A 57,671-nucleotide genomic window follows, 5' to 3' on the forward strand; every position below is an offset into this window, starting at 1 on the left:
CCAAGCGGGATCCCGTCGCCGGCACCGCGCAGCTGCACCTCGAGCTGGCCCGGGCGATTGCCGATTCGCGGGCCGATACCGCCGAGGCGCTCTCCCGACGCATCCTGGACCACAACCGCAAATAGCTCAATCCCCCGCTCGGAGTGACCCGTGCGGGGGATTGCCAAGGCGCTTAAAGCATGCAGGATACGCAGCCCTCAACCTCGGTGCCGGTAAGAGCCATCTGGCGCAGGCGGATGTAATACAAGGTCTTAATGCCCTTGCGCCATGCGTAAATCTGCGCGCGGTTGATATCGCGAGTGGTGGCCGTGTCCTTGAAGAACAAGGTCAGCGACAGGCCCTGGTCGACGTACTTGGTGGCCTCCGCGTAGGTGTCGATGATCTTCTCATAGCCAATTTCGTAGGAGTCCTTGAAGTAGTCAAGGTTCTCGTTGTCCATATGGGGCGCCGGGTAGTACACGCGGCCGATCTTGCCTTCCTTCCGGATCTCAATCTTGGAGGCGATTGGGTGGATGGAAGACGTGGAGTTGTTGATGTAGGAGATGGAACCGGTTGGCGGCACGGCCTGCAGGTTGCGGTTGTACATGCCGTAGGCGCGAACGTCCGCCTTCAGCTGCTCCCATTCCTCCGCGGTGGGAGTCTTGATAGTGGACGCCTCGAAAAGGGCCTTGACCTTTTCGGTGCGCGGCTTGAAGGTCTCTGGGTCGTAGCGATCGAAGAACTCGCCGGTGTAGTACTCAGAATCCTTAAACTCGGAGAAGGATTCGCCGCGCTCGCGGGCGATGGTGTTGGAAGCCTTGATGCAGGCGTACATCACCGCAGCGAAGTAGGCGTTGGTAAAGTCCAGGCCCTCCTCGGAGCCGTACTCGATGTGCTCGCGCCCCAGGTATCCATGCAGGTTCATCTGGCCCAGCCCGATGGCGTGCGAATTGTCATTGCCCTTGCGCACGGATGGAACCGAATCGATGGCGGTCTTGTCCGCCACCGCGGTCAGCCCGCGGATCGCGGTTTCGACGGTCTTTGCAAAGTCCGGGGAATCCATGGACATGGCGATGTTCAGGGAACCGAGGTTGCAGGAGATGTCATCCCCCATCTCCGAGTAGGAGAGATCATCGTTAAAGTAGGACGGGGTGTTGACCTGCAGGATCTCGGAGCAGAGGTTGGACATGTTGATGCGGCCGGTCTTGACCGGGTTGGCCTTGTTCACCGTGTCCTCGAACATGATGTACGGGTAACCGGACTCAAACTGCAGCTCGGCCAGGGTCTGGAAGAACTGGCGCGCGTTGATCTTCTTCTTGCGGATGCGGGGATCCTCAACCATTTCCTCGTAATGCTCGGTCACCGAGATATCCGCGAACGCCTTGCCGTAGATGCGCTCAACGTCATACGGGGAAAACAGGTACATGTCATCATTGCGCTTGGCCAACTCAAAGGTGATATCCGGGATGACCACGCCCAAAGACAGGGTCTTGATGCGGATCTTCTCATCGGCGTTCTCACGCTTGGTGTCCAGGAAGTTCATGATGTCTGGATGGTGGGCGTTGAGGTACACCGCGCCGGCACCCTGGCGGGCGCCAAGCTGGTTGGCGTAGGAGAAGGAATCCTCCAGCAGCTTCATTACCGGGATGACGCCGGAGGACTGGTTTTCAATGCGCTTGATGGGGGCACCGGACTCACGGATGTTGGACAGCAGCAGCGCCACTCCTCCGCCGCGCTTGGACAGCTGGAGGGCCGAGTTGATGGAGCGGCCGATGGATTCCATGTTGTCCTCGATGCGTAGCAGGAAGCAGGAAACCAGCTCGCCGCGCTGGGCCTTGCCCGCGTTGAGGAAGGTAGGGGTTGCGGGCTGGAAGCGGCCGGTCATGATCTCATCAACCATGGCCTCGGCCACCTGCTCGTTGCCATCCGCCAAAAACAGGGCGGTCATGGCGACGCGATCCTCGAAGCGCTCCAAGTAGCGGCGACCATCGAAGGTCTTTAGCGTGTAGGACGTGTAGTACTTAAACGCACCCAAGAAGGTCTTGAAGCGGAATTTGAATCCGTATGCGCGCTTGTAGAGGGATTTTACGAACTCCCAATCATACTGCTCGATGACCTCAGGTTCGTAGTACTTGTTTTCAATCAGGTACCGGATCTTTTCTTCCAGGTCATGGAAGTAGACGGTGTTCTGATTGACGTGCTGCAGGAAGTACTGATTTGCCGCCTCGCGGTCCTTATCAAACTGGATATTGCCGTTCTCATCGTAGAGATTCAGCATCGCATTCAACGCGTGGTAATCCAGCTGCTCTTCCTGCTTTACTGGCTCTGCCACGGTCTTTCCCAGCTGAGTAGACATGCGTTTCGATTTCCTTTTCGTAAGTCTTTTTATTGGTGCTCTAGGGGCTGCTCTGGGAGCACTGTGTGGAACCGATACTACTTGATCCGCGCACTCACGGCATAGTGGAAATCAATTCCCTTCTACCCCTAAAGCCCTCCCGCCGCAACGGCGGAAGGGCGATATAGTTGCAGGTTATTGGGCTTTTACTTGGTCCAGCCCCAGGGCCTGCGCGTTGGCTTCGAGCCCCTCGCGGCACAGACGCACATCCTCATCGTTTCCCATCAACTCGAAGCGGTATACGTAGGGCACCTTGCACTTGGCGGAAATAATTTCCCCCGCCTTGCCAAAGTCACTGCCGAAATTTGAATTGCCGCCGGCAATGACCGCGCGGATAAGGCCGCGGTTGTGCTCATTATTCAAAAAGCGGATGACCTGAACCGGCACCGGTTTTGAGTTCTCATGGGTAATGGACGCACCCCCGCCATAGGTTGGGCAAATAAGCACGTACGGCTCATCGACCACCAGGGGTTCATCCTTCTTGTGCAGCGGGATGCGCTTGGCGGGAAAACCTAGCTTGTTGACGAAACGGCGCGTGTTTTCCGTTGCGGATGAAAAGTACACGACCAACATGATGTTTTAAGGCCCCACTCACGGGTTTTGGGTGTTTATTGGAATGCTATTGGCGGCGGTGGGCTGCTACAAAGACAAAGAGCGAGCCTGAAAGCGCCGTGCGCCCCCTGCTCGCTCTCGTAAGGACGGTTGTAGAGCCTATCGATTGCCTTAAGCAGATGCCGCTGCGCTGACCAGTTCCTTGATGCGGTCTGGGCGGAAGCCGCTCCAGTGGTTGCCCTCAGCCTCTACGACCGGAAGCGCAACGTAGCCCAGGGACATGACGTAGTCACGCGCGTCATCATCCATGGACACATCCACGGTGGAGTACTCAACGCCGGAGCGGTCAAACGCACGCTTGGTTGCGACGCACTGTGGGCAAGCTGGCTTGGTGTAGAGAGTGATAGACATGGCGGCTACGTCCTTCTTCATCATGCGCTCGGCGGCGGGCTAGGAGTGTCACCTCGAGCCGAACCGGGGCGGTGGGAATCAAGTTCTTTATTTACTTCTCAGGGATATCTAGAACCGTTGTCCTCGATGTCCTGAGCAACACGAATGACACTATACTTTGTGGCGATTCCCCGCAACTGACACAACATATAGTAGTTACGTGGGTGAAATTCCCAGGAAGCTGGCCCCCGGCGGCCCACATGTTGCACTCGTGTAATTCCACCCCTTCCAAGCCCCCGGCTTACACCGCTGAAATTTCTTGGGGTTTTGCGAAATAATGTGACTAAGGTTACATTTTCGGCGCGGGCCCGCGTCCGATTTGGACCCCGCCGGAATGGACCTTAAATCGCGCCCGTCACGCCCCACCGTCACCACCCCGCTCGCCAACCGCCGCCGACCACCACACCCCACAAGACCACCGGGCCACAAAGCCACCGGGCCGCAAAGCCACCGGGCCGCGAAGCTAGCGCGGCACCCCACGGGCCGAAGCATCGCGGTTAATCCGTCGGGGGCTAAAACGACTAATGCCACCTACCCGGTTACAGGTAGGTGGCATCAATGCTTCGCACGAATTAGCCCTGACGAGCCTTGAAACGTGGATCCTTCTTGTTGATCACGAAGACCTTGCCGTGGCGGCGAATAACCTGGGCGCCCGGCTTCTTCTTCAGCGACCGAAGCGACTTGCGGACCTTCATCGGGCGCTCCTTTCGTTATGCGCATCTCAAGTGCGGAAATGAATACTGTAAAGCATGTACCGGAAGTCCGGTCATGACACGAGGGAAAATATTACCCCACTGGCGCGTCAATACCAAAACTCACACTTTTCACGCCTATACACCTCCACCCCGGCCCCGGGCGGGAGCGCCGCAAACTCGCACATCAGGGACCGCTCCGCGCCTGACCGCGCGCCACCTATAGGACTACAGAATTGCGTTCGCGAGATTACAATGGCCCGCATGACTTCTATTTCCCCGCTGCAGCAGCAGATTATCGAAGAAATGGGCTCCAAGCCCTCCATTGACCCGGCACAGGAGGTGGAATCTCGCATCCAGTTCCTCGTGGACTACCTGCAACGCACCGGCGCCAAGGGCTACGTCCTGGGAATTTCCGGCGGCCAGGACTCCACCCTGGCCGGCAAGCTGGCCCAGCTGGCCTGCGACCGCGTCGAGGGCGCCGAGTTCTACGCCGTGCGCCTGCCACACGGCGTCCAGGCCGATGAGGATGACGCGCAGGTGGCGCTGAAATTCATCCAGCCGGACCACAGCCTCAACATCAACATCGCCCCCGCCACCGCGGCGCTGGACGATGAGATAGCCGGCGCCTTCGGCGAGGCGGATCTGGGAGATTTTAACCGCGGCAATATCAAGGCCCGCCTGCGCATGACCGCGCAGTACGCCGTCGCGGGAGAGAAGGGGCTGTTAGTCATCGGCACGGATCACGCCGCGGAAAACGTCACCGGCTTCTACACCAAGTGGGGTGACGGCGCCGCCGATCTCCTCCCGTTGGCGGGGCTGACCAAGGGCCAGGGAAAGCAGCTGCTCGTTGAGCTGGGCGCCCCCGATTCCACCTGGCAAAAGGTCCCCACCGCGGACCTGGAGGATGACAAGCCGCAACTACCGGATGAGGTTGCACTAGGCGTTACCTATGAACACATTGACGCCTACCTCGAGGGCAGGGACGTGCCCGACGCTGCCCGCAAGACCATCGAGGATTGGTACCACCGCGGCAAGCACAAGCGCATGATGCCTCCCGGCCCGCGCGAGGTAGAGCGGGGACTGGTTTAAGCCCGCCTAGGCCCGGTACCGACACTAGGATTCGCCGAGCACCTTGAGGGTGGTCTCGGCGGCGCGGGCTAAGTCCGCGTGGTAGCCGGGGCCGTGCGTCATGGCGTGGACCGCCAGCGGGTGAAGCTGGTGCATGGGCACCCAATCGAAGAAGTCATCAGGCGCGCCGTAGCCGGCCACTATGTGGGAGAGGTACGGCGCACCGAACAACGCCAGCATGGCCAAGTCAGTAAACGGGTGGCCACCGTGCGCCGCCGGGTCGATCATGACCGGGCCATCGCTGCTAAAGAGCAGGTTGCCCGCCCACAAATCGCCGTGGATGCGGGCCGGCGCCACCCGGCCGTACTTCCCGCCGTCGTTAGCCACAATCGCGGCACACGCCCGCTCCACCAGGTCCAGCTGCTGCGGGTGCAGGTTAGCGTTGCGGGCAAAGGGCAGGACGCGCTGCTCAACGTAAAAGCGCGCCCAGTTGTCCGTGGGCTCACACCGCTGTTCAACCCGGCCGATGTAGTTCTTCCCCGCCCATCCAGCCGGCGGGCAACCAAAGGCCTCGGCCCCGGACTCATGCATAACAAGGATCTGGCGCCCGGCCTCCTGCGCGGCCCATTCGGTGGGCATGACCTCATGGATGCGCTCGGTGACCAGCTCAAGGCCGTCTACCCTAACCACCTCCACCACGGCGTGGGTGTTCTCCCCCAGCCACCGCAACCCGGCGGCCTCGGCGCCCGCCTGATCCGGCTCGCGCACGCGCTTGGTGAAAGTGTCCCGGGCATCGTGGTGCGGCTTTTTACCTTTATTCATACCCCCACCCTACGGGTCTTAGGGCGTGGAGACGACGCACCGCCCCGCCGCGTCCGCACTCACAGACGCGCCAGCGGCCCGCCCTGCGCCGGCTCAGCCCTGGTAGCGCTCTGGCTCCTCACCGAGGTTGAAGTAGCGGCCGGAAATTTCCCTGGCGTTGATGCGCACGTAGTTGTACTTCAGCGTGGGCAGCCACGGCTTTAAGGGAAGCTCATCGGCCTTTTCGATATCCTGGTAACTCTTCAGCACCTCGGCCTCGCCCTTGATGACCACGGACCACGCCTTGTCGCCTTCAACGTGATCCACCTCGAAGAGCACATCGTGGTTGAGGCTAACGCTAAAGAGCTTGGACCCCTCCGCGGTGCGGAAATAGACGGATTCGCCGTCCAGCGCGTAGTTGACCGGGAAGATATCCATGTCATCCTTGCGCCGGACCACAAGGCGGCCAAGCTCCTGGGTGGCCAAGCGCTCCAAGGATTCCTCCTTGGCCATCTTATTGATTGCTTCGTTGTGATTGTCATGCCCGTTCATAGGCCCCATTTTTCCACGCGCTGGGAATGCGTGCCGGAAGTGTGACTTCATTAACGCAGGAAACTATCGGCCGATAGCTTAGACGCAGGTGAGAGGCCCGCCCCTCACATCACCCCGGGAATATAGGCGGATATATAGGCCGGGAACTATCTATTTTGCCTAGCCGTCTGTAGGCTTAGCGGCGTTTAGTACCTTATTCGGCGCCGGCGGCGGTGCCGATTTATTTTTGAAGCGAGTCTTACATGGAAGAAGCATTATTCCGCCAAACCCTTTTGGTTGACATGGGCCTTATCGGCGCCCTTATCCTGCTGGGCGTAATACTGCGCGCCAAGGTCCCCGCCTTCCAGTGGCTCATGCTGCCGGCGCCGGTAATCGCGGGTTTCCTAGGCTTCCTGCTGGGCCCCAACGTGCTGGGCGCGTACGCGAAGTCCCAAGGTTGGGCATGGGCCGGCCTGCCGTTTTCTGAATACGTGGGCTCCTACACCACCATGCTCATCGCCGTGGTGTTTTCCTGCATGGCGCTGTCCCAGGATTTCAGCTTCAAGTCCCTTACCCCCTCCCTGCGAGGCTTTGCAGGTTACGGCATCTTAATGTCCGCCGGGCAGGTGCTAGTTGGCATGCTGCTGGCGTTTATCCTGCTACGGCCGCTGTTCGACGCGCCAATGTCCATGGGTCTTATTCTCTTCGGCGCGTGGTCCGGCGGCTTTGGCACCTCCGCCGCCATGGGTGACGTATTCGCCGCCAACGGACAGCCGGAAGTGACCTCCATCGCGTTTACCGCGGCCACCGTGGGCATGCTCTCCGGCATCATCGGCGGCGTCATCCTGGCCCGCATCGGCGCGTCCAAGGGTTACGCCGCCGCGTACGACGCATCCAAGCCGCTGCCCCAGTCCCTGCGCACCGGCATCCTGGGACGCGATGAGCGCCACAGCGCCGGTGAGCACACGCTGTCCGGCTCCTCCGTGGAAACCCTGACCTTCCACATCGGCATCGTCGGCGCGGTGATGGCCATCGGCTGGTGGGTGCAGACCACCTCGGCTGCGTACCTCAATGCGTTCGCGCTGCCGCTATTTACCACCGCGTTCCTGGTTGGCCTGGTAGTCCGCTGGGCGCTGCGCAGGACGGGCGGCGTCAAGGTCGTGGATCAGGGAACCACCAAGTCCATCTCCGGTACCGCCTCTGACATCCTGATTGTCTGCGGCATGGTCTCCATCGAGCCGGCATTCGTTTCTGACCACCTGCTGTCCCTGCTGTTTATCTTCCTGCTGGGCATCGCCTTCTGCGTGTTCCTCGGCCTGGTCATTGCGCCGCGCTACCTGGGCCACGGCTGGTTCGAGAAGCAGATCTTTACCTGGGGCTGGGCCACCGGTTCCGTGGCCACGGGCATCGCGCTGCTGCGCATCGTGGATCCCGAGTTTGAGTCCGGCACCGTGGAAGACTTCGGCTACGCCTACATGCCGCTTATCCCAATCGAGGGCGCGGCGGTGGCCGTGGCGCCGCTGCTGATTATCGCCGGCGCGTCATGGTCCGTGGCGCTCATCTGGGGCGTCCTTGCCCTCTTAGGCTTCTGGCTGCTGCGCGCCAGCCACGCAAAATTCAAGGCCCAGGCGGCCTAGAGGCCAATCGGCTCCGCGGCGCTGACCCCAGCTAGGCGGCCGCGCGACCCGTGTGCGCTAGCCGCCGCAATTGGTGCGCCCAGGCCGGTGATCATCGCCGTGGCGGCGCTCGGTTAAAAAAATTAGGCTCCCGGGAACGCATTGGGCATTACCGCGAGGCGCACGTAGGCGTACCGCGGCTCCTCTTGGATAAGCTGCAGCGCGGGTTCAACCATGGGGCCATACTCCCCCTCCGCGTTCCATTTCAGTGCCGTACTGCAGTGCGGCGCATCCGGTGTGGTGCGCCGCTTTTCGCGTCCGATGCCACCCCGCCCCGAGTCCGCCAGGCCTAGCGAGGTTGGCGCAGCCTGGGACTGTTCACTATGATCGGGCAATCTTATCCACCCGCGCCTTTGCGCGCGGCCCAACGAGGAGGAGCCCGTGACCAACCCCCGCCATGCCCGCCTGCACCTTATCTTTGGTGATGAGGGGATGGAAAAGCTGACAAGCGCCACGGTGATGGTGCTGGGGCTCGGCGGCGTGGGCAGTGCGTGCGCCGAGGCCCTAGCCCGCGGCGGCGTGGGCAACCTCATCGTCATGGACGGTGACGTGGTGGAGGAATCCAATATCAACCGCCAGGCCGTGGCCTATGGCAGCACCATCGGCATGAAGAAATCGGAGGTGATGGAGAAAATCATCGCCGAGATTAACCCCGACTGCACGGTGACCGCGCGCGATGTGTTTATCACCAAGGACAACATCCATGAGACCTTCGCGTCCGTGTCCCGCCCGGATTACGTGCTGGACTGCCTGGATACCGTAACCACCAAACTCGCCATTGCGCACTGGTGCGCGGAGCACAACATCCACCTGATTTCATCTATGGGCGCGGCCAACAAGATGGACCCAGCGTACCTGCGTTTTGCCCAGATTCGCCGCACCGGCAATTGCCCGCTGTCCAAGGTCATCCGTTTAGAAAGCCAGAAGCAGGGGATCCGCGGCATTGAGGTGCTCTACTCCCAGGAAGAACCCTTCCGCATTGACCACGGCGGCTCCCGCGTCAAGGGTGAGACCCTGGGCTCCATGAGCTATATGCCACCAATCATGGGCAAGATGATTGCCGGGAAGGCCATCCGCCGCCTGACCGGATTCGAGGAATACCCCAACCCGCCACGCCTGTCCGCCGCGGCGAAGGAGCGCCTAGCCGAAGAGCGCGCCAATGCTTGACACCCACTACCACCTGGATTTCCTGAGCGCGCCCGCACGGGCGGAGTTCGCCGGGCTTAACGCCTCGCGCGGCATTGGCGTGGTGGCCCAGACGCTGACCCCGTCATCCTATGTCCAGCAAGCTCCCGGTGACATGCTCTCCCTGGGGTTTCATCCCTGGTACATCACCTCGCACGCGCAGGCCGAGGAGGAGCTCGCCATCTTCGACCAGCAGGTGGAAGGCTGCAGGCTCATCGGCGAGATTGGCATGGACTTTTTGCCACAAAACCTTGAGCGTGCCCCGGAAGACCTCCAGCGCCGCGTCTTTAGCCACATCCTCGACTCGGTATGCGCCGCGGCGGGCAGCAAGACCTACGTCCTATCCATCCACGCCGTGCGCTGCGCCACGGCCGTGCTGGACATGCTTGACGAACACCGCGTATGGGAGGCCGGGGTTGCCCCCATCGTCCACTGGTTCTCCGGCACCAGCGATGAGTTAACCCGGCTGATGCGCGCCGGCGGCTACGTCTCTTTTAACCCCATGATGCTGGCAGGCAAGCGCGGGCGCGCCTACGCAAAACAGGTCCCGGCGGAGCGCATCCTGCTGGAGACGGACCTGCCCTCATCGAAGACGCTTGCTGACAAAACCGCCCGTGACCACGCCGATGATCTCCGCGCCGGGCTCACCCACGTTGCAGATACCATCTCCGAGCTGCGCGGCGTGGACATCCTGCCCACCATCCTGGAGACCCAGCAACGGCTCTACGGCTTACCCGCGACGCCAGCCCACTAGGGGTTCACGCTGAGCGGGCGCGCGTCTTTCCAATACCCCATAAAAGAGATCTGGCCCTTCTTCAACCCAAACTGCTGCACTAGCAATCGACGCAGCGAGCGAACCAGTGAGCTTTCTCCGGCAATCCAAAAGTATTCGGAATCCAGTACCTCACCGGGCTGATCCCAAATCAGCTCCTCATGATCCGCTTCTGCCAAGGGCTCACTGCCCGCTTCATGATGCGCAGCAGATAAAAGGGATTCGGTACGGGTGGCTCCTTGGAGTTTCCCGGTTAAAGCCCCGGTAAGAGCCGCTGCGAGGGCTTCGGTAGTCTTCGCGCCGCGGGCGGCTCCGTTGCGGTTTAACCAAATTACTTCGAAACCCTGGGGTATGCGGAAGTCGTTGCGAATAGCCTCAATGTCCCCTTCGGTGGGCAGCTCAATGACCGCAACACCGCCGCGCAGTTTCTCAGTTTCCGGAGATAGATTCGCGGCGTCATCGAGTATTCTCCCGATGGCCGGCACTGCCGTTTCATCCCCCACCATGAACGCGTGGGTGGCTTCGCCCGGCAAGAAGGCGATGCCGTTATTCGAGCCCCCGCAGTTTCCGTCGCGCGCGGGCCCCACCACGGTCACCTTATCCCCCACGGCGGCCTTGTCGGCCCAGCTGGAGGCCGGGCCGGGGTGGCCGCCGTCCCCAACCCCGTGCAATACGAAGTCAACGTCATACTCTGTTGAATCGGCGGTCATGCGCTGCTCGCGCACCGAATAGGTGCGCATCACACCGCGTTCCCGCGGGTCCATCCCCAACCAGCCCTGATACCAATCGGCGTTCGTCGGCAGTGCGGGCGGCTCCCCGGTTTCCGTGAATATCAATTTAATTCGTTGATCGAGTACGGCGTTCTCGGATCCCAGGCGGGCCATCTCCGGACCACCAAAAGTGATGCGAATGTAGGTTTCGCTCAACCGCTGGGTGCGCACTACAGTTGCGCGAACGGGGATGTAGGTAGTCATAGCAGGTCCTCCCGGGGGATTTCTTCGCGGCCAACGGGGAACACGTACGGGGCGCCGGAAACCGGGTCGACGCCTATCTGCGACTCGATCCCGAAGATCTCACGGATCCTCCCCACCGTCAGCACTTCCCGAGGGCCGCCTTCGGCAACAATGGCTCCGTCTTTCATCGCCACGATGTGATCCGAGTAGCGCGAGGCTAGGTTCATGTCGTGCAAGACCATCACCACGGTGGTGCCCACATCGCGGTTGCGGCGTGAGACGACCTCTAAGATGTCCAGCTGATTGGCGATATCCAAGAACGTGGTGGGCTCATCAAGCAGCAAGATGTCCGTATCCTGTGCCAGCGCCATCGCAATCCACACCCGCTGGCGCTGGCCGCCTGAAAGCTCGTCCACCGGGCGGTCGGCCAGGTGCAGCGTTGAGGTTACCTCCATGGCGCGCCGGACAATCGCCCGGTCCTCGTGGTCAGCACGGCCCAACAGGCGCCGGTAGGGTTGGCGGCCGCACTCGACCAAATCTGAGACCAGCATGCCCTCCGGGGCAATCGGGTTCTGTGGCAGTATCCCCACCGTTTGGGCGAACCGTTTCCGGGCGATCTTGTCCGCCCGCTCGCCGTTTAGGTACACGCCGCCTCGGGTAGGGCTCATCAGCCGCGAAAGTGCCCGCAGAAGCGTGGATTTTCCGCAACCGTTCGCGCCAATGATCGACGTGACTTTTCCAATCGGCACGTCGACCGTAAGGCCGGTCGATACACGGAAGCCGTCATATTCCAGAGTGAGGTCGCGTCCCCCGAACGCGGACGCCCCGGCACGGCGCTGACCCAAGCCACCAGCCTGGGTGCTCCCCTGCGGGGACGGAATTGGATAAGGTGATCCGGTCATAATCACATCCCTTGTCGTTGGGAACGGATAAGCAGGTAAATCAGGAAGGGCGCGCCCAGTACTCCGGTAACCACGCCTACGGGATAACGCGCCCCCAGCAGGTTCTGGCCAACGAAGTCAGCCCCCACAGTGAGCAACGCTCCCACGATCGCAGCCACTAACGGAGGAAACATGCCACCCCGCAGCAACCGCGCCGCGATGGGGCCAGACATAAAGGCCACGAACGCGATAGGCCCCGCGGCCGCCGTCGCGACGGAAATCAGGGTTACCGCGCCAATAATGAGCACTGCCCTCGAACGCGAAACATTGACCCCCAGCGCGGCGGCCGTTTCATCCCCTAGGCGCAGCAGCTTGAGGTTGCGTAACTGAACCACGACAATCGGCAGGACCACGATAGCCGCAACCCCCACCGGGATGATCCGCTCCCATGTTGCACCGTTGAGCGAACCGTTGAGCCATCGGGTTGCGGTGGGCAAATCCCACGCCGCGGCGCGGGAGAGAACGAAGGTCACCACCGATTGGAGGATCGCGGTAAAACCAATTCCAACAAGGATAAGGCGCGTGCCGGCGAAAGATCCGCGCCGGAAAGACAGCACGTAGATCCCCGCGGCCGCGAGCAGCGCGCCCACCAAGGCCCACAAGCTCACCAATGTCTGGGGCAGCCGAAACACTAGAATCGCTACGACCCCGGTCGCCGAGGCGCCGGCCGAGATGCCAATGATGTCCGGCGACGCCAGCTGATTGCGCAGCATAGTTTGGAACACGGAACCTGACAGGCCAAAGGCGAGGCCCACCAGCACGCCTAGGACCAGGCGGGGTAGGCGGATCTCACCAATCGAATATGAGGCACCGGGCACGACCTGCCCGGACAGCACCTGCATGAGTTCAGATATGGAATAAGTCGTCTCGCCAAACAGCAAACTAATCACGCACAGCGCGAGAAGCAAGAGGATTAGGACAGCGACCGTGAGGATATCCAATCGCCGCAACACGCGCGCGGAAGGGTTGGTATCCGCATCGGCGAACCGCGGATCATTAAACGATGCAGCAGGCGTCGAGGTCATGATATTTCACGCAACTTTCGCGAACGCACTATCCAGATAAATAGAGGTGCACCCAGCAGGGGCATCACCACTCCTACGTCCAAGTCTTCCGGGCGCACCAATAGGCGACCCACCGCGTCGGACAGGAGCAGGAGGCTGGCACCTGCTAGACCGGCGGCGGGGATCAACCAGCGGTGATCCGTTCCCACGACGTGGCGCATGATGTGCGGGACAATGAGCCCGACGAATCCAATCGGGCCCGCCAGTGCCGTGGCCACGCCGCAGAGTATGACCGCCCCGATCGAAACGCCCAGCCTCGCAGCGCCAACATTCACCCCTAAGTTGGCGGCTACATCGTCGCCCAGGGCTAGGGAATTCAAAAGCCCCGCACCTGCCGCGCAGATCAGCAAGCCGATGACAAAGACGGGGATGGCGCGAACCAACGTCGACCACTCGGCGCCGCCAATCGATCCGATCTGCCAGAAGCGATAGGAATCCATCACTTCAGTGCGCGGCAGAATAATGGCGGAGATCAACGACGATATCGCGGCCGACGTCGCCGCGCCGGCGAGCGCCAGTTTCAGGGGCGTGGCACCGCCGCGGCCCAGCGAACCGACGCAGTAGACGAATGCGGCGGCTATCGCGGCGCCGATAATCGCAAGGAGGATTGTTCCGGTCCCCTGCGCCATGTACCCAAAGAATGCTAGGCCAATAACAACTGCCAGCGATGCTCCGGATAGCACTCCCAGAATCCCGGGATCCGCAAGCGGATTACGGGTTACCCCCTGCATCGCCACGCCGGCAACGGCTAATGCGGAACCAACCGCGACGCCCAGCATTGCCCGTGGGAGCCGGGCCGATACCGCAGAAGCATCCACGCTGGACGTATCACCCGAGAGAGCCGCGAAGACGGCCGAGAGCGGCACGTCCCGGGCGCCGAGGACTACCGAGGCTATTACGGCCGCTACGAGCAGTAACAGCAGCAATAGCATGACCGCGACTTTTTTCACGAGAAATTACCCGAGCCCTACGCAGCTTTTACTTAAGTGCCGACGCGAGCTCAGCTAGATAATTGTCCAACGTGGCCGGGATGGACAGCGGCGACGGGTTCGCGGACGCCGCCAGCGGGTCCTCACCGAGGAAGGCGACGTTGCCCTCCTTCACCGCGGGGATTTTGCCGATGAGCGGATCTTCTTGCAGTTTTTTAAGAAGCTCCTGGTTTTGGGCATCGTCATTGGAACCATAAGAGACAATTATGTCCACATCGTTGAACATGTCAGGGTTCTCCGCGGACACCGTGGTCCAAAATTCGTCCGTCTCGGCGCTGGCCTCCTCGACCGCCTTTGGGGCTACCAGGCCGTGCTCCAGTGGGAAGCTCACTCTGGTGTCGTGAGTCGTGTAGAAACCAACCTGGGACATGTCATCCTGGCCGAATGCGGTAAAGAGGATCTTTTTTCCCTCTAACTCTGGGAATTTAGCGAAGGAATCATCGATCTGGTTTTCAATGTCCTCCAGATACTTGCGGCCTTCTTCTTCCATCCCAATAGCCTTGGAATTCATCTCAATCATCTGCTCGTAGGTGGTTGACCAGGCAACATCCGGATACGCAACCGTGGGCGCGATCTTAGACAATTGGTCATAGTCCTCCTGAGTGATTCCCGAGTAGGAAGCAAGAATGACGTCCGGGCGGGTGTTAGCAATCTGCTCAAAGGGGAGGCCATCGGTCTCGTCGAAGAGGACTGGGGCATCGCCGCCCAATTCCTTCAATTTCTCATCAACCCACGGCAGGATTCCGTCTCCGTTGTCATCGCCCCAGGTAGCCTTCGACATCCCAACCGGAACCACCCCGAGGGCCAGGGGCACTTCATGATTGCCCCACGCTACGGACGCTATGCGCTCCGGCTTACCGTCGATCACGGTCTCCCCGAACGCATGCTTGATGACGGTCTGCCCCTCGGAGGCCTCGGCCGAGCTGTTCTGGCCGGCCGCTCCCCCGTTTGCGGAGCCCTCCCCTCCCGCTGCGCCGCAAGCGCCCAATGCAAGGGCGGCAGAAGCGATGATGGCGGTGAGTGAATAACGAAGATGATTATTGGTGGACAAGTAGATCCCCTTCTTCAATCAGGCCGGCGGGCACCGAAGTGTGCCTGTGGCGCGCGATTATTGAAGTTCCAGGAAACCGGTAACGAACAGACCCTGGAATTAAACATAACCAACCTACCATAAGTAAGTAAGGATATGCTAACCTACTTTCAAAGCAGCGATATCCACAGCGCATTTACCAGCATGCCGACTGCCGCCTCGGACGATTCGCCTAGGCAAAACCATGCGCTTCCAAAAAGGCGCAAATCAATAGCCATCCCCAGTAAAGCGCCAATCCGGTACCGAGGTAGACAAGGGAAAGCAAAAATCCCGACCACGTGAACTGCTCCCCACGTACTGGCTACGAAAGTTATCCTTGATAATCCCGAATTGGCGGCGAAATTTGCAATAAACCGGAGGAACGCACCGGCTCTCACACTAACTACAGCGGACCATTCGAAGACTAAAAGTTGGGGAATCTTCTCCTATTCCGAGCCTTACCGAAAAGAGCAGGAGCGTCTTCTAAGGGAAGGAAACATCAACGAAATTTTCCAAATTGAGTACGATTTCTTTACTTCCCCTCAATTTGAAGGCAGATACGATCAGGCCATACAAGAGGCCATAGACTACGCCTTTGACCAAGGAATGATCACTAGGAAGCACATCCCGCGCGCGGCTGGACTTGAAACTGATGTGAAGGACGCTCAAAATGGATTTTACGTATAGCTTGCCAGCCCCTCTATCTTGGGATGCCGGGGCAGAACATTACTCTTCCCTTGAGGTCGTTTGCTTTAACGTTGGCGATACCACTTATTGGACAGCTCAAGGTGAACTCGAGATCGGTGGTAACCGACGGTCGCTGAGAGGATCTCTCGAAGAAGAGGTTTTTACCAGTCTCGAGGTTTCAACGATTTTCCCCAGTGACACGTTCCTGGGCGTCTCTATGGCGCTATGCCCCATCCGATTTCAAAACCAGTTGCACGACATGGGTATCGAGTCCCTCAACGACGGTTCTTCTCTCACGCTGCCTGAACACGACGTGAGTTTCTATATTTTCGAAAACGAGCTGGCATCAATCTGTTGGAGGTTGCCTCAATCCCCAGTCCGGGCCTAGCCAAAAAAGAAAGGTGAAACCAGTGAATTTCACTACCACGCTCAGCTTACCTTTTTACTTAGGAAAGACCGTCGAGGAAAACTGTGCCCTACTTGACGACTTCTTCTTTAACGAAAAAAATTTCGGTACCGACTTAGAGGGATTCCTCACCCTCACAGGCACCGACGGAAGAGAGAATACATGGAAAATCGTGTCTATCGTCGAGGACGGTAAGTGCGTGACCGCGCGCGTGGACTTCGACCAGGATAACGTCACTTTCCTCGGCGTGCCCATCGGACTCGACAACAGTCTATCCGTCACGGAGACGGCCGTAGCTCTGCAATCCTCGGGTCAAAGGGTTATCGCTCAGACACATGATTTAGTCCTGCCCGAGCACTTCATCACCATCGAGCCGCGCAACAGCATCTGCTACTGGGACAGAACCTACTGGACCCAGGAGGAGTTCCTCAAGGAGACCGTCCAGCCCCCACGGCATGCTGCCCTTTAGGATCAGCGTCAGCACCGGGTAGCGCTCCCTCCGAAGAGGGCCGGGATAATTGTGGAGCTAACGGGATTCGACCCAAAACTTACCTTACAAGCTGGTCAAAAGCACTTTCAGAGACTCCCCCGGTCAAGTCCTGGGTAGTGGTGTATCTGTATTTCGAATCTGGGGTTAGTTTCATGGCGGTGGTTTAGGGGCCGTCTCGGGGATGTGGGGTGAGGGTATTCATGCGGCGTTTTCCTGGTTGTTGTCGCGGTCCTCGTCGATGACCCCAGCGGCGATGATGTCTTTGGTCTGTGTCAGGCTGGCCAGTGACATATAACGCTTCTGTTGGATCCAGTCATCGTGCTGTTCGGCCAAAACCGCCCCAACAAGGCGCACAACAGCGTCTCGGTTTGGGAAGATTCCTACGACATCGCTACGCCGGCGGATCTCCCTATTGAGCCGTTCAGTGGGGTTATTCGACCAGATTTTGCTCCACACCGCTTTCGGCGCAGCGGTAAACGCCAACAGCTCGTCGAGACACTCCTCGAGGTAGCCTGCCACGTTCGGGAACTTGTGCTGGCAGAACTCCACCACATCCCTGGCCTGGATCCACACGCTGGTGGCATCGGGTTGCTGGAAGATCGTGTGAAACATTGCTGATAGGGTCGGCCACTGGGTCTTCGGTACCTTGGCTGATAGGTTCTTCGCGAAGTGGGTGCGGCACCGCTGCCAACTAGCCTGCGGCAGGCAATCACCCACGGCTGCTTGAATACCAAGATGGGCATCACTGGTGACCAGGAATACCCCGGTGAGGCCACGGGCGATGAGGTCGCGGAAGAAACCCGTCCACGACGCGGTAGATTCCGCGGTGGCAACCTGCATGCCAAGCAGTTCGCGGTAGCCGTCAGCGTTGACACCTGTGGCCAGTAGCACGCTGGCTTTGACGACTCGGCCGCCTTCCCGCACTTTCATCGTCAACGCGTCACAGGAGAGGTAGTAATACGGGCCCTGGTCCAATGGTCTGGTACGGAATTGTTCGACCATCGTGTCAAGCTCTTTGGCCATCTCGCTGACCTGTGATTTCGATAGGTTGTTGATACCGAGTGTGGCGACTAGGTCGTTCATCCTGCGGGTGGAGACCCCCTTGAGGTAGCAGGTGGCGATAACTGTGGTCAGGGCGCGTTCGGTGCGGCTGCGGCGCTCTAGCAGCCAGTCGGGGAAAAATGAGCCGGTGCGTAGCTTCGGGATTGCCACATCAATACTGCCGACGCGGGTATCTAGCTGTCGGTGACGGTAACCATTGCGGGTGTTTGTACGATCCGGCGAGACTGTTGCATAATCTGCCCCGCAGACGGTGTCTGCCTGGGCGGAGAGAATCTGGTTGATGAAGTCAGTGAGCATTTGGCGCATCAGGTCTGGGGAGGCTTGAGTCAGTAGCTCTTCGACATACGCGGTCGGATCGATATGATTGGGGTCAGCGGCCATCGCAGGGTACTTCCTTTCGAGGATAGGTAAGAGTTGATTCGAAAGGTACCCGCGATGGTCGCCTCATTGTGCACCGGCACAAGGCCTACCGCGGGCTACAGATACACCACGCTAGCGGACGCAACCACTCCCCCAAATGGAAATAGTCCATTTTTAGTCCATTTTTGCACCGTTTCGGTCGAGTCCTAGTTAGTGGTGTATCTGCCCTTTCGATCTGATCGATCTGACGCGGTTTAGCGAAAATACAGAAACGGAGGCAAGGAATGCAAAAGCGAAGACTAGCCCTGCAAGCAGTGGATACCCGATCATGGCCACTAAGATGCCAGACAGGATAGAGCTCACGCCCGCTGCAATGTTTATGGTCAGATCCAGTCTGCCCTGGAGCGCCATTCGTTGGTTTGTGTCATCAACCTTAGAGGCAAGGGTGGAGGAAATTATCATACCTACCGACCAAAATACTCCGACTCCAAAAAGACCCACAGTAAACAGGATAAAAGAGTTATGCAGAAAAACTAAGAGGAAAATCGAGATTAGAAAAACGGTTGCTCCCCACGTAATCGTCTTTTTGAGTCCGAACCGATTAAGGCTAGAGCTCACAAAAGGTCCGGTAGCATACATGCCGAGTAGGTGAGCTGTCATCACGATTCCAGATCTAGATGGACCGAAAACTCTATCTGTGTAAATGGGTGCCATTGTCATCAGGCTAATCATTGATGCGTGGGCAATGATGCCGGCGGCGAATATAAAAACATAGGATTGCTTCCATATGAGACGTCCTGATTCTGAAGAGGCAGTCGAGCGTGGGGTCCCCGATGTGTAGCTCTGGCGCCTTTCAAAAGATAGGACCAGTAGTCCAACCATGAAGGTTAGAGCAGACCCGACGAATGCCCACTCCATCGGTGATTCGATGTTTAGAGAGATGAGGCCATAAATATTTGGTCCTATTACAGAGCCTATCGCGGAGCCGAAAAGTACTATGCCAATTGCAGATGTAGCCTGTTGATTTTGCCCGACTTTCTCAGTGGCTGTAAAGCGAGAAATAAGTGCGCTTACCGTGCCTCCCCCAAGGAGAAATAATCCAACGAAGAGAAGCCATCCGCTGGAGCCTTTAGTAGAGATGGCAAAGTGTGCAACGAGGGATCCCAGTGCAGCCACACCAATAGTGCATCGTAGTGCAAACAGCCTATCCTTGAGGATGCTGATTCTCGTTGCCGCCATGGTAATAAATGTGGCGCCCAAGATGGTGCTTGTCTGGGCTAGTCCGCCCAATGATTCCTTGCCTGTAACCTCAACGGCTGCAAGTGCGGTGATAGTAAGATTTAGTCCCACCGCTGCGGATATGCAGATTTGGGTGGCAACTATCGGCCAGATTAACCCAAGGGTGCTTTTCGTCGAACTTTTCGGAGATTTGATCAAGGCAGTTTGATTTCTTCATAGAAGATTTGCTTGGGAAAATTGGGATAAACTTTATTCTATATAATTTCACATTCGGCCGTCAGCCTCCCCGGATCTGTGGGATTGTGCCAGTTTTCTTTGGGTTGGAGAGTTTTAGTGCCAGATCCCGTTGCTCACTAGGTGAAACGAAGCTCCCAGGTTGGCAGCAAATACGCCGTCCACATTTGGGTTGTCACCTATGACTATTGTTTGTTTCCCTGCGGGTATCCCGAGAACGTCTGCGAATAAGAGACTTGGTTTTCCAATAATTTTGGCGCCTTGTAGTAGTTCGTCCTCTTGAAGCAGGGCGCCCAATCCCGGGATATATCCCGTTGAGCGACTAATTTTTTTGCTCCCCATTTGTTACCCACAATTCAGCGGGTGGGTTGCTTGGGTTAAACGACAAAAGGGGATGCGGAAAATCCTCCAGGATTTCGTCCGCATCCCCTTTTGCCCCTTAACCCTATTTACCTGTACAAATACAAAGAATCCGCAGGCCGTGATTGACCTGCGGATTCTCATTCGGTGGAGCTAACGGGATTCGAACCCGTGACCCCCACACTGCCAGTGTGATGCGCTACCAGCTGCGCCATAGCCCCATGGATGAGTAAATCTCATCCAAGCGAGGAACAGTAAACCTTGCGGTGCGTTGTTCCTCGCTCAAATATACACGTCCGCTCTACTTCGACCAAATCCCGGTCATGAGCTGCTCGGATGGCGTTTATCAAGCGGGCGCTAGGAAGGAATCATTAGGCCTCGAGGACCGTGTCAATCCACTGATCGATGGAGCCTTCAACATCCTTGCCATCTACCAATACGCGTGGGGAGGAAACCTCACCGGTCTTGTTCTCCAGATCATCGAAGTTAGCCTGACCAGTGGAAGCGCCATCCTCAGCGGTAGCGGCCTTCATGGAGTCAACCGCGGCTCCCTCAGCGCCAAGCTCGCCGGCGGCGTTGGCAAAGTCCTCGATGGACCACTTGCGGGCGATCTTCTGCTGATCCTCGAGCAGAACCTTGCGCAGGTTCCAGTACGCGGAGGCGTCACCGGACTCGGCTAGCTTGGTGGTGGTTGCCACGGCCAAGGTTGAGTGGCCCTCGGTGTTTCCCTGATCCAGGAAGTTCAGGGGGCGGATGTTGACGATGAGGTTGCCGGCCTCAATCTCCTGCTTCATCTGAGCGTCGGTCGCAACGGCAAGCTCTGCGCAGTGAGGGCAAGAGAAATCCTCATAGAGCTCAACTTCCTTGGCATCGGCCGCAGGCTCGGCGGCGGCCAGGGTAACGACGTTGTCCTTGTAGGTGACGGTTGCGTTGAACTCCTCAGTCTCACGGTCAGACAGGTAGGAAGTCTTGGCTCCCTGGTTGGAGATAACGATGTAGCCAATCACGGCGGCGACGATGACGAGGAGGACAACCATGCCCCACAGGAAGCCGCTATTGCTCTTAGCGTTAGGGTTCGTGACCTTATTGCTCACGGTAAACCAGCCTTTTCTTGGTGAAGATAGTAAATCGGTATTAACGGTGTGGGATGAATCCGAGAGATTCCGCGCAGGGATTGCAAGTAATGCCTCGGATTCCTACCCATACCTAAATTATTGCCACTCGCACGCACCGGCCATGGGTTGCGTCACTTCCTTTACGGATGCAACGCAAACTTCTTAAACGGACGCTTGATGGTCCACGCAGCCAGGAAGATATAGAAGAGGTCACGCGCGATGGTCTTAAAGTAATTTTGAACCTGGGCGTCTGAGTTGGGGTCAACTTCAAAGCAGCCGCAGTCAATGCCCAAGCCGCGGGCCCAAGCCTGGGCGATGCCGGTGATAAAGAGCGTGAGCACCGCGATGGAAACCCACGACGCCGGCCGGAGAAAAAGACCGAGTAAGAGCAGTACGCCACCGGCAATTTCAAGTGGGCCAATAACGTACGCCAGGTAATTGGACCATTCAGGGGTGAAGATTTCATAGGCCTGGATGGTCTGGGCCACTGCTAAGTGCTGGTTGATTTTAGCCGAGCCCGCAGAGATCCAGATGTAAGCCATATAGAACCGTGCGAACGCACTAATAATGTTTAGTACCAGCGCTTTATCGATCTTTTTCACGGGGTAGACCCTACCCCATTTTGACTACCCACCCAAGACCTCAGACACCAGAGCCTGCGCTTCACGCTGAACTTGCTCCAAATGCACAGCGGACTTAAAGGATTCTGCGTAAATCTTGTATTTATCCTCGGTGCCTGATGGGCGCGCGGCAAACCATGCGGATTCAGTGGTGACCTTAAGGCCACCAATGGCAGCACCGTTGCCCGGCGCCTCGGTCAGCTTGGCAGTAATTGTCTCACCGGCCAGCTCCGTCGCGGTGACTTGATCCGGGGAGAGCTTTTTAAGCACGGCCTTTTGCTCGCGGTTCGCCTCGGCGTCGGTGCGCGCATAGGACGGCTCACCGAATTCCTCCACCAGCTCGGCGTAGCGCTGGGACGGGGTCTTGCCGGTCACGGCCAGGATTTCCGCGGCCAGCAGGTCCATGATGATGCCGTCCTTGTCAGTGGACCACACCGTTCCATCAAACCGCAGGAAGGAGGCTCCCGCTGATTCCTCGCCACCGAAGCCAATCTCGCCGGAGACCAGGCCGTCCACGAACCACTTAAACCCCACGGGTACCTCAACCAGCCGGCGGCCGAGCTTTTCAACCACGCGGTCAATCATCGAGGAAGACACCAGGGTCTTGCCCACGGCGCAATCCGCGCCCCAACCATCGCGGTGGCTAAAGAGGTAGTCGATGGCCACGGCCAGGTAATGGTTCGGGTTCATCAGCCCGGCATCGGGGGTGACGATGCCGTGGCGGTCAGAATCCGCGTCATTGCCGGTGGCGAGGTCATATTTGTCCCGGTTGTCGATGAGCGAGGCCATGGCGTCCGGCGAGGAACAATCCATGCGGATCTTGCCGTCCGTATCCAGGGTCATAAACCGGAAGGTGCCATCAACCTGGTCATTAACCACGGTCAGGTCAATGCCGTAGTGCTCAGCAATAGCGCCCCAGTAGTCCACGGAAGCGCCACCCATGGGGTCCGCGCCGATACGCACACCGGCCTTCTTAATGGCGTCCATGTCCACCACGTTTTTCAGATCGGCGACGTAGGAATCCAGGTAGTTGTACTTGACGCACCGCTCGTCCAGCACGCCTTCCACATCCACCCGCTTGACGCCGTCGAGGCCGGCCTTGAGGTAGTCATTCGCCCTCGCGGCGATCCAGTCAGTGGCGTTGGAATCCGCGGGTCCACCGGTTGGCGGGTTGTACTTAAAACCGCCATCACGCGGAGGGTTGTGGGACGGGGTAATGACGATGCCGTCCGTTCCGGGGTTGGTCAAAATAGCGTGGGAAACCGCCGGCGTTGGGGTGTAACGGCCACGGTCATCCACGCGTACCTCAACGCCGTTGGCCAGCAGCACCTGCAGGGCGGAGACCATGGCGGGCTCGGACAAAGCGTGCGTATCGCGGCCAACGAAAATGGCACCCGTGGTGCCCTGCTCGGCGCGGTAGTCAACGATGGCCTGCGTGATGGCCAGGATATGGTTCTCATTAAACGCGGTGTCTAGCGCGCTGCCCCGGTGGCCGGAGGTACCAAAGGCCACCTCTTGCCCCGGGATGGATACGTCCGGGCTCAGGGTGTAATAGGCGGTGACCAGCTCCGCAATGTCAATCAGATCTCCTGGCTGGGCAAGCTGTCCTGCACGTTGGTGTGCCATGGGGTTCTAGGGCTCCTTGGGCTCGATGGATTCATACCTATCCTCCATCTTTCCCCGTTTCGGCGGCCCGCGCAGCGGGGTTACACCCCCGGCCTAGTGTGGGCTTGCCCACGGGCCGGTTTGGAACGGGCGTCAAGCAGGCATCAATTATCCTCGTTGTCATGAAACAAGCCCTCATCGTAGGTGCTGGTGCCGGCTGCGGCGCCGCTGCCCGCCAGATGCTTACGCTTGCCCTTGCCGGCGGGTTGTGGCCGCTGCTCGTGATCAACGTCCTGGGCTCCGCGGCGATGGGCTGGGCCAAGCCGGGCCCATTCTGGGGCACCGGTTTCCTTGGCGGGTTTACCTCTTTCGCCGCCTTTGCGCTGCTGGCCTCGCAACAGCCCGCCGCGATGGCTGCAACCTATGTGGCCCTGACGGTTATAGGCTGCCCAGTGGCGTACCTTGCCGGTGGCTTCCTGAGGAGGGCTCGGCGATGACCATGGTCCCTGTCCTGCTCTGCACCTTCGCCGGCGCCTTTGCGGGCGGGATGCTCCGCTATGGTTTCAGCCGGCTTCTCCCCTCCCCCGTTTCAACGTTTGCCTCCAACGTCCTGGGCTCGCTGGCGGCCGGCGTGTGTGTGGGGCTGCTTGCGCTGTCCGAGTTCCCCCGCGAGGATCTCATCTCCGCCGCAGCGGCCGCGGGGTTCGCCGGTGGCCTGTCCACGTGGTCAACCATGGCCAAGGAGCTGGCGGAAATGCTTAAAGCCCAGAGATACCGGGATTTCACCGTATACCTGGGCTTTAGCGTGGCAATTGGCATCGTGGCGGCTTGGCGCGGCGGATTGTGGGCCGCCCGCATCGCGGGCGGGTTTTAGCCCGCTTAGCCACATCCCGCCAAAGTTCTTAGGATTTAATGGCCTCCAACGGCGGGGTCTTAGCAGCGCGTTGGGATGGCCAGAACGCGGCCACCACGCCCACCACGGCGGAGGCGGCGAGCATCAGCAACAACTGTCCCCACGGGAAGATGGTTTCATCGATGCCGGAGGAATCAAGCACCTCTAGGAAGGACCAGCCCAGTAGCAGGCCAATTCCCATGCCCATCACCGCGCCAAAGATCGCGATTTGCACGGCCTCTAGGGTGATCATGGTGCGCACCTGGCGCCTATGCGTGCCCACGGCACGCAGCATGCCAATCTCCTGCCTCCGCTCAATCACGCCGAGGGTCAGAGTGTTGACGATACCCAGGATGGCAATTATCACCGCGAGCGCTAGCAGGGCGTAGAGAATGGAAAGCATCTGATCGATGAGGACGGCCGTTTGATCCGCCATCTCCGGGCCGGATACCACCTGGACCACCACGAGTTCCTTGGTGGATTCCTCGAGGTTGGTACGCAGCTGCTCCAGGTCATAGCCCTGTTCACCATTGACGCCAACCATGGTCAGCGTCATAGCTTGGGCGGGGACGATTTCCTCCACCACATCGGCGGGAACCGCGATTCCCTCAACGATGTTGTTGCGTTCAAAGGTGCCAACGAGCTTTAGCTCCTTGGTCTTCGGGCTCAGGCCCGGGGCGGCCAGCTCATAGGATTCGCCAACCTTCCAGCCCATCTCTTGGGCCTTGTCTTCGGTGGCAATAAAGCCCGGGGTGCCGTAGAAATCCATAGTTCCCTCTACGACCTTAAAATTCACCATCTCCGATGGATTGGCATCGATAACCATGGTCTGCACATGAGGGCCAAACGCCATGGACCCAGTGCCATCTACGCTCACCGGGGCGGTATAGAGGTTTACCACCTGCTCAACGCCCTCCGTATCGCGAGCCAGCTGCGGGGTTTCCGCAGGGGTTGGGAAAGCGCCCGTGGTTGGCCCGGACAGGATGTAATCGGCGCTGACATTCTCGGTAAGCGTGTCCGCCACCGCGCTTTTCATTGTCGCGCCGAACATGCCGATAGCGGTCACTAATGCCACTCCCAGAGTAAGTGCAAACGCTGTGGCCGCGGTGCGCCGCGGATTGCGCTGGGAGTTGGTGGCGGCGAGGGAGCCGATGGCACCAAACGGAGCCCCGACGATCTTGCCGAGGGTCGGGACGATGGGCAGGGACAGTGCCGGGCCGGCGAGGAAGTAACCCACGATGAGGCCAAAGGCCCCAATGCCCACGATGATCGCGCGGGTCTTGGTAGGCGAATCGGTCATAAATACCGCGGCCACCGCCGCGGCGACGCCCACCACCATCATGACAAGGCCAATGATGGTGCGGGATTTGAGCGAGCTTCCCGCCGCCTGCTCAGTGGTGCGCATTGCCTCCACCGGCTGGACGGAGCCCGCGCGGCGGGCCGGCGCCCATGCGGAAACAACCGTGACAATGGTGCCAAGAATCAGCGGGATGATGACCGCGTTGGCGCTTAGGCCTAAGCCACCGTCCATGGGGAAACCTTGTTGGGTCATAAACCACTTGATGCCAGCCACAAGCCCCATGCCTGCTACCACGCCGATAGCGGAGCCAATCAGGCCCACGATAACGGATTCCATAACCACGGAACGGGTGATCTGGGCGCGTGATGCGCCCAGCGCGCGCAGCAAGGCGAACTCCTTGGTCCGCTGCGCCACGATCATGGAAAAGGTATTGGCGATGATGAACGTGCCAACCAGCAGCGCTATGAGGCCAAAAGCGATAAGGAAGTAATTGACGAACTCCAGGGCGGAGGAAATTACCTCACTGAGGCGCTCCGCGAGGACCTTGCCCTCCTCGGCCTCGATGTCATACGTATCATTGAGGTGGCGTACCAATGCTTGGGGATCGCCGTTAGCGCCGGCCACCTTGAGCTGGTCTACCAGCCCGTCGGGGTGGTAGCGCTCGAGGAAGGCCGCCTCATCCATCTCCAGGAGGATGGACCCGCCAACGCCAGCCTCCATCGCCGGTTCGTAGATACCAGTTACCTCGACGCTGGTGCGGTTCTCGGAATCCACCACGATCAGCTTGTCCCCCACGGCGATACCGTGGGCCTCCGCACCACCTTTAGAGACGATTACCTGCTCCGCACCGACCGGTGCGTTGCCCTCGATTAAGGAGTTGGGTTCGCCAACGTACTTTTCCTCCGGGTAGTACGGGAACAAGGCGCTGGTACCACCTCCGGTTTGGAACGCCTCGGATTGCTCGTTGGCAACCACCACAGTTTCCTGGGAGGCGATATTGACCGCCCGCACCTCGGGATCTTTGGCTAATTCCTCCCGCTGCTGGGCACTAATCCCTTCGGCCCCTTCGCCCTTCGGGCTTACCGCGGCGTCAACCCCCGTAAAAGAGTTCGATACCGCCGAATCAAAGGTAGAGGACAGAGAGTTGGTGAACATGAAGGAACCGGAGATAAAGGCGGTTCCCAGTACCACGGCTAAAACGGTAAGGGCAAGGCGCAATTTGTGCGCCATAATGTTGCGCAGGGAAACCCTGGTCATAGTCGATTGAGCCATGATGAATTAAGCCTCAATCTCAGCCATGATCTTGTGGATGGCTTCCATCGTTGGGTTTGCAAGCTCATTAACCAGCTTGCCGTCCGCTAGGAACACCACCCTATCGGCGTACGATGCCGCCTTGGCGTCGTGGGTAACAATCACCACGGTCTGATCATCCTGATCCACCGCGGTGCGCAGAATATCCAGGACCTCCGCGGAGGAATTGGAATCCAGGTTGCCGGTTGGCTCATCACCGAAAATAATCTCGGGCCGCGAGACCAACGCTCGCGCGCATGCCACGCGCTGCTGCTGGCCGCCCGAAAGTTCCGCGGGGCGGTGAGTGAGCCGCTTCGAAAGGCCGAGCCGGTTGGTTACCTCATCGAACCATTCCTTATCCACCTTCTTGCCGGCGATGTCAGTGGGCAGGGTAATGTTCTCGGCCGCGTTAAGGGTAGGCACCAGGTTAAAGGACTGGAAAATAAAGCCCAGGCGGTCGCGGCGCAGGTTAGTAATTTCCTTATCGGTGAGACCTGACATGTCCGTCTCACCGATGTAGGCGGAGCCGGAGGTTGCGGAATCCAGGCCCGCCATGGTGTGCATAAGCGTAGACTTGCCCGAACCGGACGGACCCATGATTGCCGTAAATTCGTTACGGGCAAATTCGATGTTGACGTGGTCCAAGGCTGTTACCGCAGTCTCCCCCTGACCGTACTGCTTGAAAAGGTCTACCGCTCGCGCCGCGGCGGGCTTCGTTGATGGGGATAGCTGAACTGCTTCGGCAGAATTCTGCTCAGTCATGGGCTCTCTTCCAAGGAAATGGTGGCGTTGAAAATTCAGCATTGTTTAGTCAATGCGCTACCCAGCTAACACTACGTTGTTGCAGGCTAGTAGGGAAAACAATGTGGCCAAGCTGAGAGAGATCACCCCGTTTTTAAACCGCGCCTAAGAGGCAGGAAGCGAACCCTGGCTGAAACCCGCCATGCCTTCTAAGCATTTTCATCTGGTAATGCAGAGCCCAGGCAGCCAGAACCGCGCTTTTGTTCTAAGATCGAAGAAAGCGCCGGTAACCGTAATGGCTACCGGCGCTTTTTCGTCGCTTATGTAGTTGTTTATGTTTGGTGTCGGCGGTAACTTACTCTCCCACAACCTCCCGGTTGCAGTACCATCAGCGCGGGCAGGCTTAGCTTCCGGGTTCGGAATGGGTCCGGGCGTTTCCCTGCCGCTATTGACCACCGACAAGTCACCGGGGCACATGTGTGTGCTGGCCTGGTGTTGTGTCAGATACTGCATAGTGGACGCGTGCACGGCGTGCGTGTTTCTAGTTTTTGGTGTTTGTGTTGTTTATAAGTGTTTGTTTTGGTCTATTAGTACCAGTAGACTTCACATCTTGCGATGCTTCCATGTCTGGCCTATCAACCCCATAGTCTTTAGGGGACCTCGAATGAAACCTCATCTTAAAACAGGCTTCCCGCTTAGATGCTTTCAGCGGTTATCCCTTCCGTACGTAGCCAACCAGCGGTGCTCCTGGCGGAACAACTGGCACACTAGAGGTACGTCCGTCCCGGTCCTCTCGTACTAGGGACAGCCTTTTTCAAGTTTCAACGCGCGCGGCGGATAGAGACCGAACTGTCTCACGACGTTCTGAACCCAGCTCGCGTGCCGCTTTAATGGGCGAACAGCCCAACCCTTGGGACCTACTCCAGCCCCAGGATGCGACGAGCCGACATCGAGGTGCCAAACCATCCCGTCGATATGGACTCTTGGGGAAGATCAGCCTGTTATCCCCGGGGTACCTTTTATCCGTTGAGCGACACCACATCCACAAGTTGGTGCCGGATCACTAGTCCCGACTTTCGTCCCTGCTCGAGATGTCTCTCTCACAGTCAAGCTCCCTTGTGCACTTACACTCACCACCTGATTGCCAACCAGGCTGAGGGAACCTTTGGGCGCCTCCGTTACTTTTTGGGAGGCAACCGCCCCAGTTAAACTACCCACCAGGCACTGTCCCCAACCCAGATCATGGGCCAAGGTTAAGGTATCCAATCCGATCAGAGTGGTATTTCAACAACGACTCCGCCATCACTGGCGTGACGGTTTCATAGTCTCCCACCTATCCTACACAAACCGAACCGAATACCAATACCAAGCTATAGTGAAGGTCCCGGGGTCTTTTCGTCCTGCCGCGCGTAACGAGCATCTTTACTCGTAGTGCAATTTCACCGGGCCTGTGGTTGAGACAGCAGGGAAGTCGTTACGCCATTCGTGCAGGTCGGAACTTACCCGACAAGGAATTTCGCTACCTTAGGATGGTTATAGTTACCACCGCCGTTTACTGGGGCTTAAATTCTCAGCTTCGAAACCAAAGGTTTCTAACCGGTCCTCTTAACCTTCCAGCACCGGGCAGGCGTCAGTCCATATACATCAACTTAACGTCTTCGCATGGACCTGTGTTTTTGATAAACAGTCGCTTCCCTCTATTCTCTGCGACCACACAACGCTTTCAACCGCATGGGTTGTCACCTCGTGTGGTCCCCCTTCTCCCGAAGTTACGGGGGCATTTTGCCGAGTTCCTTAACCACAGTTCACCCGAACGCCTTAGTATTTTCAACCTGACTACCTGTGTCGGTTTGGGGTACGGGCCATAAACACACATCGCTAGAGGCTTTTCTCGACAGCATGGGATCACCAACTTCACCCTGTTTAGGGCTATGCGTCACGTCTGACCTACCAGGTGCGGATTTGCCTACACCATCGGCTACACGCTTACACCAACAATCCAATAAGTGGCTTGGCTACCCTCCTGTGTCACCCCATCGCTTGGACCACAGTTTAGGCCCCACGCACGCAGTAACCCACCTACTCAAAGAGTAAGGCGGGAAACATTGTGGGTGGTTAGTATCACTGCTTTACCATGGGCGCGTGTTTACGGGTACCAGAATATCAACTGGTTGTCCATCGACTACGCCTGTCGGCCTCGCCTTAGGTCCCGACTCACCCTGGGAAGACGAACTTGACCCAGGAACCCTTAGTCATCCGGCGGAACAGATTCTCACTGTTCAATTCGTTACTCATGCCTGCATTCTCACTCGTATACACTCCACGCCGCCTTACGGTAACGCTTCAACGCAGTACACGACGCTCCCCTACCCAATATAAAAATATTGCCGCGGCTTCGGCGGTGTGCTTGAGCCCCACTACATTGTCGGCGCGGAACCACTCGACCAGTGAGCTATTACGCACTCTTTCAAGGATGGCTGCTTCTAAGCCAACCTCCTGGCTGTCTTCGCGATCCCACATCCTTTTCCACTTAGCACACCCTTAGGGGCCTTAACCGGCGATCTGGGCTGTTTCCCTTTCGACTATGAAGCTTATCCCCCACAGTCTCACTGCCGTACACCACATTGCTGGCATTCGGAGTTTGGCTGACATTGCTAAGATTGTAGTCCCGCTCAATCAACCAGTAGCTCTACCTCCAACAAGCTAATACGACGCTGCACCTAAATGCATTTCGGGGAGAACCAGCTATCACGGAGTTTGATTGGCCTTTCACCCCTACCCACAGCTCATCCCCGCAGTTTTCAACCTACGTGGGTTCGCGCCTCCACGACGTCTTACCATCGCTTCACACTGGCCATGGGTAGATCACCCCGCTTCGGGTCCAGGACATGCCACTACATACACCCTTATTAGGATTCGGTTTCCCTACGGCTACCCCACACGGGTTAACCTCGCGACATGCCGCTGACTCGCAGGCTCATTCTTCAAAAGGCACGCCATCAACCACACTCACGGTCTCTGACGGATTGTAAGCACATGGTTTCAGGAACTATTTCACTCCCCTCCCGGGGTACTTTTCACCATTCCCTCACGGTACTATCCACTATCGGTCACGCTAAGTATTTAGGCTTACCGGGTGGTCCCGGCAGATTCACAGCAGATTCCACGAGCCCGCTGCTACTCGGGCAACTAGACAACCACACGATAATCACCTTCACCTACAGGGCTCTCACCTTCTCCGGCGGGTCATTCCAAACCACTTCAACTAACAATCATCCAATATGGCACCACATCAACAGCTGTGATACGCCTAGGCCCACAACACCGCATGCGCAACCCCTGTCAAGTATCACACACACACGGTTTAGCCTCATCCACGTTCGTTCGCCACTACTAGCAGAATCATTATTATTTTCTCTTCCTACGGGTACTGAGATGTTTCACTTCCCCGCGTTACCCCCACACAAGCTATGAATTCACTTGCAGGTACCTGCCCATAACGACAAGTAGGTTTCCCCATTCGGACATCCTCGGATCAACGCTTAATTGACAACTCCCCGAGGCTTAACGCAGCCTTTCACGTCCTTCATCGGCTTAGCATGCCAAGGCATCCACCATGCGCCCTTCATAACGAACACACAACGCACACCACACAACCCCCCACCAAAAAGCAGGAAGCCATGTAATGCGCGGTGAACTACACAAAACACAAAAAGAATAAAGAAATATACACTCACCACACCAACACACAATCATGTGCCAGCGCGGTGGATGCTCGCGTCCACTATACAGTTCTCACACAACACCCCCACCACACAACAACCACACACAAACGTGTCATGCGCGCCGTTACTCTAGCGGGGTTAAACCAGGAACAATAATGCCCCAGACACCCAACAATGCACCAACATACATTTAACAATCTTTTCCACAACACTTCATGCCGCACAATGGTTGACATGTTCATCGTGTGGTGTGTCTCCACCCGATTAAAAAAATACGCGCACAGTAGAACACTCGCCTACTCAATACGCACCCACACATCACTGTGCGGGACCTGCAACTGCAGGCAAAAAATAAATGCTCCTTAGAAAGGAGGTGATCCAGCCGCACCTTCCGGTACGGCTACCTTGTTACGACTTCGTCCCAATCGCCGATCCCACCTTCGACAGCTCCCTAACGAGTTTGAGCCACTGGCTTCGGGTGTTACCAACTTTCATGACGTGACGGGCGGTGTGTACAAGGCCCGGGAACGTATTCACCGCAGCGTTGCTGATCTGCGATTACTAGCGACTCCGACTTCATGGGGTCGAGTTGCAGACCCCAATCCGAACTAAGGCCGGCTTTCAGCGATTAGCTCCACCTCACGATGTCGCAACGCGTTGTACCGACCATTGTAGCATGTGTGAAGCCCTGGACATAAGGGGCATGATGATTTGACGTCATCCCCACCTTCCTCCGAGTTAACCCCGGCAGTCTCTCATGAGTCCCCACCATAACGTGCTGGCAACATAAGACAAGGGTTGCGCTCGTTGCGGGACTTAACCCAACATCTCACGACACGAGCTGACGACAACCATGCACCACCTGTATACAGACCACAAGGGAAGATACATCTCTGCACCAGTCCTGTATATGTCAAGCCCAGGTAAGGTTCTTCGCGTTGCATCGAATTAATCCACATGCTCCGCCGCTTGTGCGGGCCCCCGTCAATTCCTTTGAGTTTTAGCCTTGCGGCCGTACTCCCCAGGCGGGGCGCTTAATGCGTTAGCTACGGCACAGAAGACGTGGAAGCCCCCTACACCTAGCGCCCACCGTTTACGGCATGGACTACCAGGGTATCTAATCCTGTTCGCTACCCATGCTTTCGCTCCTCAGCGTCAGTTACTGCCCAGAGACCTGCCTTCGCCATCGGTGTTCCTCCTGATATCTGCGCATTTCACCGCTACACCAGGAATTCCAGTCTCCCCTACAGCACTCAAGTTATGCCCGTATCGCCTGCACGCCCGGAGTTAAGCCCCGGAATTTCACAGACGACGCGACAAACCACCTACGAGCTCTTTACGCCCAGTAATTCCGGACAACGCTCGCACCCTACGTATTACCGCGGCTGCTGGCACGTAGTTAGCCGGTGCTTCTTATCCAGGTACCGTCACATAACGCTTCGTCCCTGGCGAAAGGAGTTTACAACCCGAAGGCCGTCATCCCCCACGCGGCGTCGCTGCATCAGGCTTCCGCCCATTGTGCAATATTCCCCACTGCTGCCTCCCGTAGGAGTCTGGGCCGTATCTCAGTCCCAATGTGGCCGTACACCCTCTCAGGCCGGCTACCCGTCGACGCCTTGGTAGGCCATTACCCCACCAACAAGCTGATAGGCCGCGGGCTCATCCCTAACCGAAAAAACTTTCCACCACACACACTAAAGCATGGTCCTATCCGGTATTAGACCCAGTTTCCCAAGCTTATCCCGAAGTTAGGGGCAGATCACCCACGTGTTACTCACCCGTTCGCCACTCGAGTACCTCTAGCAAGCTAGAAGCCTTTCCGTTCGACTTGCATGTGTTAAGCACGCCGCCAGCGTTCGTCCTGAGCCAGGATCAAACTCTCCACAAAAATCTCTATAAGAAAAAGATTCAAGGCCGTGAAAAGCCCAATACCTAACAAAAAATAAAGACAAACTTATTCAACAAGCTCACGCTCATTGAAAAGCTGACCAAAATTACTATTACTAAAGAAAAATCAACCAAACCCATTACCCGACGGGGTCAAAGCAGGCTTGGCCGTGCAATCGAAGATTGCAGCGATTCATCCAAGTGATAGCCGATAAACAATATTCATTATTTACAGTGACGCACATATCGAAACACGCCACCCGGCACACACCAACCAACCAGACCACACAAGCCCAGCCAGCACAAACAAACCAACCACAACACAAACCATTGCAGAAAAAATAAGTACATTGGCACACTATTGAGTTCTCAAACATCATTGCCACGCGCTCATCCACCCGCACCGCACAAGGCGCAAGCGAAACTCACACGAGCTAGAAAATTATTGTTGCCACCGCCCGTTTTCCTACCGCCACACTCCAGAGAACCTCTTCCCTGTGGGGCGCTGTCGGTCGCGCTGACTCAGATAAAGTTACACACCCACACAAACAAACACAAATCCCCACGTCAAACACGCTTTTTAAAGCACTCAACATGGGGATAAAAATGAAGTTTAAACCGCTACCCGCTCTGCGCTAGTAGCTAGTAGAGAGTTTCCTCCCGATGACGCTCCACGCGAGCACCCAGAGCATTCAGCTTCTCCACAAAAGCCGGATAACCACGGTCGATATGGAAAACGTCATGAACGGTGGTGGTCTCATCAGCGCACAAGGCCGCAAGCACCAGGCCGGCGCCGGCACGGATATCGGAGCTCCAGACGTGCGTGGAAGACAGGCTCTCCTGACCGCGAATGACCACGTGGTGGCCATCGACCTGCGCGTCGGCGCCCAGGCGCAGCAGTTCGTCGACGAAACGGAACCGCGATTCAAAGACGTTTTCGGTGATGATTGAGGTGCCTTCGGCTACCACGGACAGGCCGATGGCCATCGGCTGCAGGTCCGTTGGGAATCCCGGGAAAGGAAGGGTCTGGTAATCCACCGCCTTAGCGCGGCGGTCCATGCGCACGCGGAATCCATGCTCATAGGTCTCAACCTGCGCGCCCGCTGACTTGAGCTTCTCCAGCGGCAGGTGCAGGTGGCGCGGCGCGATTCCCGTGACGGTGATATCACCCTGGGTCATCACGGCGGCATACGCCCATGTGCCAGCCACGATGCGGTCACCGATAACCTCATGCTGGGTTGGCTTGAGCTTGTCCACGCCCTCGATGGTGATGGTGGACGTGCCCGCGCCCTCAATCTTCGCCCCCATCGAGACCAGCATGTCGCAAAGGTCAACAATCTCGGGTTCGCGCGCGGCGTTATCCAGCACCGTGGTTCCTTCGGCGAGGACGGCGGCGGTGAGGATGTTTTCCGTGGCGCCCACGGACGGGAAATCCAGCTTGATGCGGGCGCCGTGCAGACTTTCGGCCTCGGCGACCACCGCACCGTGCTCGATGTAGGTGCGTGCGCCCATCTTTTCCAGACCGGATTGATGCATGTCTAGGGGGCGGTTACCAATGGCGTCACCGCCGGGCAGCGCAACCTTGGCGCGGCCGCAACGGGCGGTCAACGGGCCCAGGACGCAGACGGACGCACGGAATTGGCGGACGGCGTCGAAGTCGGCGTCGGACCGCAACTGCGCAGGGGTGTCAATGGTGACCGTATCCCCCTGGTAGTCAACCTCGCACCCAAGCCCCTCAAGCACCTTCTTCATGAAAGGAACATCCAGGATGTCCGGGCAATTGGTCAGGGTGGTGGTGCCCTCCGCGAGAAGGGCCGCCCCCATGAGCTTTAGGACAGAATTCTTGGCGCCATCAACCTTGACAGTGCCCTGCAAGCGGGCGCCTCCAGCGACAGTAAAGTAGTCTTTCACCCCCACCACGTTACCCATCTAGGCGCGCACACTCACACCGGAGTTGAATCCGGCTTAAATCGCGTCACGGCAGTGCGCCGATGCGGCGAGCCGCATTGACCGCTTCGTAGCGGGTATGGGCGCCAAGTTTGCGCATCACGGAACGCAGATAAGACTTGACGGTCTCCGCACCGATACCCATCTCTTCCGCTGCCTCCACGTTGGTATGGCCCAGCGCCACGCACGATAGAACATCGAGCTCACGGGCGGACAGCTTCGTGGACTGCTTGACGCGAACCGGGGAGACCATCTGATCGCACAGGGATTCAAGCTCCTTGCGCAGATCCTCATCTTCCACGCGGTTTGCCAGCATCCGCAGCTTGGAGTGGGTGGAACGCACCTGCTCCCACTCCGCACCATTCATCGCGTGGCCGCCGCGAGCGCCGGCCTTGCCGCCATCCGCCCGACGCAGCGCCGAGTTAACCGCCAAGTCCTGTTCCAGGCTGCGGGCGGTCATGGTGACCTCCTCGATGACCTTGTCCCCGAGGCGGACCGGAGAATGCACGCCCACGTAGAGCACACCGCGGATCTCACGCTGGACAATGACCGGAACAGCCACGATGGAATGCAGGCCCTCATCCTGAATGACGCGGTCATTCTCGTGCGAAATGGTATTGGCGCGAGCGTAGTCAGAAACGCCCACCGCACGACGCGTAGCGATAACGCGGCCGCCAACGCCCACGCCCGCGTCAATAACTAAGTTCTGGAGCGCCGGGGTGCGCAAGCCAATCCACTGGGTAATCTGCAGACGGTTATCCGAAAGCAGAGTGGCATACATGGTGACCGGGATACCGGTGGCGGTTTTTAGGGAAGACAGTGCTGCGCGCACGGCTTCATCGTCATCCTTAATGCGGTGTGAGTCCATGACGTTCTCCTATTCGGGGGTACCCAAGCAGGTGTACCCTTCCCCACCCTCATCGACGGCGGGGATTCAACACTTTTCCCGCAACTATAGCGGCATACGGGGGTAATCCTAAACCCCCGCACGCGTAAAACTCCAAATCGTGCTACCGAACGGAACGAAATCCGGAACACCGCACGAGGCTCGCCGACTTCCAACCCAGATGATTGACAGTAAACATTTAACTTCGCCATGTAACGACCGCTGACCAGCGCTGAATAAAATTCTGTCTATTCTTTGCGAACTGAGCTGTCTATATTGCTAGTGTAGGGTTGTCTAAATGTGACGGCCAGTTCCCCATCTGCAAGGGGAATGGCCCTAAATAATCATCGTTAGAAGGAGCCCTAAAACATGGCTACGTACAACAACATTCTTGATACCATCGGCGGCACCCCATTGGTCCGCCTCAACTCCCTCACCGAGGGCCTGGATGCAAACATCCTGGTCAAGGTCGAGTCCTTCAACCCGGCTAACTCCGTTAAGGACCGTATTGGCAAGGCCATCATCGAGGCCGCGGTAGAGTCCGGTGAGCTCAAGCCGGGCGGCACCATCGTTGAGGCAACCTCCGGCAACACCGGTATTGCGTTGGCCTTCGCCGGCGCGGCCCTAGGCTACAACGTTATCTTGACCATGCCTGAGACCATGTCTAACGAGCGCAAGGTACTGCTCCGCGCCTACGGTGCAGAGATCGTCCTAACCCCAGGTTCCGCCGGCATGCAGGGCGCGGTTGATAAGGCCAATGAAATCCTGGCTAATACCGAGAACGCAATCATGGCTTCCCAGTTCGCCAACAAGGCTAACCCGGAGATTCACTACAAGACCACGGGTCCTGAGATCTGGGATGACGCTGAGGGCCAGGTTGACGCGTTCGTCGCCGGCATCGGCACCGGCGGCACCATTAGCGGCGTTGGCCGTTACCTGCGCGAGAAGAACCCGGACGTAAAGCTCATCGGCGTGGAGCCCGCGGATTCCCCACTGCTGACCGAGGGCAAGGCTGGCCCACACAAGATTCAGGGCATCGGCGCCAACTTCGTCCCCGAGGTACTGGACCGCGGGCTTTTGACCGAGGTTCTCACCGCTACCAGCGAGGAATCCATCGAGACCTCCCGCAAGTTGGCTACCGACGAAGGCCTGCTCGTCGGCATCTCCGCTGGCGCTAACGTATCCGCGGCGCTGAAGCTTGCGGCCCGGGAGGAGTACAAGGGCAAGACCATCGTCGTAGTCCTCCCAGACTTCGGCGAGCGCTACATCTCCACCGTCCTGTACGACGATATCCGCGAGGCCTAGACCCCTACCGTTTGACGCCTGCCAGTTACGCCCAGCGCGCGGCTGGTGGGCGTTATCCATATCTATGCCCGTTTATGAAACGGGCGCTAGGATAGACGCTTATGAGTTTCGTCAGCATCATAAAGACGATCCGCGAGGATCTGGCCAACGCCCGGGAACACGACCCTGCCGCCCGTGGCGACGTGGAAAATGCCGTGGTTTATTCCGGCCTGCACGCTATCTGGTCACATCGCGTGGCGCACAAGCTCTGGAAGAAGGGGCTGAAAGGTCCCGCTCGCATCCTTGCGCAAGCGACCCGCTTCTTCACCGGCATTGAGATTCACCCCGGCGCCACCATTGGCCGCCGGTTCTTCATCGACCACGGCATGGGCATTGTCATCGGTGAGACCGCCGAGATTGGCGACGGAGTGATGCTCTACCACGGCGTCACCCTGGGCGGTCAGGTGCTGACCCAAACAAAACGCCACCCCACCCTTAGGGACAACGTGACCGTGGGCGCCGGCGCCAAAGTACTTGGCCCCATCATCATCGGCGAGGGCTCCGCGATTGGGGCCAATGCGGTGGTCACCAAGGAAGTACCTGCCAACCACATTGCCACGGGCATTCCGGCAACCAACCGCCCCCGCAAGCCAGATGAATGCATCAAGCTGGTTGACCCCGATTACTACATCTAGGTAGCCCACACCGGCGGCGTGACAAACACCAGCGCGGCCCTAGGACAGCCTCAGTTGCTCCTAGGGCCGCGCTGCGTGCGTTTTGCTGGCGATACGGTTAGCGCTCGCCTATTTTACAAGCGTCGCGTATTCAGGATTCTTCTCGATGAACGCCGCCACGGCGGAACACGATGGCTTAATAGGCGTATTGAGCTGCCTGCTTGCATCGAGCGCCCCCTTGATCAGCGGCGCGCTGAGACCGCGGCCGCGAAACTCAGGGTAAATCACCGTGTGGTTGAATTCGCGGTAGCTATCCGTGTCTACGTATTCGGCTACTCCGGCCTCTTGGCCACCCACCGTGAGTACGTACCGGGATTTATCCGCCTGATGGGCGACGGAGATCTCTTCATTTGCACCTGCGTTATTTCCAGTCATACGGCGTAATCTACCCGCCACCGGCCGGGGGCGGCGCCAAAACCAAAAAAGCTCCTTCCGAAGAAGGAGCTTTAATGTGGCCAGAGCCAGGATCGAACTGGCGACCCCACACTTTTCAGGCGTGTGCTCTACCGACTGAGCTATCTGGCCTCAGACCACCTAACAAGAGGTAATCCTGGCGACCCTGACGGGACTTGAACCCGCGACCTCCGCCGTGACAGGGCGGCGCGCTAACCAACTGCGCCACAGGGCCTTATTAATTTGTCGTGCGCTTGGCACGGATAGTAACTCTACACACCACCATCGCAATGCCACAAATCAGCACTTCACACCCCCATTTTGGGCGTCTTTAAGACCCCCTGCCGCCGCTAGTGCGCAACGAGCGCAGGCCCTTGGTTCAGCCCCTCACAGGCAAAAGCCACTTCCCCTACCCCACCTCCAGTGATTCGCGTTACGCCGTGGACGCGGTGTGAAGCCAGCCCTAATTGTTTGGGGATGTGCGTGTAACATTAAGCGGAGTGAGCGGGGCATGCCCGTTTCCCAACACTCGGATCGTTCGGCACGTACCTGCCGATGTAAGGAAAACTCATGGCAACTGTGACATTCAATAAAGCAACACTGGTCTACCCGGGGGCATCGCGCCCGTCCGTCGATCAGTTCGATTTGGAAATCGCCGACGGCGAATTCCTGGTCCTCGTCGGGCCGTCGGGCTGCGGCAAGTCCACCACACTGCGCATGCTGGCCGGCCTGGAGGAAGTTACCGAGGGCTCAATCAGCATCGGCGACCGCGACGTGACAAAGGTGCCGCCACGCGATCGCGACATCGCGATGGTCTTCCAGAACTACGCCCTGTACCCGCACATGACGGTGCGGGAAAACATGGGATTCGCGCTCAAGATCGCGGGCGAATCCCCAGAGGACATCAACGCCCGTGTGGAGGAGGCCGCGAAAACCCTCGGCTTGGTGGAATACCTCGACCGAAAGCCAAAGGCGCTCTCCGGCGGACAGCGCCAGCGCGTTGCCATGGGACGCGCAATCGTGCGTAACCCCCAGGTGTTCCTGATGGATGAGCCGCTGTCCAACCTGGACGCCAAGCTGCGCGTGCAGACCCGCACGCAGATCGCAGCGCTCCAGAAGAAGCTCGGAGTGACCACGGTCTATGTCACGCACGATCAGACCGAGGCCCTCACCATGGGCGACCGAATCGCCGTGCTTAAAGACGGCGTCCTGCAGCAGGTCGGCACCCCTCGTGAGCTCTACGATCACCCACAGAACGTGTTCGTCGCGGGCTTCATCGGATCCCCGGCAATGAACCTGGGAACATTCAATGTCGACGCCAATGGGGTAGCGACGAACGGCGAAGCCCGCATTCAGCTCTCCCCAGAGACCGTCGCGGCGATGACGCCAGAAGATGGTGGCAAGATCGTCATCGGCTTCCGCCCGGAGGCCCTGGAAGTAGTCCAGGATGGCACCCAGACCGGCTCAAGCATCATCCCACTAAAGCTCAACTTCGTGGAGGAACTAGGTTCTGATTCTTACCTCTACGGCACGCTGGTCGGGGACGGGGTTTTGGGTTCGAATCCGGAGGACTCCGAGGCAGAATCGGAGGGCCAAATTGTGGTCCGCGCCCTGCCCAACGTCGCACCCGAGCCTGGCACCGTGGTCTACGCGCGCATTGCCGAGGGCGGCCAGCACAACTTCTCCGCCGCTACCGGAAAGCGGCTACCTTAAGGTTTTCGCCCCTCGGGCAGTGCCCTAAGTGACCTAAAAGCAGTATGCGCAAGGAAGTTCGGCCATGTCGGAATCGATGAACATCTCTTCGTCGACGTACGCCTCGGAGCTGATTCCGCTGCCATGGGACACCCCGCTGGAGCAGTGGCCCGATGATCTCATCGAGGCCCTCCCACGGGGTATTTCCCGTCACGTGGTCCGCTTCATCGGCCTGCAACGCGGAATCGTGGCGGTCAAGGAAATCGGCGTGCGCGTCGCCCACCATGAGTTCCGCATGCTGCGGGAATTGCAGCGGCTGGGCGCGCCCTCCGTCACCCCGGTGGCGGTTATCACTGGCCGTGTGCCCACCGAAGAAGAAGACGGCGAACTCACCGCCGCCCTAGTCACCGAGCACCTGGAGTTCTCCCTGCCCTATCGGGAAATTTTTTCCCAGGATATCCAGATGGATGTGGCCGGCAAGCTCATGCAGTCGCTGGCGGTGTTGATGGTTCGCCTGCACCTGCTGAACTTCTATTGGGGAGACGTATCCCTGTCCAATACGCTCTTTCGCCGCGACGCGGATACCTTTTCGGCGTATTTGGTCGACGCCGAAACTGGCGAGATTCAGCCCACCTTGTCACGCTCGCGCCGGCTGCACGACCTTGAGATCGCCCGGGTAAATATCATCGGCGAAATGATGGACCTGCAGGGCGGCGGCATCATGGACGCCGACGTAGACGTCATCGCCCTGGGTAACCAGTTAGAACGCAACTACCTTGAGCTCTGGGATGAGCTCACCGCGGAGCAATCCGTAGATGAATGCGAATATTGGCGCGTGAGCGAACGCATCAATCGCCTGGGAGAATTGGGCTTTGACGTGGGCGAACTATCCGTCGTCAAGGACTCAGCCCGGCGAAAGGTAAACATCCGTCCGGCGGTCGTCGACGCCGGTCACAACCACCGCCAGCTGCTTCGCCTGACCGGACTAGAGGTGGAAGAGGGCCAGGCCCGCCGCCTGCTCAATTCGATTAGGACCTACGCGGCGGTCTCGCCATCACCGCAGGGCTACGGCCGCGACGCCGAGGACCTATCCGCGGTGGCCTATCGCTGGATGATTGAAGAATACGAACCGACAATCGCGGCCATCCCCGACGAACTCAAGGGAAAGCTGGAGCCGGCCCAGATCTTCCACGAGATACTGGACCACAAGTGGTTCCTTTCAGAGGCAGCCCAAGACTACGTTGGCCTTCGCGAGGCCGCGGAATCATACTTCGGCACCGTGCTGCCCCACCACCGCGACGAAGCGCGGTTGTTTGGCCCCGGTACGCCGTGAGCAGCATCCGCCGATCCCCAACCATCAGGCCGGCGCGAATCCTCGATTGAATAAAAACACAATCCCAACGTTTACCTGTCACTCCAGTCCCAATTTCCACTGAAGCGTTCGTAGTTGATACCCACCTACCCCTGTTTGAGGGGCTGGAATCACGGGTTTGCCGGTTGATCGGAGACAATAGGGGTTATACCGGTTACCTATGGCAAACGTTGTGACGCAGGGCATAACCTCGGCGGCGATGAACAAGCCATAGTTAACAGGGGTACACCGCTGTCTTTTGGTTTTGCCCATGACAGATTTCTTAATGTCAGTTGCCTCGACCCGCTGGTTGTAGCGTCGTAACGCAGGTCAGCCACTAGGGTCGGCCAACCAGAAAGAAGAGGAAACGATGAAGCGTTTCAACCGATTCGTATCGCTGACCGCAGCGACCGTCCTTGCAGCCGGAAGCCTGGTTGCATGTTCTGACTCCAGCGGGGGAGGTGATGACGCCGGCTCCGTTTACTTCCTGAACTTCAAGCCTGAGCAGGAGGCCGCCTACCAGAAGATCGCCGAGGAGTACACCGCTGAGACCGGCACCGAAGTCAAGGTCGTTACCGCAGCATCCGGCAGCTATGAGCAGACGCTGAAGGCCGAAATCGGCAAGAGTGAAGCCCCAACCCTGTTCCAGGTCAACGGCCCAGCGGGCCTCATCACCTGGAAGGACTACATGGCTGACCTGACCGGCACCGAAATCGCCAACCAGCTCAACGAAGACGTCCCCGCCCTGACCGGCGATAACGGCGAAATCCTGGGCGTTCCGTTCGCGGTTGAGGGCTTTGGCCTCATCTACAACGAAGAGATCTTCGACAAGTACTTCGCCACGGACGGCGCAAAGGTAGCCTCCACCGAGGAAATCGACTCCTTCGACAAGCTCAAGGAAGTCGCCGAGGACATGCAGTCCAAGAAGGATGAGCTGGGCATCGAGGGCACCTTCGCCGCAACCTCCCTGGCCACCGGCGAGGACTGGCGCTGGCAGACCCACCTGGCTAACGCCCCAATCTGGAACGAGCTGGAAGACCAGGGCGTCGAGGACTCCACTAACGTTGAGTTCAAGTACAACGAGGAATACAAGAACCTCTTCGACCTGTACCTGAACAACTCCACCGTCGAGCCATCCCTGACCCCATCCAAGAACGTCACCGATTCCATGGCCGAGTTCGCACAGGGCAAGGTCGCCATGGTTCAAAACGGCAACTGGGCATGGTCCCAGATTTCCGAGGTTGACGGCAACGTTGTCAAGGAAGACAAGATCAAGTTCATGCCTATGTACATGGGCCTTCCTAACGAGGGTGACTACGGGCTCAACGTCGGCACCGAGAACTACCTCGCTATCAACGCCAACGCCTCCGAGGAAGACCAGCAGGCCACCAAGGACTTCGTCGACTGGCTGTTTACCTCCGACGCCGGCAAGACCCACGTGGTTGAAGACCTAGGCTTCATCGCCCCATTCTCTTCCTACACCGAGGAAGACACCCCTGCAGATCCACTGGCGCAGCAGGTGCAGGAGGCCATCTCCAACGACGAGGTAACCACCATCCCTTGGGCCTTCCAGTACTTCCCATCCCAGCAGTTCAAGGATGACTTTGGCCAGGCGCTGGCCCAGTACGCATCCGGCAACATGGAGTGGGATCAGGTTGTTTCCCAGTTCTCCGATTCCTGGACCGCGGAAAAGGAAACCAACTGGGGCTCCTAAGCCTTTAGGTCCCCAAGCTTAAACGGGTAATTACCTCCTTCGTCTCCCCCTTCCGGGCCCGCGGCACCATGGCGGCGGGCCCGGCGGAGGTGGGGCGTCCAGCTACCGCATAGTTCATTGTTGCCAGCCACGGGCGGGGCCAGGTGGCCTCGGCCGCGCGGGGCACGCGGTGACTGGCCACATGTTCAGCGACTCCGTGCGGTAGCTGGAGGAGCCACCTCACTCAAATCTTCAAACGCAGTAAGGCAAAGCCATGCAAGCAACCCTCAAGAAATACTTCCCAGTATTCGTGCTGCCGACCCTGCTGGCGTTCTTGATCGCATTCCTAGTTCCGTTCTTTGTCGGACTTTTCCTGTCCTTTACGAAGTTCACGACGATCACAAACGCCAAATGGGTTGGCATCGCCAACTACAAGCAGGCATTCTCGGCCCGCGAAGGATTCATTTCCTCCTTCGGTTTCACGGTGCTGGTAGTCATTGTTTCCGTCATCACCGTCAACATCTTCGCCTTCGCGCTGGCGTGGATTCTCACCCGAAAGCTGCGCGGCACGAACTTCTTCCGCACCGTATTTTTCATGCCGAACCTGATCGGCGGCATCGTGCTGGGTTACACCTGGCAGTCGATGATCAACGCGGTCCTGGCTAAATACGGCACCACCATCGTCGCCGACTGGAAGTACGGCTACATCGGCCTCATCATCCTGATCAACTGGCAGATGATTGGCTACATGATGATCATCTACATCGCCGGCCTGCAAAACGTCCCACCTGAACTGATCGAGGCCGCCGAGCTCGACGGGGTTAACAAGTGGGAAATGCTGCGCCACGTGACGATCCCGATGGTCATGCCCTCGATTACCATCTGCCTGTTTTTGACCCTGGCCAACTCGTTTAAACTCTTCGACCAAAACCTGGCACTGACCAATGGTGCCCCGGGCGGGGAAACCGAAATGGTTGCCCTCAACATCGTCAACACGCTCTTTAACCGCATGAACGTTGAGGGCGTGGGCCAGGCAAAGGCCGTAATCTTCGTGGTAGTTGTGGTCGCCATCGCGTACTTCCAGCTCCGCGCCACCCGAAACAAGGAAGTTGAGGCCTAAGCCGTGACTATTCCTGTAACCAACAACCCCAACGCGACCGCCGGCGCCCGCAAGGCCGTCACCGCAAAGAAGCCCACGAACCAAGCCCGCATGTCAGGCCCGGCGAAGACCCTGACCTACGCGGTATTGATCTTCTTTACGGTCGTGTTCTTGGGCCCCATCTTCTTCATCCTGATCAACTCATTCAAATCGAAGTTCGCCATCGCCTCCGAACCCTTCTCCCTGCCACTGGGTGATATCTTCGTTGGCCTTGAAAACTTCGCCGTTGGCCTGATGAAGCAGGGCTTCCTGTGGGCCATCGTGTGGTCATTCGTGATCACCATCCTTTCGGTCGCCGCCATCGTGTTCTTCTCCGCGATGACCGCCTACTACATCACCCGCGTCAAGACCTGGTGGACCAACGCTTTGTATTACCTGTTCGTAGTGTCCATGGTCATCCCGTTCCAGATGGTGATGTTCCCTACGGTCAAGATCGCCGACATGCTGCAGCTGGATAACCCGATCGGCATCGTGGTCCTCTACCTGGGCTTCGGTTCGGGCCTGTCGGTGTTTATGTTTGCCGGCTTCGTCAAGTCCATCCCAATCGAAATCGAAGAAGCCGCCATGATCGATGGCTGCGGGCCAATTCAGAACTACTTCAAGGTCGTTCTTCCGATGCTCAAGCCCACGGCCGTGACCGTGGCGATCCTCAATGCGATGTGGGTATGGAACGACTATCTCCTGCCCTACCTGGTCATTGGCCTGTCCACCCAGTACAAGACCATTCCTGTGGTCATCCAGTCCTTCGTCGGTTCCAACGGTAACCGCGACATGGGTGCAATGATGGCGATGCTGGTCCTGGCCATCATCCCGATCGTCATCTTCTACGTATCCACGCAGAAGCACATCATCGAAGGTGTCGCCGCCGGTGCGGTGAAGGGCTAAGCCCGCTAAACGCGGCGCATAGGGCCCATCCTTCACCAATCCGCGACCATGAACCGCTCCCCACGAGCTAGATTGAGAAATCCGGCACCTAGTGGGGAGCATTTCTATGCGCGCACGAAGCTTCCCATCGCGGTCTAAACAGGAGCGCGGCTAAAAGCGGTCCGGAAGATCGCCTATCAACGCCGCCCCAGTTGCTTGGGACTGCTCCAACCTGTTGACGGGGTTTGGTGCGTGCCACGCTAAGATAATTGCCGTGACGTAACGGTCATGGAGAGCTTTCTCGGGCGCGAAAAGCTCGCTGCCCACCACTGCCGAGACTCAAGGAGCACCCTACATGGCCAGATTTCTCAGCCCCGACTCCAAGTTCTATTCGGCATTATCGTTGGCCGCGGACTTGGTCATCATCAACGTCTTGTTTGTGGTTTCATGCTTCCCGGTCTTTACCGTCGGGCTATCGGCACGCACGGCCCACCAGGTCATTGGCCAGATGGTGCGTGAGGAAGGCTCCCGCCCCGCCCGCACCTTCATCCGCAACCTGCTCTCCCGGCCCGTCCCCGCGTTTGCTTGGGGCATCATCGCGCTAGCTTTGGTGGCGCTTGGCCTCTATGAGCTCGTGGTCTTCAACCGCGCGGGTCTATCCACCGGTCTCCGCATCGCCCTTACGGCGTCGCTGTTATCAGGCCTATTGTTGTTTACCGGTATCACCCAGTGGTTCTTCCACCTGGAAGGCCGCGCAGCCGAGGTCCACGCAGCCGAGGTCCACGCAGCGGCGCCCCAGGCCCCCGAGGCGACCTTCCCCCAGCGCTTTACCCAAAGCGTCCAATTCTGCTTTGGCCGCTTTGGCCAGACCGCAATGGCCGTCTTACCCTGGGTCGTGCTGGTCGGCCTACCCCTGGTTGTTCCGTCCGGGCTAGGGATGGTTGTGTTCTTCTACCTGGTCATCGGCCCCGCCCTGGCGATTTACCTGTCCGAACTGGCCCTGCATTGGCACGAAATTAACTAGCGGGCAACGGCTAGCGCAGTTGCCCGCTGCCTTCGCTCCGCGGAGGCCGCGCGGAGCTTTCCTGGTTTCTGCAAGCCTGTGCCGGGTCGTTTGTGTTTGTAAGTGAGCCAAATGCAACAATCTCGTTCGATCTTTGCAAGAAACCACCGATAAACCACCAGATCGAACGGAACTTGCACGTTTTGCTCGCCGTAAACACTATCCACGCCATCCGGCCGCGCGAAGCTCCCTTAGCTTCCGCCCGCCCGTCCCGGGGCCGATTGCGTTTGTAAGTGAGCCAAATGCAACAATCACGTTCGATCCTTGCAAGAAACCACCGATAAACCACCAGATCGAACGGAACTTGCACGTTTTGCTCGCTGTAAACACTATCCACGCCATCCGGCCGCGCGGGAATTGGCCCCTCGGCCCACGGTTACCTGGGTGCATTCGGCTCCTCAGTCGCGCGCTCACGGCGCCTGCGCCTGCGGTTTGCAACGATGGACGGGAAGGTCTGGTAACGCCTGCGATGGGCCCTAGAAATCAAGCTGCCGCGGAAAAGCGTGAAGCCCCGAGGCATCGTTTTCATTTCGATACCTCGGGGCTTAACCACTGCGACCCTGACGGGACTTGAACCCGCGACCTCCGCCGTGACAGGGCGGCGCGCTAACCAACTGCGCCACAGGGCCATTATTAACTTAGTGAAGTACAACCGGGGTTGAACTTCGTACCCCCAACGGGATTCGAACCCGTGTTACCGCCGTGAAAGGGCGGCGTCCTAGGCCACTAGACGATGGGGGCCCGCCAACTGCTACTCGATTGAGTATCAGCGACTTACAAAAATATACTTGACGTTTCCCCCGTTACAAAATCGCGCCTTAACCAGCGCATATACCTACCGATAGCGATGAGAAATTCACCCGTTTTAAACCATTTCAGGCACGCCCCGAGATTGGCAACACTCCCCTGCGCCCGCCACGCAGAAGCTGTGGCCGCGAAGAATCACCCCCAGCGCCCCTTAAGGCCCCGCCACCGCTCTTTAGGGGCAAACACCCCGGCCTCCCTTCAGCGGGGTCATGAGGGGCGCCAGGCCGCCGCTAGTACGCCCCGCGCGCTACTCTTACGACCCGCCCCTGCTCCCCACCCCGGCGCTCCTAGACCCTGAATGGACGTTGGCCAACCCTCGCAAGTAAAAAAGCAGCCCCCGCTCAATGCGAACGGGGGCTGCGCCGTTTGTGGGCCCTCCGGGGCTCGAACCCGGGACCTGCGGATTAAAAGTCCGTAGCTCTACCAACTGAGCTAAAGGCCCAACGCTGACCTATTCTAGCGCGAAGATCAGCTGATATGAAACTGACCCCCGCCCAGCCCGCGAATCTAGTTTCAAACCAGGCTTACGGGCCGCCGGGGGCCGTTAGACATGTCGGCTATTAACCGCGCATGTCACCCTTCTCGGCGAAGTTGATCTGGAAGTCGAACGCGGTCTTCAGATCGTGAGGGGTGTGAACAAACTTGTTCTGCATCGCACGATCGAAGTATTCCTGCAGCAGCGGGCGGTAATCCGGGTGTGCAACCGCAATAACCTTCTCGGCACGCTCACGTGGAGCCAAGCCACGCAGGTCAGCAACGCCGTACTCGGTGATGATGACCATGGTGTCATGCTCGGTGTGATCGGTGTGGGAAACGAACGGAACGATCGCGGAGATCGCACCACCCTTGGCCACGGATGGGGACACGAAGGTGGTGATGTAACCGTTGCGGGTGTAGTCACCGGAACCGCCGGTACCGTTCATGATGCGGGAGCCGCCAACGTTGGTGGAGTTGATGTTGCCGTAAATATCGGCCTCAATCATGCCGTTGGAGGAGATCAGGCCGACGCGGCGGATTACCTCAGGGTGGTTGGAAATCTGCTGTGGGCGCAGGATGATGTGCTTGTTGTAGAAGTCAGCCTTCTCATTCATGCGCTCCGCGTACTCAGGGGACAGAGCGAAGGAGGTGGCGGAAGCCATGGTCATCTTGCCGGCGTCAATCAGGTTGAGCATGCCGTCCTGGATAACCTCGGTGTAGGCCTGGATGTTTTCAAACTTGGAATCCAGAAGGCCCGCCATCACGGCGTTAGGGACGTTGCCCACGCCGGACTGCATGATGAACTTGTCATACTCCAGGCGGCCAGCGGCAACCTCGCCCTCGAGGAACTCGATGAAGTTCGCGGCGATCTTCTCGGAGATCTCATCCGGATCCTTGAATGGAGCGTTGCGGTCAGGGGCGTTGGTCTTTACTACCGCTACAACCTTCTCCTTTGGCACCTCGATGTAGGTGGTACCAATGCGGTCACCACAGGCGGTGATTGGGATTGGGATGCGGTTAGGAAGCTTAGGAACCTGCCAGATATCGTGCATGCCCTCGAGGTGCTCGGACTGCCACTCGTTGACCTCGATGATGATCTTGTCCGCAGCTTCGATGTACTCGCAGTTGTTGCCCACTGCGGAGGAAGGGATGATGTTGCCCTCCTCGGTGATGCGCACGGCCTCGATGATGGCCACCTGGAAATCGCCGTAGAAGCCCTGCTCTACCTGCAGGCCAGAGTGGGACAGGTGTACGTCGGAGTACAGTGCGGTTCCGTCGTTGAACTGGTTGCGCAGGATTGGGTCAGAGTTATAAGGGGAGCGGAAGCGGATGGCCTCTGCCTCTGCCAGGACGCCATCGCAGTCAGGGGCGGTGGAAGCGCCGGAGAAGAGGTCAATCTTGAATTCCTCACCCGCCGCGTGGGCTGCCTTAGCCTTTTCAGCGATGGCGGTTGGCAGCGCCTTAGGGTAGCCAGCACCGGTAAAGCCGGAGATACCTACGCGGTCACCATTGTTGACGTGCTTTGCTGCCTCCTCAGCGGAAACAACAAGATCCTTGTAATAGCCGATACGCTCGGTCAAGGGTTTTACCTCCTAAATTCGCACCAAGGCCACATCGCAAAATAAATGTGACTGATGCCGCAGTTTCATTACGTTCACAACAATAGCGAATCCGGCTGAGTTTGTCCGCATCCCAGTGAAAGTGCGGGCCGATAGGTGCACCCACTATTGAAGCGGCAGCCACCCGCGGCTTGCGCGGTCCGGAGCTGGGCCGGTTTGCCCTTAAAAGGCGCAGGTAGCACAATATTGCGGGTGAGCTTAACGATTGGAAATATCAGCCTCGAATCCCCCGTAGTGTTGGCGCCTATGGCGGGCGTGACCAACGTTGCCTTCCGCACGTTGTGCCGCGAGCAGGAGCGCCAGCGCACCGGCACCGTCTCCGGACTCTACGTCTGCGAGATGATCACTGCCCGCGCCCTGGTGGAGCGCAATGAGAAGACGCTGCATATGACCACGTTCGCCCCCGACGAGCAGCCGCGGTCCATGCAGCTTTACACCGTGGATCCGGAATACACCTACAAGGCCGCGAAGATGATCGTGGATGAGAATATGGCGGACCACATCGACATGAACTTTGGCTGCCCGGTCCCCAAGGTCACCCGGCGCGGCGGCGGTTCCGCGCTGCCGTATAAGCGCCGCCTGTTCGGCAATATCGTCGCCGCCGCCGTCAAGGCCACGGAGGGAACGGACATTCCGGTCACCGTGAAGTTCCGCGTGGGAATCGACGATGAGCACCACACCCACCTCGACGCCGGCCGCATCGCCGTGGAGGAGGGCGCCCAGGCCGTTGCCCTTCATGCCCGCACCGCGGCCCAGCGCTACTCCGGCGAGGCGGACTGGAATGAGATCACCCGGCTGAAGGAGCACCTGGCGCACACCGGCATTCCCGTGCTGGGCAATGGCGATATTTTCAAGGCCACCGACGCCCGCAAGATGATGGATGAGACGGGCTGTGACGGGGTCGTCGTCGGGCGCGGGTGCTTGGGCCGCCCCTGGTTGTTTGCGGAACTGTCCGCGGAGCTGCGCGGTGAGGAGATCCCGGCGGAGCCGACGCTGGGTGAAGTTACCGGCATCATCGTGCGCCACGCGGAGCTGTTGGCGGCCCATGATGGCGAGGATCATGCCTGCCGCGATATCCGCAAGCACATTGGCTGGTATCTTCGCGGTTTCCCGGTGGGCGGTGAGGTTCGCGCGAACCTGTCACGCGTCGATTCCCTGGACCGCCTGCGCGAGCTATTGAAACCGTGGGCCGAGTCCGACGCCCTCGCAAACGATGCCGACGGCGCCCGCGGCCGCCAAGGCTCCCCCGCCAAGGTTGCCCTGCCCGACGGTTGGCTCGACGATCCCGAAGACGACCGCGTACCAGAGGGCGCGGAAATCATGCACTCCGGCGGTTAGGCCGGCGGCGCCGTGGAGTAGTGATTACTACTTGCTCCCCTCGCCGAGCGAAATCCGGCGGGTGGGTTTAGACTAGCGCTATGCGTACGGCCTATAGAGATGAAATGAACGCTTTCGCCGCCGATTTGATTGTGATGTGCGATTCCGTGCATAGCATTATGTCCAAATCCTCGGCGGCGTTGCTGACCGCGAATATTGAAAGCGCGGAGGATGCGCTGACCCAGACCGATTCGCTCGAGGACCTGCGCGCACACTGCGAGGAAAAGGCTGTACAGCTTTTGGCGTTGGAAAATCCCCTCGCCAAGGACCTGCGCCAGGTGGTTTCCTCCATCTATATTGTCGAGGACCTTCACCGCATGGCGGCACTCGCGGGCCACGTGGCCAAGTCGGCTCGCCGCAATCACCCGGCCATGGCGATCTCCGAGAACATCCGCGGTTATTTCTCCGAGCTCGCGCGCCTTGTCGATGAGATGAACCGCCGCGTGCGCGAATTGCTCGTCAACCCGGATGCGGACGTGGCGCTGCGCCTGACCGAGGATGACGATGCCGTGGATGACATCTGCGCCCACCTGGTCAAGGTCGTCACGGGCGAGGGATGGGGAGGCACGCCCCGCGAGGCCGTGGACATTTCCCTGCTGTGCCGCTTCTACGAGCGCTACGCCGACCACTGTGTCAACGTCTCCGCCCGCATTATCTACCTAGCCACCGGCCTGGTCCCGGAGGAATACCTGGACCAGATCAAAAATTAGCCCGCGGGCTCTGCTTTCCCGTGGCCTTAGGGGCTCACCGGCCCCGCCCCGTCCCCTTCGGTTCGAACGCTGGCGGCAGCCGCTGACTCATCGACAACCCGAAAAAGCCCTTAACGCCACAATCCCCCATTCTTCTGAAGGGAATTGAGCCTTAAGGGCTTTAGGTGTGGTGCGGTCACTCCACGCACCTTGGGGACGTGTAGTGCCTAGCCGAAGCGGCCGGAGATGTAATCCTCCGTCTCCTTCTTGTCGGGGTTTTCGAAGATCTTCTTGGTGTCATTGAATTCCACCAGGTTGCCGGGCTTGCCGGTAGCTTCGAGGGAGAAGAAGCCGGTGCGGTCCGAGACGCGGGCCGCCTGCTGCATATTATGGGTGACGATCACGATGGTGAAGTTCTGCTTCAGTTCGTGAATCAGGTCCTCGATCGCCAGGGTGGAGATTGGGTCCAGCGCGGAGCACGGCTCATCCATCAGCAGCACCTCGGGTTCCACCGCGATGGCGCGTGCAATGCACAGGCGCTGCTGCTGACCGCCGGAGAGGCCGCCGCCCGGCTTGTCGAGGCGGTCCTTAACCTCATCCCATAGGTTTGCGCCGCGCAGGGAACGCTCCGCGACTTCCCTCAGGCGCTTCTTGTTCTTTTCGCCGGATAGCTTCAGGCCGGCAACCACGTTCTCCTCGATGGACATGGTAGGGAAGGGGTTTGCCTTCTGAAACACCATGCCGATGGTGTTGCGCACGGAAACCGGGTCAACCTTGGGGTCATAGATGTTTTGACCGTCAAGGAGAATCTCACCTTCCACGCGGGCCCCGGGGATAACCTCATGCATGCGGTTGATGGTGCGCAACACGGTGGACTTGCCACAACCGGACGGGCCGATGAACGCGGTCACGGCCTTTTCTGGTATGTGCATCTGGACATCGCGCACCGCGTGGAAATCGCCGTAGTAGATGTTGAGGTTATTGAGTTCAAGCTTGGACATTGAAGTGTGTGTTCCTCTGTGAGTGTAGAACTAGTTCTTAACGGAGAATTTTGCGGAAATTACGCGGGCCAAGATGTTCATAATCGCGATGACCAGGACCAGGGTAAACGCCGCGCCCCAGAGCTTGTCTAGGACTGCAGGCAGGCCACCGGCCTTGTACATATCCAGCATCATCAATGGCAGGGAGGACTGAGGTCCGGAAGTTGGGTCCCAGTTAATGAACTGGGTGGAGCCGACCAAGACCAGCACTGGTGCGGATTCACCCATCACGCGAGCCACGGCCAGCATGATGCCGGTGACAATGCCGGACAAAGCGGTAGGCAGCACAATCTTGGCGATTGTCTTCCACTTGGGAACGCCCAGGGCGTAGGACGCCTCACGCAGATCGGCCGGGACCACGCGCAGCATCTCCTCGGTGTTGCGGACCACGATTGGAATCATCAGCAGCACCAGGCTCAACGCCACGGCCAGGCCGGAGCGGTCGAAGCCCAGAACGGAGATCCACACGGCGAAGATGAACAGTGCGGCCACGATGGAGGGGACGCCGGAGAGGATGTCCACCATGAAGGTGGTCATGCGGCCAAGCCAGCCGCCGCGGGAATATTCCACCAAGTAGATAGCGGTGAAAATTCCGATTGGCACGGAAATAACCGCCGCGATGAGGGTCTGAACCAGGGTACCCACGAGGGCGTGGACCACACCGCCGCCGGGCTGGTTGAGCGGCACGCCCAGCTGAGAGGTGGTCCACCATTCAGCCGTTAACACGGCGCCGGCGCCGCGGGAAATAACCTCCCATAGCACCCACACCAGCGGCACGAGGGCCAGGAGCATCGTCGCCCACACCAGGACGGTAGCCACGGTGTTAGTTGCCTTGCGCGTGCTTGAAATGCCGGAGATGGTGTGCTTGGTCGAAAGCTCGTTGTGAGCGGTAGATACGGTAGTCATGAACTTCTCCCCTACTTATTCTTCACAACGGAACGGGCAATGGCGTTGACCACGAAGGTTAGGACGAAGAGCACCAGGCCGGCGGCGATGTACGCGCCCGCGCGGGTTTCATCGCTGAACTCGGCGGCGGCCAGGGCGATAGCGGTTGCAAAGGTGGTACCACCATCGAACAAGGTGAAGCGGAAGTCCGTGAGCGGTGAGACCACCATGTACAGGGCCATTGTCTCACCGAGTGCACGGCCCAAGCCCAGCATGGAACCGGAGATGTAGCCGCTCATGCCGAACGGGAGGACGGTCATGCGGACGACTTCCCAACGCGTCGCGCCCAGCGCGAGCGCGGATTCTATTTGTCCGCGCGGGGTCTGCACGAAGACCTCGCGGGTGGTCGCGGCGATGATCGGCAGAATCATGACCGCCAAGACCACGCCACCGGTGAAGATGTTGCGGCCGGTGCCAAAGGATGGGGAATTGTCATAGGTGGCGAACAGGAAGAAGCCGCCGAAGTGGGTGTTGAGCCATTCGTAGACAACCCCCAGCTTCGGCCCGAGTACCTGCCAGCCCCAGAGGCCGTAGACGATGGACGGCACTGCGGCCAGCATGTCCACCAGGTAGCCCAGCGGCTTGACCAGACGGGCTGGGGCGTAGTTAGACAGGAAGATTGCAATGCCTAATGCCACCGGCATGGCGATGATGAGCGCCACCACTGAGATGAGCACCGTGTTCGCCAGAAACGTTGGGATACCGAAGGCCATCGCGGTGGTAACCGCGGTGTCCCAGGGGCCCCCGTAGGTCAAAAAGCCCCAGAAACCTCCCTCATTAACGCGCAGCGCGGGGATCGCCTGCCAGATGAGGAAGATACCGATGAGAGCGATCATCACGGTAATGATGACGGCCGATGAATAGGAGAGGATTTCAAAGACTCGGTCACCCGGGCGCTTGACGCCGGAACGGGCGGCGGCGACTTCTTTTAGCCGCTTTTGTTCCTGTTTATCCGCGGCCGTGGGGGTAACGGTATTTGTGGGTCCAGACTGAACGTCGGCCCCCGTCATTACGTTATTAGGCATTGAAAGTTCGAGGTCCTCAGATTAAAAGGGTTACCGCCTGCACCACTTTTACAGCGGTGCAGACGGAGAACTGAAGGGGAGTTTAGAGCGCGTCTACTGCAGCCTGCAGGCGCTCGAGGTGCGCACCGGATACTGGTACGTAGCCGCGGGACTCCAGGTCAGCGTTCTGGTTGTCCAGGATGGTCTGCATGAAGGCCTTAACCAGCTTCTGGGTTTCCTCGTCGTAGCCGGCGGAGCAGACAATCTCATAGGTGGTGAGGATGAGTGGGTAAGCGCCCTCAGCGTCGGAAGCGAAGAGCTTTTCCGCGTCCACAACCATGTTGTTGCCCTCGGTGGTGAACTCGAGGTTGTCCAGGGTCTTTACAACGGAATCATTGTTGAGCGCGACCGGGCCGTTGCCGAAGTCAATGTTTGCCACTCCCAGGCCCATGTCAGTTGCGAAACCGGACTCGACGTAGGTGATAGCTCCGTCGTTGCCGGAGACCTCGGTTGCCACACCGGAAGAACCGTTAGCGCCGGTGCCCACAGCCTGTGGGAAAGCCTTGCCCTCGGAGTCCCAGTTGCCGGTGGAGGCCGCCAGGAACTTCTGGAAGTTCTCAGAGGTACCGGACTCATCGGAGCGGTAGATAACCTGAATGTCCTTGTCGGGCAGCTCAACGCCCTCATTCTCAGCGGCGATTGCATCATCGTTCCACTTGGTGATCTCACCCTTGAAGATCTGGGCAACGGTCTCGACGGAGAGGTTTAGTTCGTCCACGCCCTCGAGGTTGTATGCAATTGCAACTGGGCCGATAACCATTGGCAGGTTCCACGCCTCGTTGCCACCGCAGCGCTCATTGGCCTGGGCCTGCTGCTCCTCGTCCAGTGGGGAGTCCGAACCGGCGAAGGCGGCCTGGCCGCCGATGAACGCCTTCTGACCAGCGCCGGAGCCGGAAGCGGTGTAAGAAAGGTTGGCGTTTCCACCGGTAGCGGTGTTGAAAGCAACGCCGAAGACGTCCATGGCGTTCTGCTGAGAGGATGCGCCCTCACCAACAAGGTTGCCGGAAACGTCAGACTGGGTACCAGCTGCTTCACCGTTTGCGCCTCCAGCGGCCTGGCCACCCTCGTTACAAGCAACGAGTGCCATGGAGGTTGCCGCGAGGAGGCCCAGGGTGGAAGCGGTGCGCTTGAAGGAAATGGTCACGAGGAAAACCTTTCAGGTTAAGAAGATGCTTTTCACCGGCTCTAGGGGTTCAACCGGATACAGCGCCTTAACCTACGGTCCCTGTGTGAACGATGTCAGGGTTTTTCGATGAATTTAGACTTAACGTTCGTCGCCTTTTGAGTGGATATGTAACCTTTTGTTAAACAAGCGGTAGGGTTGCCCCTCACTAAGGCCGGGCCCAGACCACATGGTCTTCCTCGACGCTGAATCCCGCGTTTTTGTAGGACTTAACCGCAGGCTCATTGTCCGCCTCGACGTACAAAATCACCTTACGCGCCCCCTTGTTTTTTAGCCCCTGCAGGCCTACTGCCAGCAGCGGAGCGCCCAAGCCCCTGCCCCTGAACTCCGTGGCGAGGCCAATGACGTAGACCTCTCCAACGCCATCGCCGTGCCATTTAGTCCAATGGAATCCGGCCAGCGTGTCACCCTCATACAAGAACCACACATCCTGGGGGTCAAACCACTCCGCTTCCATCCCGCGATGAAGGCGTTCTAGATCCCATCCTCCCTGTTCAGGGTGCCAATCAAAGGCCTCATTGTTGGCCTCCAGCCACGCCCGCTCAACGGCGTCCCGGCCGTAGAGCTCGGCCGCTTCTTCAAGGTTTAATACTCGTAACCCGGTATTAACCTTTGCCGCCGAGAGTTCATCTTCGCCGATGCCCATCACTACGAGATGACGCACCGATTCAAGGCCTTTACTTGCCGCCAGTGCCCGTGCCCCCGGAAGGTTTCCGTGAGCCCATACCTGGCTTCCCTCGGGTAGCTGCCCGTACAAATCGCCGCCGATTCCGGCCCGCCGCGCCTCCGGCACCACGAACATCTCCACGGTGTTGCCATCAATCGCGGCCACCGCGACTATCTCCCCGTCTTGGGTGCCCACGATGTGCTCGTGTCCCAGCCGCGGGTCCGTCAAACCGTTAATAAACGCCTCGGAAAGGGGGGCAATTCCGTCGTGGGTTTGGGCGGCGGCGGCAAGTTCAGCCACGCCGTGGGGGCGGGTTACGCGTTCAAACTTTGTCGAAGTCATGCCTACCACCCTAGTGCTGATAGAAATAGAAGGGTGACTGCGTTGAAGATTCCTGGCCGATTCGCCCGCCCCGTCGTTGCCCTAGCCAGCGTCGTTGGCGTGCTGGGTACCGCATGGATAGCCGATTCAGCCATCGCCATGCGCGCGGAACATAACCTCTCCCAGGCGGTGAAGGAAGCCTCGCGCCTTGGCACGTCCCCTTCCACCTACATTGGCGGCATGCCGTACACGCTAGCCCTGGTCACTAAGGAAGTGCCCCTGGTCGAGGTCCAGGCCCTTGACGTAGAGGTCCCCGATATGGGGCTTGTCAGCGCGGCGACCACCCTGCGAGACGTTGAAGTTTCCCCTAGCCAGCTGCTTAGTGGCGATCTTCAGGGCGCGCATGTGTCAACGTTGTCCCGGTCTATCAGTCTGGACGCGGTGGCTCTTGGCCGCCTCCTAGGCATGACGGACCTAGCCATTGCCAACCCAAAGAACATATCCCCTACGGGCGGCGTGGCCTCAGAGGCCGAACTAACCGGCACGATCCCCGGCGCGCAGGAGCAGGCATCAGCCGTGGTCACCCTCCGCCTGGTGGGTCCTGAGTTCCGGATGATTCCCCAGGAGGTAAAGAACCTGCCTGCGGGCTTGAGCGAGGATGAGGTCATTGAGGCCTTCACCTTGAAATTCGACACCCGCGAGCTGCCGCTTCCCAACCAGGCGACGGCGGTCAAGCTGCTGGGCGGATCCATTTCCTTTGAGACCCAGCGGTTCAACACGGACGTGCGCATCGTGGACCTGTCCCCCATCGAGATCGACGGCCGTTTTGAGGAAGACGGCACGGAAAAGGGCGCGCCGGCCCCTTTAGAGACTGTGCGCGCCCGTAGCGCGAATTCACCTAGTTGATGCGGATCAAGTCGCGCAGGATCTGCTTGGCGCTGCGTTCGTGCGGCGGCTCCGGATCACGCGGCGCAAAGACCTCTATCGCATCTACCACTGAGCTCAGCCGGACATGGTCAAACTTGCCCTCAGATTCGCCATCGGCCTGGAAGCGCTGCGGCTCGCGCGTGGTCAGGGTAACCGTTTCAGCGTCATCAAACTCAACGGTGTTAGCGGTGGTCAGCTTGTTGAGCAGGCGCCGCTTGTCCGCACCGGCCAGGTGCAGCATGCCCACCAGGCCCGTGACGCCGCCCAGGTCAGTCAGGCCGAACAGGCCAAGCCCCTGGGAGAATGAATTCTCCGGGTTGGTCACCACCGGCAGCGGTCCCAGGAAGGTCCACGGG

At 58.7% G+C, this 57,671-nt stretch carries 50 protein-coding genes, 6 tRNA genes and 3 rRNA genes (2 of these 59 running past the window's edge); 20 read left to right on the forward strand and 39 right to left on the reverse strand.

The annotated features are described in order from the left end of the window. A protein-coding gene (locus tag CENDO_RS09080) for a FadR/GntR family transcriptional regulator (protein ID WP_210726528.1) crosses the window boundary here: on the forward strand, window positions 1–125 show its end. Its footprint begins 568 nt before the window's first position; 125 of the gene's 693 nt are visible here — the last part of the coding sequence; the start codon falls outside the window, past its left edge; it ends in the stop codon at window positions 123–125. A 47-nt stretch (window positions 126–172) separates the two neighbouring features. Here CENDO_RS09080 and nrdE read toward each other — a convergent pair whose 3' ends face one another. The 4 genes from nrdE to ykgO all read right to left on the reverse strand — a co-directional run bounded on the left by nrdE (window position 173) and on the right by ykgO (window position 4,071). Beyond that, a complete protein-coding gene (gene nrdE / locus CENDO_RS09085) occupies window positions 173–2,335 on the reverse strand; it encodes a class 1b ribonucleoside-diphosphate reductase subunit alpha (protein ID WP_136141742.1) in 2,163 nt (720 codons plus the stop codon). 174 nt (window positions 2,336–2,509) lie between these two features. After that, window positions 2,510–2,947: a class Ib ribonucleoside-diphosphate reductase assembly flavoprotein NrdI gene (gene nrdI / locus CENDO_RS09090; RefSeq protein ID WP_136141743.1), complete on the reverse strand. Its 438-nt coding sequence runs from the start codon at window positions 2,945–2,947 to the stop codon at window positions 2,510–2,512. A 150-nt stretch (window positions 2,948–3,097) separates the two neighbouring features. Then, on the reverse strand, window positions 3,098–3,337 hold the full coding sequence (gene nrdH / locus CENDO_RS09095) for a glutaredoxin-like protein NrdH (protein ID WP_136141744.1): 240 nt from the start codon (window positions 3,335–3,337) through the stop codon (window positions 3,098–3,100). A 611-nt stretch (window positions 3,338–3,948) separates the two neighbouring features. Next, a complete protein-coding gene (ykgO, locus tag CENDO_RS09100) occupies window positions 3,949–4,071 on the reverse strand; it encodes a type B 50S ribosomal protein L36 (RefSeq protein ID WP_003847162.1) in 123 nt (40 codons plus the stop codon). 261 nt (window positions 4,072–4,332) lie between these two features. Here ykgO and nadE point away from each other — a divergent pair, with 261 nt between their 5' ends. Then, window positions 4,333–5,160 carry an NAD(+) synthase gene (gene nadE / locus CENDO_RS09105; protein WP_136141745.1) on the forward strand — a complete coding sequence of 276 codons (828 nt, stop codon included), beginning with the start codon at window positions 4,333–4,335 and terminating at the stop codon, window positions 5,158–5,160. Window positions 5,161–5,184: 24 nt separating this feature from the next. On the opposite strand, the gene CENDO_RS09110 is transcribed toward nadE, so the two are convergent. Continuing rightward, complete coding sequence (locus tag CENDO_RS09110; RefSeq protein ID WP_136141746.1) at window positions 5,185–5,961, reverse strand: fructosamine kinase family protein; 777 nt, start codon at window positions 5,959–5,961, stop codon at window positions 5,185–5,187. A gap of 93 nt (window positions 5,962–6,054) precedes the next feature. Further along, window positions 6,055–6,492, reverse strand: a complete 438-nt coding sequence (locus CENDO_RS09115; RefSeq protein ID WP_136141747.1) for a pyridoxamine 5'-phosphate oxidase family protein — start codon at window positions 6,490–6,492, stop codon at window positions 6,055–6,057. Window positions 6,493–6,734: 242 nt separating this feature from the next. Here CENDO_RS09115 and CENDO_RS09120 point away from each other — a divergent pair, with 242 nt between their 5' ends. Then, window positions 6,735–8,108, forward strand: coding sequence for a sodium/glutamate symporter (locus CENDO_RS09120; RefSeq protein WP_136141748.1), 1,374 nt, complete (start codon window positions 6,735–6,737; stop codon window positions 8,106–8,108). Between the two features lie 122 nt (window positions 8,109–8,230). On the opposite strand, the gene CENDO_RS09125 is transcribed toward CENDO_RS09120, so the two are convergent. Next, the gene (locus CENDO_RS09125) at window positions 8,231–8,482 is read right to left on the reverse strand and encodes a hypothetical protein (protein ID WP_136141749.1); all 252 of its coding nucleotides are present in this window, start codon (window positions 8,480–8,482) and stop codon (window positions 8,231–8,233) included. A gap of 46 nt (window positions 8,483–8,528) precedes the next feature. On the opposite strand from CENDO_RS09125, the gene CENDO_RS09130 reads away from it, so the two are divergent. Continuing rightward, window positions 8,529–9,314 (forward strand): tRNA threonylcarbamoyladenosine dehydratase, encoded by a 786-nt coding sequence (locus CENDO_RS09130; protein WP_136141750.1) that lies wholly within the window; start codon window positions 8,529–8,531, stop codon window positions 9,312–9,314. Continuing rightward, entirely contained in the window at window positions 9,307–10,086 is a 780-nt protein-coding gene (locus CENDO_RS09135) for a TatD family hydrolase (protein ID WP_136141751.1), read from the forward strand. The genes CENDO_RS09130 and CENDO_RS09135 overlap by 8 nt, the downstream gene beginning before the upstream one ends. Here the strand turns inward: CENDO_RS09135 and CENDO_RS09140 are convergent. The 5 genes from CENDO_RS09140 to CENDO_RS09160 are packed head-to-tail and all read right to left on the reverse strand — an operon-like array spanning window position 10,083 to window position 15,102. Then, window positions 10,083–11,078: a siderophore-interacting protein gene (locus CENDO_RS09140; protein ID WP_136141752.1), complete on the reverse strand. Its 996-nt coding sequence runs from the start codon at window positions 11,076–11,078 to the stop codon at window positions 10,083–10,085. The genes CENDO_RS09135 and CENDO_RS09140 overlap by 4 nt on opposite strands. Beyond that, window positions 11,075–11,959, reverse strand: a complete 885-nt coding sequence (locus CENDO_RS09145; RefSeq protein ID WP_136141753.1) for an ABC transporter ATP-binding protein — start codon at window positions 11,957–11,959, stop codon at window positions 11,075–11,077. The genes CENDO_RS09140 and CENDO_RS09145 overlap by 4 nt, the downstream gene beginning before the upstream one ends. 2 nt (window positions 11,960–11,961) lie before the next feature. Next, window positions 11,962–13,023, reverse strand: a complete 1,062-nt coding sequence (locus tag CENDO_RS09150) for a FecCD family ABC transporter permease (RefSeq protein ID WP_136141754.1) — start codon at window positions 13,021–13,023, stop codon at window positions 11,962–11,964. Then, on the reverse strand, window positions 13,020–13,994 hold the full coding sequence (locus tag CENDO_RS09155; protein WP_136141755.1) for a FecCD family ABC transporter permease: 975 nt from the start codon (window positions 13,992–13,994) through the stop codon (window positions 13,020–13,022). The genes CENDO_RS09150 and CENDO_RS09155 overlap by 4 nt, the downstream gene beginning before the upstream one ends. A 46-nt stretch (window positions 13,995–14,040) precedes the next feature. Continuing rightward, entirely contained in the window at window positions 14,041–15,102 is a 1,062-nt protein-coding gene (locus CENDO_RS09160; protein WP_136141756.1) for an iron-siderophore ABC transporter substrate-binding protein, read from the reverse strand. A 688-nt stretch (window positions 15,103–15,790) separates the two neighbouring features. Between CENDO_RS09160 and CENDO_RS09165 the strand changes: the two genes are divergently transcribed. Both CENDO_RS09165 and CENDO_RS09170 read left to right on the forward strand, forming a co-directional pair. Further along, window positions 15,791–16,195, forward strand: coding sequence for a hypothetical protein (locus CENDO_RS09165; protein ID WP_136141757.1), 405 nt, complete (start codon window positions 15,791–15,793; stop codon window positions 16,193–16,195). 190 nt (window positions 16,196–16,385) lie between these two features. Next, a complete protein-coding gene (locus tag CENDO_RS09170; RefSeq protein WP_136141758.1) occupies window positions 16,386–16,682 on the forward strand; it encodes a hypothetical protein in 297 nt (98 codons plus the stop codon). A gap of 219 nt (window positions 16,683–16,901) precedes the next feature. On the opposite strand, the gene CENDO_RS09175 is transcribed toward CENDO_RS09170, so the two are convergent. The 7 genes from CENDO_RS09175 to pgm form a co-directional block, all read right to left on the reverse strand. Further along, complete coding sequence (locus tag CENDO_RS09175) at window positions 16,902–18,146, reverse strand: IS256 family transposase (RefSeq protein WP_136140269.1); 1,245 nt, start codon at window positions 18,144–18,146, stop codon at window positions 16,902–16,904. A 189-nt stretch (window positions 18,147–18,335) separates the two neighbouring features. Then, complete coding sequence (locus CENDO_RS09180) at window positions 18,336–19,475, reverse strand: MFS transporter (protein WP_168707195.1); 1,140 nt, start codon at window positions 19,473–19,475, stop codon at window positions 18,336–18,338. 219 nt (window positions 19,476–19,694) lie between these two features. Next, window positions 19,695–19,940, reverse strand: a complete 246-nt coding sequence (locus CENDO_RS11470) for an HAD hydrolase-like protein (RefSeq protein ID WP_136141760.1) — start codon at window positions 19,938–19,940, stop codon at window positions 19,695–19,697. A gap of 166 nt (window positions 19,941–20,106) precedes the next feature. Further along, window positions 20,107–20,179, reverse strand: a tRNA-Ala gene (locus CENDO_RS09190). Window positions 20,180–20,329: 150 nt separating this feature from the next. After that, entirely contained in the window at window positions 20,330–21,052 is a 723-nt protein-coding gene (locus tag CENDO_RS09195) for a DsbA family protein (RefSeq protein ID WP_246014260.1), read from the reverse strand. A gap of 161 nt (window positions 21,053–21,213) precedes the next feature. Next, complete coding sequence (locus CENDO_RS09200) at window positions 21,214–21,675, reverse strand: MauE/DoxX family redox-associated membrane protein (protein WP_425456176.1); 462 nt, start codon at window positions 21,673–21,675, stop codon at window positions 21,214–21,216. A gap of 24 nt (window positions 21,676–21,699) precedes the next feature. Beyond that, window positions 21,700–23,319 carry a phosphoglucomutase (alpha-D-glucose-1,6-bisphosphate-dependent) gene (pgm, locus tag CENDO_RS09205; protein WP_136141761.1) on the reverse strand — a complete coding sequence of 540 codons (1,620 nt, stop codon included), beginning with the start codon at window positions 23,317–23,319 and terminating at the stop codon, window positions 21,700–21,702. A gap of 161 nt (window positions 23,320–23,480) precedes the next feature. Between pgm and CENDO_RS09210 the strand changes: the two genes are divergently transcribed. Together CENDO_RS09210 and CENDO_RS09215 are read left to right on the forward strand one after the other, a co-directional pair. Further along, on the forward strand, window positions 23,481–23,795 hold the full coding sequence (locus CENDO_RS09210; protein WP_136141762.1) for a fluoride efflux transporter family protein: 315 nt from the start codon (window positions 23,481–23,483) through the stop codon (window positions 23,793–23,795). Next, a complete protein-coding gene (locus CENDO_RS09215; protein WP_136141763.1) occupies window positions 23,792–24,172 on the forward strand; it encodes a fluoride efflux transporter FluC in 381 nt (126 codons plus the stop codon). Before CENDO_RS09210 ends, CENDO_RS09215 begins: the two co-directional genes overlap by 4 nt. A 28-nt stretch (window positions 24,173–24,200) precedes the next feature. Here the strand turns inward: CENDO_RS09215 and CENDO_RS09220 are convergent, their stop codons facing one another. The 7 genes from CENDO_RS09220 to ramA all read right to left on the reverse strand — a co-directional run bounded on the left by CENDO_RS09220 (window position 24,201) and on the right by ramA (window position 35,948). Then, complete coding sequence (locus CENDO_RS09220) at window positions 24,201–26,762, reverse strand: ABC transporter permease (RefSeq protein WP_136141764.1); 2,562 nt, start codon at window positions 26,760–26,762, stop codon at window positions 24,201–24,203. Between the two features lie 6 nt (window positions 26,763–26,768). Then, window positions 26,769–27,542, reverse strand: coding sequence for an ABC transporter ATP-binding protein (locus CENDO_RS09225; protein WP_136141765.1), 774 nt, complete (start codon window positions 27,540–27,542; stop codon window positions 26,769–26,771). A gap of 321 nt (window positions 27,543–27,863) precedes the next feature. Further along, window positions 27,864–27,981, reverse strand: a 5S ribosomal RNA gene (gene rrf, locus CENDO_RS09230). A 108-nt stretch (window positions 27,982–28,089) separates the two neighbouring features. Next, a 23S ribosomal RNA gene (locus CENDO_RS09235) occupies window positions 28,090–31,159 on the reverse strand. A gap of 453 nt (window positions 31,160–31,612) precedes the next feature. Next, a 16S ribosomal RNA gene (locus CENDO_RS09240) occupies window positions 31,613–33,134 on the reverse strand. Together the 16S, 23S and 5S rRNA genes form the textbook arrangement of a ribosomal RNA operon. Window positions 33,135–33,775: 641 nt before the next feature. Next, entirely contained in the window at window positions 33,776–35,044 is a 1,269-nt protein-coding gene (gene murA, locus CENDO_RS09245) for a UDP-N-acetylglucosamine 1-carboxyvinyltransferase (RefSeq protein ID WP_136141766.1), read from the reverse strand. 64 nt (window positions 35,045–35,108) lie between these two features. Next, the gene (ramA, locus tag CENDO_RS09250) at window positions 35,109–35,948 is read right to left on the reverse strand and encodes an acetate metabolism transcriptional regulator RamA (RefSeq protein WP_136141767.1); all 840 of its coding nucleotides are present in this window, start codon (window positions 35,946–35,948) and stop codon (window positions 35,109–35,111) included. A 387-nt stretch (window positions 35,949–36,335) separates the two neighbouring features. Here ramA and cysK point away from each other — a divergent pair, with 387 nt between their 5' ends. Both cysK and epsC read left to right on the forward strand, forming a co-directional pair. Beyond that, window positions 36,336–37,271, forward strand: coding sequence for a cysteine synthase A (gene cysK, locus CENDO_RS09255; protein WP_136141768.1), 936 nt, complete (start codon window positions 36,336–36,338; stop codon window positions 37,269–37,271). A gap of 101 nt (window positions 37,272–37,372) precedes the next feature. Then, a complete protein-coding gene (gene epsC / locus CENDO_RS09260) occupies window positions 37,373–37,945 on the forward strand; it encodes a serine O-acetyltransferase EpsC (protein ID WP_136141769.1) in 573 nt (190 codons plus the stop codon). A 108-nt stretch (window positions 37,946–38,053) separates the two neighbouring features. Here epsC and CENDO_RS09265 read toward each other — a convergent pair whose 3' ends face one another. The 3 genes from CENDO_RS09265 to CENDO_RS09275 all read right to left on the reverse strand — a co-directional run bounded on the left by CENDO_RS09265 (window position 38,054) and on the right by CENDO_RS09275 (window position 38,612). Next, window positions 38,054–38,359, reverse strand: coding sequence for a GNAT family N-acetyltransferase (locus CENDO_RS09265; protein WP_136141770.1), 306 nt, complete (start codon window positions 38,357–38,359; stop codon window positions 38,054–38,056). 77 nt (window positions 38,360–38,436) lie between these two features. Further along, a tRNA-Phe gene (locus CENDO_RS09270) sits at window positions 38,437–38,509 on the reverse strand. Window positions 38,510–38,535: 26 nt separating this feature from the next. Next, window positions 38,536–38,612: transfer RNA gene (locus CENDO_RS09275), tRNA-Asp, on the reverse strand. Between the two features lie 335 nt (window positions 38,613–38,947). On the opposite strand from CENDO_RS09275, the gene CENDO_RS09280 reads away from it, so the two are divergent. From CENDO_RS09280 to CENDO_RS09305, 6 genes are all read left to right on the forward strand, one after another. Next, on the forward strand, window positions 38,948–40,090 hold the full coding sequence (locus CENDO_RS09280; RefSeq protein WP_136141771.1) for an ABC transporter ATP-binding protein: 1,143 nt from the start codon (window positions 38,948–38,950) through the stop codon (window positions 40,088–40,090). A 64-nt stretch (window positions 40,091–40,154) separates the two neighbouring features. After that, window positions 40,155–41,402 (forward strand): DUF4032 domain-containing protein, encoded by a 1,248-nt coding sequence (locus CENDO_RS09285; protein WP_136141772.1) that lies wholly within the window; start codon window positions 40,155–40,157, stop codon window positions 41,400–41,402. A gap of 388 nt (window positions 41,403–41,790) precedes the next feature. After that, window positions 41,791–43,134 (forward strand): ABC transporter substrate-binding protein, encoded by a 1,344-nt coding sequence (locus CENDO_RS09290; RefSeq protein ID WP_136141773.1) that lies wholly within the window; start codon window positions 41,791–41,793, stop codon window positions 43,132–43,134. Window positions 43,135–43,387: 253 nt separating this feature from the next. Beyond that, complete coding sequence (locus CENDO_RS09295) at window positions 43,388–44,233, forward strand: carbohydrate ABC transporter permease (protein ID WP_136141774.1); 846 nt, start codon at window positions 43,388–43,390, stop codon at window positions 44,231–44,233. A gap of 90 nt (window positions 44,234–44,323) precedes the next feature. Continuing rightward, a complete protein-coding gene (locus CENDO_RS09300) occupies window positions 44,324–45,157 on the forward strand; it encodes a carbohydrate ABC transporter permease (RefSeq protein ID WP_136142242.1) in 834 nt (277 codons plus the stop codon). A 334-nt stretch (window positions 45,158–45,491) separates the two neighbouring features. Next, window positions 45,492–46,160 carry a MusI family membrane protein gene (locus tag CENDO_RS09305; protein ID WP_136141775.1) on the forward strand — a complete coding sequence of 223 codons (669 nt, stop codon included), beginning with the start codon at window positions 45,492–45,494 and terminating at the stop codon, window positions 46,158–46,160. Window positions 46,161–46,754: 594 nt separating this feature from the next. Here the strand turns inward: CENDO_RS09305 and CENDO_RS09310 are convergent. The 4 genes from CENDO_RS09310 to scpC form a co-directional block, all read right to left on the reverse strand. Next, window positions 46,755–46,828: transfer RNA gene (locus CENDO_RS09310), tRNA-Asp, on the reverse strand. A gap of 39 nt (window positions 46,829–46,867) precedes the next feature. Beyond that, window positions 46,868–46,940, reverse strand: a tRNA-Glu gene (locus CENDO_RS09315). Between the two features lie 435 nt (window positions 46,941–47,375). Further along, a tRNA-Lys gene (locus CENDO_RS09320) sits at window positions 47,376–47,448 on the reverse strand. 118 nt (window positions 47,449–47,566) lie between these two features. Further along, complete coding sequence (scpC, locus tag CENDO_RS09325) at window positions 47,567–49,063, reverse strand: succinyl-CoA:acetate CoA-transferase ScpC (RefSeq protein ID WP_136141776.1); 1,497 nt, start codon at window positions 49,061–49,063, stop codon at window positions 47,567–47,569. Window positions 49,064–49,294: 231 nt separating this feature from the next. Between scpC and dusB the strand changes: the two genes are divergently transcribed. Further along, the gene (gene dusB / locus CENDO_RS09330) at window positions 49,295–50,440 is read left to right on the forward strand and encodes a tRNA dihydrouridine synthase DusB (RefSeq protein WP_136141777.1); all 1,146 of its coding nucleotides are present in this window, start codon (window positions 49,295–49,297) and stop codon (window positions 50,438–50,440) included. Between the two features lie 80 nt (window positions 50,441–50,520). Continuing rightward, a complete protein-coding gene (gene phoU, locus CENDO_RS09335) occupies window positions 50,521–51,189 on the forward strand; it encodes a phosphate signaling complex protein PhoU (protein WP_136141778.1) in 669 nt (222 codons plus the stop codon). A 206-nt stretch (window positions 51,190–51,395) separates the two neighbouring features. Here phoU and pstB read toward each other — a convergent pair whose 3' ends face one another. From pstB to mshD, 5 genes are all read right to left on the reverse strand, one after another. Then, on the reverse strand, window positions 51,396–52,169 hold the full coding sequence (gene pstB / locus CENDO_RS11230) for a phosphate ABC transporter ATP-binding protein PstB (RefSeq protein ID WP_210726529.1): 774 nt from the start codon (window positions 52,167–52,169) through the stop codon (window positions 51,396–51,398). Window positions 52,170–52,199: 30 nt separating this feature from the next. Further along, complete coding sequence (gene pstA, locus CENDO_RS11235; protein ID WP_210726530.1) at window positions 52,200–53,114, reverse strand: phosphate ABC transporter permease PstA; 915 nt, start codon at window positions 53,112–53,114, stop codon at window positions 52,200–52,202. Window positions 53,115–53,125: 11 nt separating this feature from the next. Continuing rightward, window positions 53,126–54,178 carry a phosphate ABC transporter permease subunit PstC gene (gene pstC, locus CENDO_RS09345; protein ID WP_136141779.1) on the reverse strand — a complete coding sequence of 351 codons (1,053 nt, stop codon included), beginning with the start codon at window positions 54,176–54,178 and terminating at the stop codon, window positions 53,126–53,128. Between the two features lie 82 nt (window positions 54,179–54,260). After that, the gene (gene pstS, locus CENDO_RS09350; protein ID WP_136141780.1) at window positions 54,261–55,361 is read right to left on the reverse strand and encodes a phosphate ABC transporter substrate-binding protein PstS; all 1,101 of its coding nucleotides are present in this window, start codon (window positions 55,359–55,361) and stop codon (window positions 54,261–54,263) included. A gap of 187 nt (window positions 55,362–55,548) precedes the next feature. Next, a complete protein-coding gene (mshD, locus tag CENDO_RS09355) occupies window positions 55,549–56,409 on the reverse strand; it encodes a mycothiol synthase (RefSeq protein WP_136141781.1) in 861 nt (286 codons plus the stop codon). A gap of 33 nt (window positions 56,410–56,442) precedes the next feature. Here mshD and CENDO_RS09360 point away from each other — a divergent pair, with 33 nt between their 5' ends. Further along, window positions 56,443–57,294, forward strand: coding sequence for an LmeA family phospholipid-binding protein (locus CENDO_RS09360; protein ID WP_246014264.1), 852 nt, complete (start codon window positions 56,443–56,445; stop codon window positions 57,292–57,294). Here CENDO_RS09360 and CENDO_RS09365 read toward each other — a convergent pair. Then, a protein-coding gene (locus CENDO_RS09365; RefSeq protein WP_136141782.1) for a diacylglycerol/lipid kinase family protein crosses the window boundary here: on the reverse strand, window positions 57,287–57,671 show its end. 680 nt of this gene lie beyond the right edge of the window; only the last 385 of its 1,065 coding nucleotides appear in the window; its start codon lies off the right edge, out of view — the gene reads right to left on this strand; the stop codon is at window positions 57,287–57,289. The genes CENDO_RS09360 and CENDO_RS09365 overlap by 8 nt on opposite strands.

This window comes from Corynebacterium endometrii (genome assembly GCF_004795735.1).
Taxonomy (GTDB): domain Bacteria; phylum Actinomycetota; class Actinomycetes; order Mycobacteriales; family Mycobacteriaceae; genus Corynebacterium; species Corynebacterium endometrii.

Coding starts and splice junctions, on each gene's coding strand:
- pstB (WP_210726529.1), bottom strand. CDS start 52,169: ATGTCCAAGCTTGAACTCAATAACCTCAACATCTACTACGGCGATTTC.
- epsC (WP_136141769.1), top strand. CDS start 37,373: ATGAGTTTCGTCAGCATCATAAAGACGATCCGCGAGGATCTGGCCAAC.
- CENDO_RS09215 (WP_136141763.1), top strand. CDS start 23,792: ATGACCATGGTCCCTGTCCTGCTCTGCACCTTCGCCGGCGCCTTTGCG.
- nadE (WP_136141745.1), top strand. CDS start 4,333: ATGACTTCTATTTCCCCGCTGCAGCAGCAGATTATCGAAGAAATGGGC.
- CENDO_RS09110 (WP_136141746.1), bottom strand. CDS start 5,961: ATGAATAAAGGTAAAAAGCCGCACCACGATGCCCGGGACACTTTCACC.
- ykgO (WP_003847162.1), bottom strand. CDS start 4,071: ATGAAGGTCCGCAAGTCGCTTCGGTCGCTGAAGAAGAAGCCGGGCGCC.
- CENDO_RS09115 (WP_136141747.1), bottom strand. CDS start 6,492: ATGAACGGGCATGACAATCACAACGAAGCAATCAATAAGATGGCCAAG.
- CENDO_RS09120 (WP_136141748.1), top strand. CDS start 6,735: ATGGAAGAAGCATTATTCCGCCAAACCCTTTTGGTTGACATGGGCCTT.
- CENDO_RS11470 (WP_136141760.1), bottom strand. CDS start 19,940: ATGGGGAGCAAAAAAATTAGTCGCTCAACGGGATATATCCCGGGATTG.
- CENDO_RS09155 (WP_136141755.1), bottom strand. CDS start 13,994: ATGCTATTGCTGCTGTTACTGCTCGTAGCGGCCGTAATAGCCTCGGTA.
- nrdH (WP_136141744.1), bottom strand. CDS start 3,337: ATGTCTATCACTCTCTACACCAAGCCAGCTTGCCCACAGTGCGTCGCA.
- CENDO_RS09295 (WP_136141774.1), top strand. CDS start 43,388: ATGCAAGCAACCCTCAAGAAATACTTCCCAGTATTCGTGCTGCCGACC.
- CENDO_RS09285 (WP_136141772.1), top strand. CDS start 40,155: ATGTCGGAATCGATGAACATCTCTTCGTCGACGTACGCCTCGGAGCTG.
- CENDO_RS09165 (WP_136141757.1), top strand. CDS start 15,791: ATGGATTTTACGTATAGCTTGCCAGCCCCTCTATCTTGGGATGCCGGG.
- phoU (WP_136141778.1), top strand. CDS start 50,521: ATGCGTACGGCCTATAGAGATGAAATGAACGCTTTCGCCGCCGATTTG.
- ramA (WP_136141767.1), bottom strand. CDS start 35,948: ATGGACTCACACCGCATTAAGGATGACGATGAAGCCGTGCGCGCAGCA.
- CENDO_RS09290 (WP_136141773.1), top strand. CDS start 41,791: ATGAAGCGTTTCAACCGATTCGTATCGCTGACCGCAGCGACCGTCCTT.
- pgm (WP_136141761.1), bottom strand. CDS start 23,319: ATGGCACACCAACGTGCAGGACAGCTTGCCCAGCCAGGAGATCTGATT.
- CENDO_RS09225 (WP_136141765.1), bottom strand. CDS start 27,542: ATGACTGAGCAGAATTCTGCCGAAGCAGTTCAGCTATCCCCATCAACG.
- CENDO_RS09145 (WP_136141753.1), bottom strand. CDS start 11,959: ATGACCGGATCACCTTATCCAATTCCGTCCCCGCAGGGGAGCACCCAG.
- CENDO_RS09265 (WP_136141770.1), bottom strand. CDS start 38,359: ATGACTGGAAATAACGCAGGTGCAAATGAAGAGATCTCCGTCGCCCAT.
- pstC (WP_136141779.1), bottom strand. CDS start 54,178: ATGCCTAATAACGTAATGACGGGGGCCGACGTTCAGTCTGGACCCACA.
- CENDO_RS09280 (WP_136141771.1), top strand. CDS start 38,948: ATGGCAACTGTGACATTCAATAAAGCAACACTGGTCTACCCGGGGGCA.
- nrdE (WP_136141742.1), bottom strand. CDS start 2,335: ATGTCTACTCAGCTGGGAAAGACCGTGGCAGAGCCAGTAAAGCAGGAA.
- CENDO_RS09175 (WP_136140269.1), bottom strand. CDS start 18,146: ATGGCCGCTGACCCCAATCATATCGATCCGACCGCGTATGTCGAAGAG.
- CENDO_RS09135 (WP_136141751.1), top strand. CDS start 9,307: ATGCTTGACACCCACTACCACCTGGATTTCCTGAGCGCGCCCGCACGG.
- mshD (WP_136141781.1), bottom strand. CDS start 56,409: ATGACTTCGACAAAGTTTGAACGCGTAACCCGCCCCCACGGCGTGGCT.
- nrdI (WP_136141743.1), bottom strand. CDS start 2,947: ATGTTGGTCGTGTACTTTTCATCCGCAACGGAAAACACGCGCCGTTTC.
- CENDO_RS09140 (WP_136141752.1), bottom strand. CDS start 11,078: ATGACTACCTACATCCCCGTTCGCGCAACTGTAGTGCGCACCCAGCGG.
- pstA (WP_210726530.1), bottom strand. CDS start 53,114: ATGACTACCGTATCTACCGCTCACAACGAGCTTTCGACCAAGCACACC.
- CENDO_RS09300 (WP_136142242.1), top strand. CDS start 44,324: ATGTCAGGCCCGGCGAAGACCCTGACCTACGCGGTATTGATCTTCTTT.
- CENDO_RS09220 (WP_136141764.1), bottom strand. CDS start 26,762: ATGGCTCAATCGACTATGACCAGGGTTTCCCTGCGCAACATTATGGCG.
- cysK (WP_136141768.1), top strand. CDS start 36,336: ATGGCTACGTACAACAACATTCTTGATACCATCGGCGGCACCCCATTG.
- CENDO_RS09305 (WP_136141775.1), top strand. CDS start 45,492: ATGGCCAGATTTCTCAGCCCCGACTCCAAGTTCTATTCGGCATTATCG.
- CENDO_RS09150 (WP_136141754.1), bottom strand. CDS start 13,023: ATGACCTCGACGCCTGCTGCATCGTTTAATGATCCGCGGTTCGCCGAT.
- CENDO_RS09210 (WP_136141762.1), top strand. CDS start 23,481: ATGAAACAAGCCCTCATCGTAGGTGCTGGTGCCGGCTGCGGCGCCGCT.